This is a genomic window from Pseudomonas sp. LJDD11 (assembly GCF_024584215.1).
Lineage (GTDB): Bacteria > Pseudomonadota > Gammaproteobacteria > Pseudomonadales > Pseudomonadaceae > Aquipseudomonas.
This window is the reverse complement of record NZ_JANJFL010000009.1, coordinates 121,965-179,635: the sequence shown is the minus strand read 5'-3', so window position 1 is coordinate 179,635 and position 57,671 is coordinate 121,965. Positions and strand designations below refer to the sequence as shown.

53 protein-coding genes (2 of these 53 cut by a window edge) are annotated in these 57,671 nt (G+C 62.0%); 34 read left to right on the top strand and 19 right to left on the bottom strand.

Annotated features, from left to right (window positions below; all coding sequences use genetic code 11):
* The 21 genes in view from NRB16_RS13295 to NRB16_RS13195 are tightly spaced (at most 26 nt apart) and all read left to right on the top strand, a layout consistent with a single transcriptional unit that may run on beyond the window.
* Positions 1-85 carry the 3' portion of a beta-ketoacyl synthase chain length factor gene (locus NRB16_RS13295; RefSeq protein WP_253140284.1) on the top strand. It extends 635 nt beyond the left edge of the window, so only the last 85 of its 720 coding nucleotides appear in the window; the start codon falls outside the window, past its left edge; its stop codon occupies positions 83-85.
* Positions 61-867 (top strand): 1-acyl-sn-glycerol-3-phosphate acyltransferase, encoded by an 807-nt coding sequence (locus NRB16_RS13290; RefSeq protein ID WP_257106294.1) that lies wholly within the window; start codon positions 61-63, stop codon positions 865-867. Before NRB16_RS13295 ends, NRB16_RS13290 begins: the two co-directional genes overlap by 25 nt.
* Entirely contained in the window at positions 848-1,108 is a 261-nt protein-coding gene (locus NRB16_RS13285) for a phosphopantetheine-binding protein (protein WP_045486595.1), read from the top strand. Before NRB16_RS13290 ends, NRB16_RS13285 begins: the two co-directional genes overlap by 20 nt.
* Before the next feature lie 9 nt (positions 1,109-1,117).
* Positions 1,118-1,372 carry an acyl carrier protein gene (locus tag NRB16_RS13280; protein WP_045486593.1) on the top strand — a complete coding sequence of 85 codons (255 nt, stop codon included), beginning with the start codon at positions 1,118-1,120 and terminating at the stop codon, positions 1,370-1,372.
* Complete coding sequence (locus NRB16_RS13275; protein ID WP_045486590.1) at positions 1,369-1,914, top strand: membrane protein; 546 nt, start codon at positions 1,369-1,371, stop codon at positions 1,912-1,914. Before NRB16_RS13280 ends, NRB16_RS13275 begins: the two co-directional genes overlap by 4 nt.
* A gap of 10 nt (positions 1,915-1,924) precedes the next feature.
* On the top strand, positions 1,925-3,625 hold the full coding sequence (locus NRB16_RS13270; protein ID WP_257106293.1) for an AMP-binding protein: 1,701 nt from the start codon (positions 1,925-1,927) through the stop codon (positions 3,623-3,625).
* Positions 3,618-4,352, top strand: a complete 735-nt coding sequence (locus NRB16_RS13265) for a glycosyltransferase family 2 protein (protein ID WP_257106292.1) — start codon at positions 3,618-3,620, stop codon at positions 4,350-4,352. Before NRB16_RS13270 ends, NRB16_RS13265 begins: the two co-directional genes overlap by 8 nt.
* Positions 4,349-5,290, top strand: coding sequence for a glycosyl transferase (locus NRB16_RS13260; protein ID WP_253114264.1), 942 nt, complete (start codon positions 4,349-4,351; stop codon positions 5,288-5,290). The genes NRB16_RS13265 and NRB16_RS13260 overlap by 4 nt, the downstream gene beginning before the upstream one ends.
* Positions 5,271-6,818: a histidine ammonia-lyase gene (hutH, locus tag NRB16_RS13255; protein WP_045486581.1), complete on the top strand. Its 1,548-nt coding sequence runs from the start codon at positions 5,271-5,273 to the stop codon at positions 6,816-6,818. The genes NRB16_RS13260 and hutH overlap by 20 nt, the downstream gene beginning before the upstream one ends.
* A complete protein-coding gene (locus tag NRB16_RS13250) occupies positions 6,808-7,248 on the top strand; it encodes a thioesterase family protein (protein ID WP_045486578.1) in 441 nt (146 codons plus the stop codon). Before hutH ends, NRB16_RS13250 begins: the two co-directional genes overlap by 11 nt.
* On the top strand, positions 7,245-7,838 hold the full coding sequence (locus tag NRB16_RS13245; RefSeq protein WP_045486575.1) for an outer membrane lipoprotein carrier protein LolA: 594 nt from the start codon (positions 7,245-7,247) through the stop codon (positions 7,836-7,838). Before NRB16_RS13250 ends, NRB16_RS13245 begins: the two co-directional genes overlap by 4 nt.
* A complete protein-coding gene (locus NRB16_RS13240) occupies positions 7,822-10,161 on the top strand; it encodes an MMPL family transporter (RefSeq protein WP_257106309.1) in 2,340 nt (779 codons plus the stop codon). Before NRB16_RS13245 ends, NRB16_RS13240 begins: the two co-directional genes overlap by 17 nt.
* Entirely contained in the window at positions 10,155-11,327 is a 1,173-nt protein-coding gene (locus NRB16_RS13235) for a sodium:proton antiporter (RefSeq protein ID WP_257106291.1), read from the top strand. The genes NRB16_RS13240 and NRB16_RS13235 overlap by 7 nt, the downstream gene beginning before the upstream one ends.
* Positions 11,314-12,561: an NAD(P)/FAD-dependent oxidoreductase gene (locus tag NRB16_RS13230; RefSeq protein WP_045486569.1), complete on the top strand. Its 1,248-nt coding sequence runs from the start codon at positions 11,314-11,316 to the stop codon at positions 12,559-12,561. The genes NRB16_RS13235 and NRB16_RS13230 overlap by 14 nt, the downstream gene beginning before the upstream one ends.
* Positions 12,558-13,292 (top strand): class I SAM-dependent methyltransferase, encoded by a 735-nt coding sequence (locus NRB16_RS13225; protein WP_257106290.1) that lies wholly within the window; start codon positions 12,558-12,560, stop codon positions 13,290-13,292. The genes NRB16_RS13230 and NRB16_RS13225 overlap by 4 nt, the downstream gene beginning before the upstream one ends.
* Positions 13,289-13,783 carry a hypothetical protein gene (locus NRB16_RS13220; RefSeq protein ID WP_253140275.1) on the top strand — a complete coding sequence of 165 codons (495 nt, stop codon included), beginning with the start codon at positions 13,289-13,291 and terminating at the stop codon, positions 13,781-13,783. Before NRB16_RS13225 ends, NRB16_RS13220 begins: the two co-directional genes overlap by 4 nt.
* Positions 13,780-14,973 carry a beta-ketoacyl-[acyl-carrier-protein] synthase family protein gene (locus NRB16_RS13215; protein ID WP_253140274.1) on the top strand — a complete coding sequence of 398 codons (1,194 nt, stop codon included), beginning with the start codon at positions 13,780-13,782 and terminating at the stop codon, positions 14,971-14,973. Before NRB16_RS13220 ends, NRB16_RS13215 begins: the two co-directional genes overlap by 4 nt.
* Complete coding sequence (locus tag NRB16_RS13210) at positions 14,970-15,428, top strand: hotdog family protein (RefSeq protein ID WP_045486557.1); 459 nt, start codon at positions 14,970-14,972, stop codon at positions 15,426-15,428. The genes NRB16_RS13215 and NRB16_RS13210 overlap by 4 nt, the downstream gene beginning before the upstream one ends.
* Positions 15,421-16,149: a 3-oxoacyl-ACP reductase FabG gene (gene fabG / locus NRB16_RS13205; RefSeq protein WP_045486554.1), complete on the top strand. Its 729-nt coding sequence runs from the start codon at positions 15,421-15,423 to the stop codon at positions 16,147-16,149. The genes NRB16_RS13210 and fabG overlap by 8 nt, the downstream gene beginning before the upstream one ends.
* The gene (locus NRB16_RS13200) at positions 16,149-17,375 is read left to right on the top strand and encodes a beta-ketoacyl-ACP synthase (protein ID WP_045486551.1); all 1,227 of its coding nucleotides are present in this window, start codon (positions 16,149-16,151) and stop codon (positions 17,373-17,375) included. Before fabG ends, NRB16_RS13200 begins: the two co-directional genes overlap by 1 nt.
* A gap of 26 nt (positions 17,376-17,401) precedes the next feature.
* On the top strand, positions 17,402-17,848 hold the full coding sequence (locus tag NRB16_RS13195; RefSeq protein ID WP_045486548.1) for a hypothetical protein: 447 nt from the start codon (positions 17,402-17,404) through the stop codon (positions 17,846-17,848).
* Between the two features lie 62 nt (positions 17,849-17,910).
* Here NRB16_RS13195 and NRB16_RS13190 read toward each other — a convergent pair whose 3' ends face one another.
* On the bottom strand, positions 17,911-18,798 hold the full coding sequence (locus NRB16_RS13190) for a LysR family transcriptional regulator (RefSeq protein ID WP_045486545.1): 888 nt from the start codon (positions 18,796-18,798) through the stop codon (positions 17,911-17,913).
* Positions 18,799-18,871: 73 nt separating this feature from the next.
* On the opposite strand from NRB16_RS13190, the gene NRB16_RS13185 reads away from it, so the two are divergent.
* Positions 18,872-20,182 carry an MFS transporter gene (locus NRB16_RS13185; RefSeq protein WP_257106289.1) on the top strand — a complete coding sequence of 437 codons (1,311 nt, stop codon included), beginning with the start codon at positions 18,872-18,874 and terminating at the stop codon, positions 20,180-20,182.
* A gap of 206 nt (positions 20,183-20,388) precedes the next feature.
* On the opposite strand, the gene NRB16_RS13180 is transcribed toward NRB16_RS13185, so the two are convergent.
* The 13 genes from NRB16_RS13180 to NRB16_RS13120 form a co-directional block, all read right to left on the bottom strand.
* On the bottom strand, positions 20,389-20,640 hold the full coding sequence (locus NRB16_RS13180; RefSeq protein ID WP_257106308.1) for a transposase: 252 nt from the start codon (positions 20,638-20,640) through the stop codon (positions 20,389-20,391).
* Positions 20,531-21,199 (bottom strand): hypothetical protein, encoded by a 669-nt coding sequence (locus NRB16_RS13175; protein ID WP_257106310.1) that lies wholly within the window; start codon positions 21,197-21,199, stop codon positions 20,531-20,533. The genes NRB16_RS13180 and NRB16_RS13175 overlap by 110 nt, the downstream gene beginning before the upstream one ends.
* Before the next feature lie 56 nt (positions 21,200-21,255).
* Entirely contained in the window at positions 21,256-22,320 is a 1,065-nt protein-coding gene (gene hemE, locus NRB16_RS13170; RefSeq protein WP_253112245.1) for a uroporphyrinogen decarboxylase, read from the bottom strand.
* 194 nt (positions 22,321-22,514) lie between these two features.
* Positions 22,515-23,933 (bottom strand): FAD-dependent oxidoreductase, encoded by a 1,419-nt coding sequence (locus NRB16_RS13165; protein WP_253112244.1) that lies wholly within the window; start codon positions 23,931-23,933, stop codon positions 22,515-22,517.
* A 116-nt stretch (positions 23,934-24,049) separates the two neighbouring features.
* Positions 24,050-28,495 (bottom strand): glutamate synthase large subunit, encoded by a 4,446-nt coding sequence (gene gltB / locus NRB16_RS13160; protein WP_045486534.1) that lies wholly within the window; start codon positions 28,493-28,495, stop codon positions 24,050-24,052.
* 358 nt (positions 28,496-28,853) lie between these two features.
* Complete coding sequence (locus tag NRB16_RS13155) at positions 28,854-30,500, bottom strand: AAA family ATPase (RefSeq protein ID WP_257106288.1); 1,647 nt, start codon at positions 30,498-30,500, stop codon at positions 28,854-28,856.
* Positions 30,501-30,511: 11 nt separating this feature from the next.
* Positions 30,512-31,615 carry a 3-dehydroquinate synthase gene (gene aroB / locus NRB16_RS13150; protein ID WP_253112240.1) on the bottom strand — a complete coding sequence of 368 codons (1,104 nt, stop codon included), beginning with the start codon at positions 31,613-31,615 and terminating at the stop codon, positions 30,512-30,514.
* A 118-nt stretch (positions 31,616-31,733) separates the two neighbouring features.
* Positions 31,734-32,252 carry a shikimate kinase AroK gene (gene aroK / locus NRB16_RS13145; protein WP_045494141.1) on the bottom strand — a complete coding sequence of 173 codons (519 nt, stop codon included), beginning with the start codon at positions 32,250-32,252 and terminating at the stop codon, positions 31,734-31,736.
* Between the two features lie 4 nt (positions 32,253-32,256).
* Entirely contained in the window at positions 32,257-34,422 is a 2,166-nt protein-coding gene (pilQ, locus tag NRB16_RS13140; RefSeq protein ID WP_257106287.1) for a type IV pilus secretin PilQ, read from the bottom strand.
* A gap of 47 nt (positions 34,423-34,469) precedes the next feature.
* Positions 34,470-34,997, bottom strand: a complete 528-nt coding sequence (locus NRB16_RS13135; protein ID WP_045486523.1) for a pilus assembly protein PilP — start codon at positions 34,995-34,997, stop codon at positions 34,470-34,472.
* Complete coding sequence (pilO, locus tag NRB16_RS13130) at positions 34,994-35,617, bottom strand: type 4a pilus biogenesis protein PilO (RefSeq protein WP_045486520.1); 624 nt, start codon at positions 35,615-35,617, stop codon at positions 34,994-34,996. Before pilO ends, NRB16_RS13135 begins: the two co-directional genes overlap by 4 nt.
* The gene (locus tag NRB16_RS13125) at positions 35,614-36,174 is read right to left on the bottom strand and encodes a PilN domain-containing protein (RefSeq protein ID WP_045486517.1); all 561 of its coding nucleotides are present in this window, start codon (positions 36,172-36,174) and stop codon (positions 35,614-35,616) included. The genes pilO and NRB16_RS13125 overlap by 4 nt, the downstream gene beginning before the upstream one ends.
* Complete coding sequence (locus NRB16_RS13120; RefSeq protein WP_045486514.1) at positions 36,174-37,238, bottom strand: pilus assembly protein PilM; 1,065 nt, start codon at positions 37,236-37,238, stop codon at positions 36,174-36,176. The genes NRB16_RS13125 and NRB16_RS13120 overlap by 1 nt, the downstream gene beginning before the upstream one ends.
* Before the next feature lie 209 nt (positions 37,239-37,447).
* On the opposite strand from NRB16_RS13120, the gene NRB16_RS13115 reads away from it, so the two are divergent.
* Complete coding sequence (locus NRB16_RS13115; protein WP_373568466.1) at positions 37,448-39,886, top strand: penicillin-binding protein 1A; 2,439 nt, start codon at positions 37,448-37,450, stop codon at positions 39,884-39,886.
* 106 nt (positions 39,887-39,992) lie between these two features.
* On the opposite strand, the gene NRB16_RS13110 is transcribed toward NRB16_RS13115, so the two are convergent.
* Together NRB16_RS13110 and rpmE are read right to left on the bottom strand one after the other, a co-directional pair.
* Positions 39,993-41,261 carry a malic enzyme-like NAD(P)-binding protein gene (locus NRB16_RS13110; protein WP_045486508.1) on the bottom strand — a complete coding sequence of 423 codons (1,269 nt, stop codon included), beginning with the start codon at positions 41,259-41,261 and terminating at the stop codon, positions 39,993-39,995.
* A gap of 418 nt (positions 41,262-41,679) precedes the next feature.
* Positions 41,680-41,901: a 50S ribosomal protein L31 gene (gene rpmE / locus NRB16_RS13105; RefSeq protein ID WP_045486504.1), complete on the bottom strand. Its 222-nt coding sequence runs from the start codon at positions 41,899-41,901 to the stop codon at positions 41,680-41,682.
* Positions 41,902-42,071: 170 nt separating this feature from the next.
* Between rpmE and NRB16_RS13100 the strand changes: the two genes are divergently transcribed.
* From NRB16_RS13100 to NRB16_RS13055, 10 genes are all read left to right on the top strand, one after another.
* Positions 42,072-44,291, top strand: a complete 2,220-nt coding sequence (locus NRB16_RS13100) for a primosomal protein N' (RefSeq protein WP_257106286.1) — start codon at positions 42,072-42,074, stop codon at positions 44,289-44,291.
* A 120-nt stretch (positions 44,292-44,411) separates the two neighbouring features.
* Positions 44,412-46,148, top strand: coding sequence for an arginine--tRNA ligase (argS, locus tag NRB16_RS13095; protein WP_045486497.1), 1,737 nt, complete (start codon positions 44,412-44,414; stop codon positions 46,146-46,148).
* Between the two features lies 1 nt (position 46,149).
* Positions 46,150-46,857: an SPOR domain-containing protein gene (locus tag NRB16_RS13090; RefSeq protein ID WP_045486494.1), complete on the top strand. Its 708-nt coding sequence runs from the start codon at positions 46,150-46,152 to the stop codon at positions 46,855-46,857.
* Between the two features lie 121 nt (positions 46,858-46,978).
* Positions 46,979-47,515, top strand: coding sequence for an ATP-dependent protease subunit HslV (gene hslV / locus NRB16_RS13085; protein WP_045486491.1), 537 nt, complete (start codon positions 46,979-46,981; stop codon positions 47,513-47,515).
* A gap of 32 nt (positions 47,516-47,547) precedes the next feature.
* Complete coding sequence (hslU, locus tag NRB16_RS13080) at positions 47,548-48,885, top strand: HslU--HslV peptidase ATPase subunit (RefSeq protein ID WP_045486488.1); 1,338 nt, start codon at positions 47,548-47,550, stop codon at positions 48,883-48,885.
* 123 nt (positions 48,886-49,008) lie between these two features.
* Complete coding sequence (locus NRB16_RS13075) at positions 49,009-49,386, top strand: gamma-butyrobetaine hydroxylase-like domain-containing protein (protein WP_253112225.1); 378 nt, start codon at positions 49,009-49,011, stop codon at positions 49,384-49,386.
* 568 nt (positions 49,387-49,954) lie between these two features.
* Positions 49,955-51,634 carry a class II poly(R)-hydroxyalkanoic acid synthase gene (phaC, locus tag NRB16_RS13070; RefSeq protein ID WP_045486482.1) on the top strand — a complete coding sequence of 560 codons (1,680 nt, stop codon included), beginning with the start codon at positions 49,955-49,957 and terminating at the stop codon, positions 51,632-51,634.
* 154 nt (positions 51,635-51,788) lie between these two features.
* Positions 51,789-52,643 carry a poly(3-hydroxyalkanoate) depolymerase gene (phaZ, locus tag NRB16_RS13065; protein WP_045486479.1) on the top strand — a complete coding sequence of 285 codons (855 nt, stop codon included), beginning with the start codon at positions 51,789-51,791 and terminating at the stop codon, positions 52,641-52,643.
* A 220-nt stretch (positions 52,644-52,863) separates the two neighbouring features.
* Positions 52,864-54,546: a class II poly(R)-hydroxyalkanoic acid synthase gene (gene phaC / locus NRB16_RS13060; RefSeq protein ID WP_253140267.1), complete on the top strand. Its 1,683-nt coding sequence runs from the start codon at positions 52,864-52,866 to the stop codon at positions 54,544-54,546.
* A gap of 33 nt (positions 54,547-54,579) precedes the next feature.
* Positions 54,580-55,194, top strand: a complete 615-nt coding sequence (locus NRB16_RS13055; RefSeq protein ID WP_045486475.1) for a TetR/AcrR family transcriptional regulator — start codon at positions 54,580-54,582, stop codon at positions 55,192-55,194.
* Positions 55,195-55,369: 175 nt separating this feature from the next.
* On the opposite strand, the gene NRB16_RS13050 is transcribed toward NRB16_RS13055, so the two are convergent.
* The 3 genes from NRB16_RS13050 to NRB16_RS13040 all read right to left on the bottom strand — a co-directional run bounded on the left by NRB16_RS13050 (position 55,370) and on the right by NRB16_RS13040 (position 57,148).
* On the bottom strand, positions 55,370-56,215 hold the full coding sequence (locus NRB16_RS13050) for a phasin family protein (RefSeq protein ID WP_257106285.1): 846 nt from the start codon (positions 56,213-56,215) through the stop codon (positions 55,370-55,372).
* Positions 56,216-56,226: 11 nt separating this feature from the next.
* On the bottom strand, positions 56,227-56,706 hold the full coding sequence (locus NRB16_RS13045; protein ID WP_253112212.1) for a phasin family protein: 480 nt from the start codon (positions 56,704-56,706) through the stop codon (positions 56,227-56,229).
* A gap of 163 nt (positions 56,707-56,869) precedes the next feature.
* Entirely contained in the window at positions 56,870-57,148 is a 279-nt protein-coding gene (locus tag NRB16_RS13040; protein WP_045486468.1) for a polyhydroxyalkanoic acid system family protein, read from the bottom strand.
* A gap of 132 nt (positions 57,149-57,280) precedes the next feature.
* Here NRB16_RS13040 and ubiE point away from each other — a divergent pair, with 132 nt between their 5' ends.
* Positions 57,281-57,671, top strand: partial view of a bifunctional demethylmenaquinone methyltransferase/2-methoxy-6-polyprenyl-1,4-benzoquinol methylase UbiE gene (gene ubiE, locus NRB16_RS13035; RefSeq protein ID WP_045486465.1) — the 5' portion only. 380 nt of this gene lie beyond the right edge of the window; only the first 391 of its 771 coding nucleotides appear in the window; it begins with the start codon at positions 57,281-57,283; its stop codon lies off the right edge, out of view.

The window sequence follows — 57,671 nt, the reverse complement described above, 5'->3', positions numbered from 1 at the left end:
CCTGTTGCGCATGTTGCACACTAACCAACCCGCTTGTCGCCATCCATGGAAAAACCGCTTATGGAACTGGCAACACAATCATTGAACAAAGGCCGCGACTCCTACTGGTGGCGGCTGTCTGCCACGGCTATCAGCTTCGCCCTGTTCGGGATTGGCGGGTTGTGCCTGCGCGTGCTGATTTTCCCGTTGCTGGCCTGCCTGCCGGGCGACAAGGCCAGCCACCAGCGCCGCGCCAGACAGACCATTAGTCTGCTGTTCTGGCGCTTCATTCGCGTCATGGCGCGCATGGGCGTGCTGACCTACGACGTACAGGGTGCCGAAAACCTGGGGCGCCCCGGCCAGATGATTATCGCCAACCACCCCTCGTTGATCGACGTGGTATTCCTGATCGGCCTGGTGCGTGATGCCAACTGCGTGGTCAAGCGCGGCCTCTGGGACAACCCCTGTACCCGTGGGCCGGTGCGCCGTGCGGGCTACATCAGCAACGACGGCAGCATCGACATGCTTGATCTGGCGGTCAACAGCCTGCAATCAGGGCAATCGCTGGTCATCTTCCCTGAAGGCACCCGCACCACGCCGGGCCAACCGCCAGCGTTTCACCGGGGCGCCGCCGCCATTGCCTTGCGCGGCGCCCGGCTGATTACCCCGGTCACCATCAAGGTCAGCCCCACGACCCTGACCAAAGCCGAACCCTGGTACCGCATCCCGCAACGCCGCGTGCACTTCAGCCTGCGGGTGGGGACCGATATCGATCCGCAGCGTTTTACCGAGATGGGCCCGCCGCCGTTGGCGTCGCGCAAGCTCAACGACTACCTGCATGACTATTTCATCAAGGAGCTCGCCTCAGATGAGCGATCTGCACCGTGACATCAAACAACTGATCATCGACGCCCTGGGCCTTGAAGACATCAGCACCCACGACATTGGCAACGACCAGACCCTGTTCGGCGAAGGCCTGGGCCTGGACTCAGTCGATGCCCTGGAACTGGGTCTGGCCATCCAGAAGCGCTACGGCATCAAGATCGACGCCGAAGCCAAGGACACCCGCTCGCATTTCACCAGCGTCGACAGCCTCGCGGCCTTCGTCAGCGCCAGACAATCGGCCTGAGGACTGAGCATGCAAACCCGTGACGATATTTTCGAGACCCTGCGCAGCGCAATGGTCGAGCTGTTCGAAATCGAGCCCGAGCGCGTGACGCTGGAAGCCAACCTGTATCAGGACCTGGAAATCGACAGCATTGATGCCGTGGACCTGATCGACCACATCAAACGCAAGACCGGGAAAAAGATCGCCGCCGAGGAATTCAAGTCGGTACGCACGGTCAATGACGTGGTCGACGCGGTGTACCGGCTGGTCAACTCTGCCGCATGAAGCGGCTGATCGGCCTGCTGCTGGTGCTGATCGGTGTGCTCTATCCGTTTGTCGTGTACTTCGGCATAGAGCACTTCGCGCCCTGGCAGTTCGCGTTGCTGCTCGGTGGCCTGTGGCTGGCCAGGGTACTGACCGGCGAGCGACGCACCGCCAGCCTGGCGATGGCCGTGGTCGCGCTGAGCTTCTGTGCGTTGCTCGCGCTGCTCGACAGCCCGGTGCTGCTGCGCTGGTATCCGGTGCTGATCAGCGGCTTCATGCTTTGCCTGTTTGGCGCCAGCCTGATTCAGGGACCGCCGGTCGTTGAACGCCTGGCACGGTTGAGCGACCCGGATTTACCCGAGGTCGCCATTCGCTATACGCGGCAGGTGACGTGGGTATGGTGCGGTTTTTTTCTGTTCAACGGCCTGACCGCCACGGTCCTGACCCTTTGGGCACCGTTGCACTGGTGGGCGCTATGGACCGGACTGCTTTCTTACGGACTGATGGGCCTGCTGTTCGCAGGCGAATGGATTGTTCGTCGCCGAGTCAGAGGCGGCGCCTGAAATGAATGCCATGAACTGGTTAAATCTTGAACACCTGCTGCTCGATGAGTCGCCGGACCGCCTGCTGTGCCAGGACCCTGACCTGACCCTCGGCCAGCTACGCCGCCAAGCCCTGTGCGCCGCTGCCGGCCTGCAAGCCCGTGGCATCCGCCATCTGGCCATCCACCTGGAAGACGCAGGCGAACTGGCCATCGCCCTGTTGGCCGCCTGGCGCGCCGGGGTCAGTGTGCTGCTGCCCGCCGACCTGCAGGCCGAGACCCGCGAACGCTGGAACCCTCAAGTCGACCTGTGGCTCAGCGAACAGCCGGGCGATACCCGCCTGGGCCAGCTGTACGACGCCGAACCCTTGCCTGCCGCACGGCTCGACCTGGACCAGTGCAGCCTGAGCCTGTGCACTTCCGGCTCCAGCGGCGAGCCCAAGCGCATCGACAAACGGCTGCGCCAACTGGACAACGAAGTCCGGGGCCTGGAGCAACTGTGGGGCGCTGAACTGGGTAACGCCTGCATGATCGGCAGTGTCGCCGCGCAGCACATCTATGGTCTGCTGTTCCGGGTGCTTTGGCCGCTGTGCGCCGGGCGTCAATGGGTTCGGCGGCAGTTGCCGTTCCCGGAGGACCTGCAACGCGCCAGCCTGGACTATCCGGCCTTCGCCTGGGTCGCCAGCCCGGCGCTGCTCAAGCGCATGGGGGACAACCTCGACTGGCCAGCGCTGAGCAAGGTACGCCGGGTGTTCTCATCCGGTGGCGCGCTGCCCGCAGACGCCGCGCTCAGCCTGCAACAGCGTCTGGGCCAGTGGCCGTGCGAGATCTTCGGCAGCTCAGAAACCGGCGGTATTGCCTGGCGCCAGGGCGAAACGCTCTGGCAGGCGTTTGCCGGTGTGCAGTTGACCCAGGACGCTGAGGGCGCGCTGCAAGTCTGCTCGCCTTACCTCGCCCCGGGTCATGTCGAACAGACCGCCGATGCCGCTCGCTTTGAGGCCGATGGCCGCTTCGAACTGCTGGGCCGTCTGGACCGCATCGTCAAACTGGAAGAGAAACGCATCTCGCTGCCGTCGCTGGAACAGGCACTGGTCAATCATGCCTGGATCAGCGAAGCGCGGCTCGGCGTAGTCCGTGAGAACCGTGCCTATCTGGGCGCCCTGGTGGTGCTCAGCGAAAGTGGCTTGCATGCCTTGCGTAATCTGGGCCGCCGCGCCCTGACCGAGACCTTGCGCAACCACCTGACTAATCATTGTGAGGCGCTGGCCTTGCCGCGGCGCTGGCGGCTGCTGCGTCAGTTGCCGCTGAGCGACCAGGGCAAATTGCCTCAGGCACTGGTCGATACCCTGCTGGCCGCACCGCGTGGCAAGGCCCCCGAGGTGCTGGAGCACAAGGCCCAGGACGACGGCCTGCAGATCGAGTTGCAGGTGCCACCGGATCTGGCCTGCTTTACCGGCCATTTCCCACGTACGCCGGTCCTGCCTGGCGTGACCCAGGTCGACTGGGCACTGGAGTTCGGCCAGCGCCTGCTTGAGCTGCCGCCGCGCTTTGCCGGTATGGAAGTGCTCAAGTTCCAGCAACTGGTGCGCCCCGGCGACCGTTTGACCCTGACCCTGCGCTTCGACGCAGCCCGCAGCAAGCTGCATTTCGCCTACCACAACCAGCATCAGGCGCCCTGCTCCAGCGGCCGGATCGTGCTGCAAGACAGCGCCACGGAAACCGCTCATGCATAAGCCCTGTGCGGTGATACCAGTGTTCAACCACGAGCTGGCAGTGCCCAACGTGGTCAAGGCCCTGCGCGCTGCCGGCCTGCCATGCGTGCTGGTCGATGACGCCAGCAGTCAGGCCTGCGCTCAGGTCCTGCAAGCACTGGCCAAGGAAGACGGCGTGCACCTGATTCGTCTGCAGACCAATCAGGGCAAGGGCGGCGCCGTGATGGCCGGCTTTCAGGAGGCGGCGCAACGTGGCTACAGCCACGCCTTGCAGGTCGACGCCGATGGCCAGCATGACCTGAGCGACATCGGACGTTTTCTGGAACTGTCCCGGCAACACCCCAAGGCGCTGATCTGCGGTTATCCACAATATGACCAGAGCGTGCCCAAAGGCCGCTTGTATGCCCGCTACCTGACCCATGTGTGGGTGTGGATCAACACCCTGTCGCTGCAGATCCGCGATTCGATGTGCGGCTTTCGGGTCTACCCGCTGGGGCCGGTGCTGCGCCTGATCGATACGGTGCAACTGGGCCGGCGCATGGATTTCGACACCGAGATTCTGGTCCGTCTGGCATGGCGCCACCAGCCGATGCACTGGCTGCCGACCAAGGTGCATTATCCCGAGGATGGCTTGTCGCACTTTCGCCTTTTTCACGACAACGCACTGATTTCCAAGATGCACACCAAGCTGTTCTTCGGCATGTTAGTGCGGGCGCCGGTGTTGCTATGGCGCAAGGTGCGGCCATGAGCCAGCAACCGAAACGACACTGGGCCGACCGCGAAGAGCGCGGCAGCTTCGCGCTGATGAAGCTCACCGCCTGGGCGGTACGGATACTTGGCCGGCGCCTGCTCAGCCCGGTGCTGTACGGCATTGTGCTGTACTTCTTCATTTTTGGCCGCAGCGCCCGGCACGCCATCGCCGAGTTCCAGCAAAACCTTGCCGACTGGAGCGGCAAGCCTGAACTGCGCCCCAGCCAGTGGCGGGTGTTCCGCCAGTTCATGGCCTTTGCCGAAGCCTTGCTCGACAAGCTCGATGTGTGGAACGGCAAGCTGGGCATCGAACAGATCCGCATCGACGACCCCGCCCTGCTGCGCAATCAACTGCGTGGTCAGCGCGGCCAGATGCTGGTCGGTGCCCACCTGGGTAACCTTGAAGTGTGCCGCGCCCTGGCCGAACTGGGCGAAAAGGTCACCATGAACGTGCTGGTGCACACCAAGCACGCCGAACGCTTCAATCGCCTGTTGGGCGAAGCCGGGGCGACCAATCTGCGGCTGGTCCAGGTCAGTGAACTGGACCCGGCCATCATGCTGCAACTGAGCCAGCGCCTGGACGACGGCGAATGGCTGGCCATTGCGGGCGACCGCGTGCCGTTGCATGGCGGGCGCACCGTGCAGGCTGATTTTCTCGGCAAGCCGGCGGCCTTCCCGCAAGGCCCCTGGCTGCTGGCCGGGCTGCTCAAGTGCCCGGTGAACCTGTTTTTCTGCCTCAAGGACGCCCAGGGCTATCGCGTGGTCCTGGAGCCGTTCACCGAATCGGTCCAGTGGCGGCGCAGCGACCGTGCTCAAGTCATTGCCCACTGGGCTGCCCGCTACGCCGAACGGCTGGCCCACTACTGCCTGCAAGCCCCGCAGCAGTGGTTCAATTTCTATCCTTTCTGGAAGTCCGATGAATCATCCAGCTCATGACCCCGTGACCTTCGGCGCCCTGGCGCTGAGCATCGAACAGGTAGTGGCCGTCGCCAACCGTCAGGCGCCGACCGTGCTGCAAGCCGATGCCCAGTACCGGGCGCGCATCACTCGCGGGGCGCAGTTCCTCGACTCGTTGCTGGACAAGGAAGGCGTGATCTACGGCGTGACCACCGGTTATGGCGACTCTTGCGTGGTGGCTGTGCCCCTGCAGCACGTCGAAGCCCTGCCCCGGCATTTGTATACCTTCCACGGCTGCGGGCTGGGCAAGCTGCTGGACGAACGCGCCACCCGCGCCGTGCTCGCTGCGCGCTTGCAGTCGCTGTGCCACGGCATGTCCGGGGTGCGTATCGAGTTGCTGGAGCGCTTGCAGGCGTTTATCGAACATGACGTGCTGCCGCTGATCCCGGAAGAAGGCTCGGTGGGCGCCAGCGGCGACCTGACCCCGTTGTCTTATGTGGCCGCCACGCTGTCCGGCGAGCGCGAGGTGATGTTCCGCGGCCAGCGTCGCCCGGCGCTTGAGGTGCATCGCGAACTGGGCTGGGAGCCGCTGGTGCTGCGCCCCAAGGAAGCCCTGGCGTTGATGAATGGCACCGCGGTGATGACCGGCCTGGCCTGCCAGGCGTTTGCCCGGGCTGACTACCTGCTGCAACTGGCCACGCGCATCACCGCAATGAACGTCATCGCCCTGCAAGGCAACCCGGAACACTTCGACGAGCGCCTGTTTGCAGCCAAGCCGCACCCAGGCCAGACCCAGGTCGCGGCCTGGCTGCGTCAGGACCTGGCCATCGACGCCCCCACCGCGCCGCTGCACCGCCTGCAAGACCGTTACTCGCTGCGCTGCGCGCCGCATGTGCTTGGCGTGTTGGCCGACAGCCTGGGCTGGTTGCGCTCGTTCATCGAGACCGAACTCAACAGCGCCAACGACAACCCGATCATCGACGGCGACCACGAGCGGGTGCTGCACGGCGGGCACTTCTACGGTGGCCATATCGCCTTTGCCATGGACAGCCTGAAAAACCTGGTGGCCAACGTCGCCGACCTGCTCGACCGGCAACTGGCCCTGCTGGTCGACGTGCGTTACAACCACGGCCTGCCGAGCAACCTGTCCGGCGCCAGTGCCGAACGGGCGATGATCAACCACGGCTTCAAGGCCGTGCAGATCGGCGCCAGTGCCTGGACTGCCGAAGCGCTGAAAAACACCCTGCCGGCCAGCGTGTTCTCGCGCTCCACCGAGTGCCATAACCAGGACAAGGTGAGCATGGGCACCATTGCTGCACGTGATGCTATCCGGGTATTGGAACTCACCGAGCAGGTCGCAGCAGCGACCCTGCTGGCGGCCAATCAGGGCCTGTGGCTGCGCAGCCGCGAAGCCGACGCCAGGCCGCTGCCGGCAGCGCTGGCCAGCATGCATGCGCAGCTTGGCGAAGAATTCCCGCCGGTCATCGACGACCGGGGTCTGGAAGGCGAATTGCGCCTGTGCCTGCAACGCATCAGCGAGCGCCACTGGAGGCTGCATGCGCAGTAAAGGACTGATCGACGTCGACACTGAAGTGGTGGTGCCGTTTTTCGATGTCGACATGATGAACATCGTCTGGCACGGCCACTACGTCAAATACCTCGAAGTGGCGCGCTGTGCGTTGCTCGATCATATCGGCCACAACTACACCAGGATGCTCGAATCCGGCTACGGCTGGCCGGTCATTGATATGCAATTGCGCTACATGCGCGGCGCGGTGTTCGGCCAGAAACTGATCGTGCGCGCCAGCCTGGTGGAATGGGAAAACCGCCTGAAGATCAACTACCTGATCAGCGATGCCAGCACCGGTGAGCGCATGACCCGCGCCAGCACCGTACAGGTTGCGGTGGCCGTCGACAGCCGCGAGATGCAGTTGGCCTCGCCCAAGGCTTTCACCGACGCCGTACAAAAGGCGCTGGCAAACGAGGGCCGGGTATGAAACGTCTATTCGCCACACTGATGCTGATGTGCCTGGCTGCACAGACCTGGGCCTTCGACCTGCAACAACTGAGCGAGCAGTTGTCCCGGCCTGCGGCCATCGAGGGGCGGTTTATCCAGGAAAAACACCTGCGCGCCCTGCCCCAGCCGCTGACCAGCACCGGGCGTTTTGTCCTGGCCCGTGACTTCGGCCTGCTGTGGCTGCTCGAAACACCGCTCAAGCAGGATTACCGCATCACCGCCAACGGTATCGCCCGCCGCGAGGCGCAGGGCTGGCAGATGCTGCCGAACAAGAGTGCCGGCGCCGAGCACAACCGTCTGTTCCTGGCGGTGCTGCAAGGTGACAGCAGCGGATTGCAGCGTGATTTCGAACTGCAACTCAGCGGTGATGCACAGGACTGGAAACTGACCCTGCTGCCACGCTCACTGTTGCTGCAACAGATCTTTCGCCAGATCAATATCGACGGCGGCGAACTGGTCAGGCAGATCGAACTGCTCGAAGCCCAGGGCGACCGCACGGTGCTGAAAATGATCGACAGCCATAGCGTTCCGGCGCTGAGCGATACCCAGCGTGCTGATTTCAAATCCTGAGCGGCGCCTGCCGCGCCTGTTCCTGCTGATCCTGCTCGGCGTGCTGGCACTGGCCGGCTGGCAGTGGCGTGATGGCGCGCCGCTGTCGGCCAACCTCATGGAACTGGTGCCGGGCGGACGTCCTGATCCGCTGGAGCTGCGCGCCGAGCAGCGCATGCAGGAGCCGATGAATCGCGAAATGCTGGTGCTGGTCGGCCACCCCGAGCGCCAGCAAGCCATTGAACTGACCAAGCAACTGGCCGCGCAGTGGCAGGCCAGCGGGCTGTTCGAAAAGGTCCAATGGAACCTGCAGGCTGACCTGCCGGCCATCCGCGAACAATTGCTCGCCGGCCGGCTAGCCATGCTCCCGGCGGCGGACCGCACACTGCTGATCGAACAACCCGAGGCGTTCATCCAGCAACGCCTGCAAAGCCTGTTTGACCCCTTTGCCGGTTTCAGCCTGGTACCGAGTCAGGACGACTGGCTGGGCCTGACCGGACGCATCCAGAGCAACCTGCCGCGCACCGGCAGCGTCGAACCGGACCTGGCCAGCGGTGCGCTGCTGGCCCAGGCCGACGGCAAGCAATGGGTGTTGCTGCGGGTACGCACCCCAGGCGATGCGTTTGACATGCAGTTGCCGGGGCAGGTCGCCGGCCTGTTGAGCCTGGCCCGTGAACAGGCCGCCCAGGCCGGCGGGCAGTTACTGGCGGCCAGCGGGCTGCTGTATGCCGCGGCGGGTCAGCAACAAGCCAAACAGGAAATCAGCTGGGTCGGCGGTGGCGCCACGGCAGGCATCCTGCTGTTGCTGCTATTGGCTTTTCGCCGCTGGCGCGTGCTGCTGGCGTTCGTCCCGGTGCTGGTCGGCATGCTGTTCGGCAGCGTCGCCTGCGTACTGCTGTTCGGCAAGATGCACGTCATGACCCTGGTACTGGGTTCGAGCCTGATCGGCGTCGCCGTCGATTATCCGCTGCACTACCTGTCCAAGAGCTGGAGCCTCAAGCCCTGGCGTGCCTGGCCGGCCTTGCGCCTGACCCTGCCGGGGCTGACCCTGAGCCTGATCACCAGTTGTATCGGCTATCTGGCGCTGGCCTGGACACCCTTTCCTGCCTTGACTCAGATCGCTGCGTTTTCCGCCGCTGGCCTGATCGGCGCTTACCTGGCGGCGGTGTGCCTGCTGCCGGCGCTGCTGGCCAAAACTGAGCTGCGCCCGGCGCAGTGGCCGCTGACGCTGGCGCAACGCCTGCTGGATATACGCAGCGCCTTGCTGCGCCGGGTCAACACACCGCTGTTGCTGGTTGCGCTGTTGGCGTTCTGCGCCGCGGGCCTGTGGCAACTGACCACCCGCAACGACATTCGCCAATGGGTTTCCGCCCCCCAGGCGCTGACCGACGAAGCGCAAAGCATTGCGCGGATTACCGGTTATCAGCCGACCAGCCAGTTCTTCCTGATTCGCGGCCGCGACGAGCAGCAATTGCTGGAGCGCCAGAACGCCCTGACCCAACGCCTCGACGCGTTGATCGGCAGCGGCAAACTGCGCGGTTACATGGCGATCAACCAATTGCTGGCCTCACCGGAAGACCAAAAGGCGCTGCATGCCGCCTTGCCGCAACTGGCGCAGCACTGGCAAGCGCTGCTGGCGCTCGGGGTGTCCAGCGAAACCCTGCAGGCCGAACTGGCTGAACTCCAGGCACTGCCCGTCCAGCCCATCGACCAGGCTCTGGCCGGGCCGCTGAGCGAAGCCTGGCGGCCACTCTGGCTGGGCCGTAACAACGAGGGCGTGGCGGCTATCGTCAGCCTGCAAGGGCTGGGCAACCCGGCCCTGTTGCAGGCTCAGGCCGAAGGGCTGCCAGGCGTGCATCTGGTTGACCGCCTGGGGGCACTCAATGCGGTGTTCGCCCAGACCCAGATCAGCGCCGCCGAACTCAAACTGCTGTCGTGCATCCTGATCATTGCCCTGTTGATCGCCCCCTTCGGTTTCGGCGGCGCAGTACGCATCGTGACCCTGCCACTGCTGGCCGCCTTGTGCAGCCTGGCAAGCCTCGGCTGGCTGGGTCAGCCGCTGACCCTGTTTAGCCTGTTCGGCCTGCTGCTGGTCACCGCGATCAGCGTCGATTACGCGATTCTCATGCGTGAGCAGGTCGGTGGGGCGGCGGTCAGTCTGCTCGGCACCTTGCTGGCGGCCATCACCACCTGGTTGTCGTTCGGCCTGCTGGCGCTGTCGCAGACCCCGGCGATCAGCAACTTCGGGCTGTCGGTGAGCCTTGGGCTGGTCTTCAGTTTTCTGCTCGCGCCGTGGGCAAGCCCCCGCCATGCCCCGGATCATCAGGAGCTGCAATCATGCTGATTCTGCTGTTCTGGCTCATGGCCCTGCTGGCGTTTGCCGGCGCGACCTGGCTGGGCAAGCGGCTGGGACTGATACCGATCGTCAGTCAGCTGTTGCTGGCAACCTTCGGCCTGCCGCTGTTGATGTTGTTGTGGGTCGAGCCGCACTGGCAACTGAGCGGCGCCCAACTGATCGAACCGGTATGGCTCAAGACCCTCTATGGCCTGGCCTTCGCCCTGGTGCTGGGGCATATCCTCAGTGATGTGGTCGACGTCGCGCTGGACCGGCAAAGCCTCAAGGTGGCGCTGCCGAGCTTTGTAGTGCCGTTCATCTGTGGGGTAGCCTGCGCAGTGTGGCTGCTGCCCGAGCAGCGCTGGATCAGCGATCTTGCGGTGGGGCTGGTGTTCGCCATTACCGCCATTCCGGTGTTGTACCTGTACCTGAACCACATCAACTACCCGCCAGCTGCCACCCGCCGGCTGGTGCAGGCCGCGATTCTCATCGACCTGGCCTGCTGGAGCCTGTTCGCCCTGGCCCAAGGCAGCCTGCACCTGAGCAGCCTGTTGCTGCCGCTGCTGATGGCTTGCACACCCCTGCTGCTGCGCCTGCTGGGCATTCGCCAGCCGCTGGTCTACAGCCTGGGCTTTTTCGCTCTGCTGGTACTGGCCGAGCACTACAAACTCAACGCGCTGGTTTTCGGCATCGGTTACCTGATGTGCATGAGCCGCCTCAAGCAAGCCTGGGTCCTGCCGATCAAACCCGCTGTGCTGGCCCTGCTGCAAAATTACCTGGCCGTGCCGTTGCTGCTGACCTTCGGTCTGGTACAGATCAATGTGCATAGCGCCATGGGCGAACTGGACGGCCTGCTACTGACGGCGCTGATTGGGGTGCCGATTGTCGCCAAGCTGCTCGGCAACTGGCTGGGGCTGCGCTGGGCACCGCCTTCGTACCCCGGCGCCAGCCGCTGGCGCGAATGCGTGCTGCTGAATATTCGTGGCCTGAGCGAGATCGTGTTTCTCAACATGCTGCTGCAACAGCAACTGATCAGTCAGGCGTTGTACCTGGCGCTGATGCTGATGAGCCTGCTGGCCACGCTGATGCCCGCCTTGGCGGGCCTGGGCCGCAAGAACCTTTCATTCGCCACTGCCACCGACAAACCGGTAAGGAATCGCTGTGCCAATCACTGATATGCAAAGCCGCACGGTCGTGGTCATCGGTGCAGGCCCGGCCGGCGCGATTGCCGCCGCCCTGCTCAAACGCAAGGGCCACGACGTACTGATCATCGAGCGCCAGGCATTTCCGCGGTTCTCCATCGGCGAGAGCCTGCTGTCGCACTGCCTGGATTTCGTCGAAGAAGCCGGCATGCTCGACGCCGTGCAGGCCGCAGGTTTTCAGTTCAAGAACGGCGCCGCGTTTGCCTGTGGCGATCAGTACTCGGCGTTCGATTTTGGCGAGGGTTTCAGCCAGGGCAAACCGAGCACCTTCCAGGTGCAACGCGCCGACTTCGACCAGTTGCTGGCCGACCAGGCCGCCCTGCAGGGTGTGGAAATCCGCTATCTGCAAGAAATCGTCAGCGCCGACTTCAACGCCGCCCAACCGGTGCTGCAAGTGCGCCGCGAGGATGGCAGCCAGTACGCGCTGCAGGCCGGTTTCGTCCTCGATGCCAGCGGTTACGGGCGGGTGCTGCCGCGCCTGCTGGACCTGGAGGCGCCGTCGGACTTCCCCCTGCGCCGTGCGGTGTTCACCCATGTCGAGGACCATATCCAGAGCCCGCCCTTCGACCGCAACAAGATTCTGGTCAGCGTCCACCCCGAGCACCGCGACGTGTGGTTCTGGACCATCCCGTTCAGCAACGGCCGCTGCTCCCAGGGCGTGGTGGCCAGCGCCGAGCGCTTCAAAGACAAACCCGAAGACCTCGATGCCTGCCTGCGCGCCTTCATCGATGAAACCCCGAGCCTGCGCAATACCCTCAAAGACGCTGTATGGGATACCCCGGCGCGGACCATCGGCGGCTATGCAGCCAACGTCAAGACCCTGCACGGGCCGGGGTTTGCCTTGCTCGGCAATGCCGCCGAGTTCCTCGACCCGGTGTTTTCTTCGGGCGTAACCATTGCCATGCGTTCCGCGAGCATGGCCGCCAACCTGCTCGATCAGCAGTTGCGTGGCGAGCAGGTCGACTGGGAAAACGACTTCGCCATACCGCTCAAGCGTGGGGTGGATACCTTCCGCGCCTACGTCGAAGGCTGGTACGACGGCAGCTTCCAGGACGTGATTTTCTTCAAAGACTCGCAACCGGAAATCCGCGCGATGATCAGCTCGATTCTCGCCGGCTACGCCTGGGACCTGCGCAATCCGTTTGTCAGCGAACCCAAACGGCGGCTGCGCATGCTTACCGAGATTTGCGCAGGTGAGGCGTCATGAACAGCCGGTTCCTGAGCGACAGTTACGTCGAAGAAACCCGTTTCGGCTTCTGGTTTCTGCGCAGCCACACCTGGCAGCACCATGTGTTGCGCGTAGCAATCAATGACCTGCGCGGGCTGTTCGACACGCCGCTGCCCACGGATGCTGTGTTGCTCGACGCCGGTTGCGGCCAGGGCAAGTCATTCCGTTATTTGCAGCAAACCTTCCAGCCGGCGCGGATCATCGGTCTGGACGCTGACCCGCACAGCCTGGAACTGAGCCGCCAGGAAGCAGCCCGCCTGGGTCTGGAGGTCGAGTTGATCGGCAGCGACTGCGCGGTGTTGCAGTTGCCCGATGCCAGTGTCGATTTGCTGTTCTGCCACCAGACCTTTCACCATCTGGTCGAGCAAGAGCAAGCACTGGCCGAGTTCTACCGGGTGCTCAAGCCCGGCGGCTATCTGCTGTTTGCCGAGTCCACCGAGGCGTATATCGACACCTGGGTAATCCGCTGGCTGTTCCGCCACCCGATGCATGTGCAGAAAAGCGCCGCCCAGTACCTCGACATGCTGCGTAAGCAGGGCTTCGAGTTCAGCGCGGGCAATGTCTCCTACCCGTACTTGTGGTGGAGTCGCGCCAAGGACTTTGGCCTGCTGGAGCGTTTGAAGCTGTGTAAACCCAAGCCGTTTGGCCAGCGTGAAGAGACCCTGGTCAATGCCGTGGTGCGCAAGCCTCTGCCGGATACGACGCAATGATCCGTATTTTGATCCTGACCCTGTTGCTGCTCGGCGGCTGCGCCAGTCAGGCGCCGTTGCCGGTCGGGACCCCGGACCTGCAACTGCCCCGGCAACTGCATGTGCAGCGCGTCCAGGCCGGGCAAAGCCAGGACTGGTTGCTGATCATCCAGCAAGAGAGCGGCGGCCTGCGCTGGTCGATGATGGACCCGCTGGGTATTCCCCAGGCCCGCCAGCGCCTGATCGACGGCCAATGGCAGGCTGACGGCCTGTTGCCGCCCAATCCCGAAGCCCGCGAATTGTTCGCCGCTTTACTGTTCGCCATGACCCCGGAGCATGAGCTGCCGGCACGCTACCCAAGTGCCCGGCAGCAAGGCACACTGCGCCGCCTGGATTCGCGCTGGCAGGTCGAATTCCGCTCGCCTGAGGTGTTCAGCCTGACGCTGGCGCCTGCGCGCGACCAGCCCGTGCACTTCAATATCAGCCCACTCAGTAACGGGACCACACCATGACCGCCTACCTCAACGAGCTGGGCCTGGTCTGCGCACTGGGCAACAACCGCCAGGACGTGGCACGCAAGCTGTTTGCCGGCGACAGCGCCGGGATGGTCTGCGAGTCGGGCTGGATCCCCGGCCACAGCCTGCCGGTGGGCAGCGTCGACCTCGACCTGCCGGTGATTCCCGAGCAGCTCAGCGCCCACAGCCGCAACAATCAGTTGCTGCTGGCGGCCGCCCAACAGATCGAAGACCCGATACGCGCCGCCATCGCCCGCTACGGGGCAGGCCGGGTTGGGGTGATCCTCGGCACCAGCACCTCAGGCATCGACGAGGCCAGCCGCAGCATGGGCAGTTGGCTGCGCGACAAGAGCTTTCCTGAACACTACGACTACCGCCAGCAGGAACTCGGCGCACCGGCCAGCTTCCTCGCGCAGTGGCTTGGCCTCAGCGGTCCGGCCTATGTGATTTCAACGGCCTGCACGTCCAGTGCCCGAGCCTTGCTCAGCGCTCGCCGCGCGCTGGACATGGGGCTGTGCGACGCAGTGTTGTGCGGCGGTGTCGACAGCCTGTGCAAGCTGACCCTCAACGGCTTCCACGCCCTTGAAGCGGTGTCTGCGCAGCGCTGCAATCCGTTCTCGCGCAACCGCGATGGCATCAACATAGGCGAAGCTGCGGTGCTGTTTCTAATGACCCGCCAGGCCAGCCAGAGCCACAGCATTGCCTTGCTCGGTGCCGGCGCCAGCAGCGATGCACACCATATCTCGGCCCCCGAGCCAAGCGGTCGCGGCGCCCGCGAGTCAATGCAACGCGCGCTGGACAAGGCCGGCCTGCAGGCCGGGCAAATCAGCTACCTGAACCTGCATGGCACCGCCACCCAGCACAACGACGCAATGGAGAGTCTGGCGGTACACGCGCTGTTTCCCGATGGCGTACCCTGCTCGTCGACCAAACCCTTGAGCGGCCACACGCTCGGTGCGGCCGGCGCCCTGGAAGCGGCGTTCTGCTGGCTGAGCCTGGCCCAGGACAATACCGATTCCGCGCTACCGCCGCATGTCTGGGACGGCCAGGCCGACCCGCAACTGCCAGTGCTGCACTGGACCACCGCCAACTCGCGCCTGAGTCGTGCAACACCGCGCTACCTGATGAGCAACTCGTTTGCCTTCGGGGGCAATAACATCAGCCTGATTATCGGAGACGCGCCATGATCGACTGGCCGATCGCCGAACTGGTGCCGCACGCTGCTGACATGATTCTTATCGATCAGGTGCTGGCCTTCGACGACGAAACCATCCAGACCCGCCTGACGGTTCGCCCCGATGGCCCCTTCAATCGCCCTGACGGCAGCCTGCCGGCATGGATCGGCATCGAACTGATGGCCCAGAGCGTGGCGGCGTTTGCCGGCTGCCAGGCGCGCTTGCGCGGCGAGCCGGTGCAACTGGGTTTTCTGCTCGGCACCCGCAAGTACGAATGCAACGTCGAACACTTCCCCCATGGTAGCGAACTGACCATCCACGCCCGGCGTTCATTGCAGGACGACAGTGGCATGGGTGTGTTCGAATGCACCTTGAGCGGCCCGGACATCGAAGTGTTTGCCCGCCTCAATGTCTATTGCCCACCCAACGCTGCCGACTATCTGGCCGAAGGAGCCGTTAATGACTGACACGATTCTGGTCACCGGTTCAAGCCGCGGCATCGGCCGGGCCATCGCCCTGCGCCTGGCAAGGTCTGGTTACGACCTGGTGCTGCATTGCCGTAGCGGCCGGGCCGAGGCCGACGCGGTCCAGGCCGAAATTCACGCTCTGGGCCGTCAGGCGCGGGTGCTGCAGTTCGATGTGTCCGACCGAGCCGCCTGCAAGACCCTGCTTGAGCAGGACGTGGAAACCCATGGCGCTTATTACGGCGTGGTACTCAACGCCGGGCTGACCCGCGACGGCGCCTTCCCGGCCTTGGGCGATGACGACTGGGACCAGGTGCTGCGCACCAACCTGGACGGCTTCTACAACGTGCTGCACCCGCTGAGCATGCCGATGATCCGCCGCCGCGCCGCCGGCCGGATTGTCTGCATCACCTCGGTGTCCGGGCTGATCGGCAACCGTGGCCAGGTCAACTACAGTGCCTCCAAAGCCGGACTGATCGGCGCCGCCAAGGCGCTGGCCATCGAACTGGCCAAGCGCAAGATCACCGTCAACTGCGTGGCCCCGGGCCTGATCGACACGGCAATGCTGGATGACAACGTGCCCGTCGAAGAACTGCTGAAAATGATCCCCGCACAGCGTATGGGCACCCCGGAAGAAGTCGCCGGCGCGGTGAATTTCCTGATGTCTGCCGAAGCGGCTTACATCACCCGCCAGGTTCTGGCCGTCAACGGAGGCCTGTGCTGATGAAACGCGTGGTCGTCACCGGCATGTCTGGCATCACTTCTCTGGGCAGCGACTGGGACAGCATCGAGGCCAACTTCAGCGCCAACCGCAGCGGCATCCGGCGGATGGACGAGTGGGATCGTTTTAGCGAGCTCAATACCCGGCTGGCCGGGCCTGTGGATAACTTCGAAGTGCCCGCACACTGGACGCGCAAGCAGTTGCGCAGCATGGGTCGGGTCTCGCGGCTGGTGGTCGCCGCGTCCGAGCAAGCCCTGAGCGATGCCGGGTTGCTCAACGACCCGATCATTCGTGACGGGCGCATGGGCACCGCCTGCGGCTCGTCCACCGGCAGTACCGAAGAGATCAAAGCGTTCGGCAACATGCTGCTCAACTCGGTAGCCGATGGCCTGAACGCCAACTCCTATGTACGCATGATGCCGCACACCACAGCGGCGAACATCAGCATCTTCTTCGGCCTTACCGGGCGCCTGATTCCGACCTCCAGCGCCTGCACCAGTGGCAGCCAGGGCATCGGCTACGCCTATGAAGCGATCAAGTTCGGCCGCTTGCCGATGATGCTGGCCGGCGGCGGCGAAGAGCTCTGCCCGACCGAGGCGATGGTGTTTGACGCCCTGTATGCCACCAGCCTGAAGAACGATGCACCGCACACCAGCCCACGGCCCTACGACAGTGGCCGCGACGGCCTGGTCATCGGTGAAGGCGCTGGCATGCTGGTGCTTGAAGAACTGGAACATGCCCTGGCGCGCGGAGCCCGGATTCATGCCGAGATCGTCGGCTTCGGCAGTAATGCCGACGGTGCCCACAGCACCCGCCCCGAACAAGTGACCATGCGCCGGGCCATGGAACTGGCGCTGGAAGATGCCGGCCTGCCAACGGCGGCCATCGGTTACGTCAATGGCCACGGCACCGCCACCGAACAGGGCGATATCGCCGAAACCCTGGCCACCAGCGAACTGTTCGGCGCCAGAATGCCCATCAGTTCACAGAAAAGCTTTCTCGGCCACACATTGGGCGCCTGTGGGGCACTTGAGTCGTGGTTCAGCATCGAAATGCTCAAGCGTGACCGCTACATCCATACCCTGAACCTGGATGCAGTCGATCCGCAGTGTGGCGAACTCGATTACCTCAAAGGTGAACCCCGGGTGATGAGCCACGAGTATGTGATGAATAACAATTTCGCCTTCGGCGGGGTCAACACCTCGTTGATTTTCCGTCGCTGGGCTTGAAACTCGTTCTATCAAGGAGATGAGCCATGCAAATGAAGTCCTGGATCGCGGGTGCAGCGATTGCCCTCAGCGCCCTGCCCGGTATCAGTCAGGCACGTGACACGATGCTGTTGCTGCCGTTCGACAAGGTGATCCAGCAAATGACCCAGCAAGGCAAGCTCGACGGCAGCGTCAAGTTCTACCTGGCGGGCGTGCCGCCACGCGGCAAGGTCACCGTGGTAAGCCCGAATGCGGTCACCAACAAGAAGACCAATGCCTTCAACAAGAGCGACACCGAAGCCTGCGAATGGGTCCTGCAATCGGCGATCCTGCAATTGAACGAAGCGGCCAAGGGTGCCGGCGCCAACGCGGTGACCAACATCACCAGCTATTACAAAAAGATCGAACGCAAAGACCCGGTGAACTACGAGTGCCATGCCGGCGCAGTGATCGCCGGTGTCGCCCTGAAGGGCGACCTGGCCAAGGTCAACTGAGCGGGCGGCAAGCTGTAAGCTTCAAGCTGCACGCGAGAGCACCATGCGCTCTTGCTTGCAGCTTATGGCTTGAAGCTTGCCAGCTCACAAAAAGCTTTGGCCATCGGTGATTGCTCGTCCTTGCGTTGCACCAGCCAGACCGCACTGCTGGCGCCATCGTCGAGCAGAGTGCGGTACGCCACCCCGTCAATGCGCAAGCGCTGGTACGACGCCGGTAACACCGTCACCCCCAACCCCGCCGCCACCAGGCCGATGATCGTCATCACTTCGCCCGCCTCTTGAGTAATCAACGGGCTGAAGCCCGCTGCCCTGGCCAGCCCAATGATCTGCGCATACAAGCCGCTGCCGTAGCTACGCGGAAAGAACACGAACGGCTCTTCGGCCAACGCTGCCATGAACAACCCTTGCTCACTGCCAGCCACCAATGGGTGGTCGGAACGCATGATCGCAACCAGCGGCTCACGCAGCAGCTCCACGGCGATCAACGAGTCAGGTAACGGCAAGGGCCGCATGATACCGACCTGCATGCTGCCATCTTGCAGATGATCGACCACGTCCTGGCTGGTCATTTCCTGCAAGGCCAGGTGCACCGCCGGGTAACTCTGGCGAAACGCAAAAATGGCTTTGGGAATGCTTGAGGTAAAGGGCGCCGAGGCTGTGAAGCCGACCTTCAGTTCACCCAGTTCGCCCAACTGCGCACGCCGGGCCACATCAGCGGCTTTATCGACCTGCGCCAATACCAGGCGGGCCTGTTCAAGAAACAAACGCCCGGCTTCGCTCAACTCCACACGCCGGTTGGTGCGCTCAAACAGCCGTGCGCCCAGTTCCTGCTCCAGCGCCTGGATCTGCTGGCTCAGCGGTGGTTGAGAAATGCCCAGCGCCTGGGCCGCCCGGCCAAAGTGCAGCTCTTCGGCCACCGCAATGAAGTAACGCAGATGCCGCAGTTCCATAGGCCACCAAATGAGTCGTACAACCTATCAATCATGTCTAACAATATATTGGATTGAATCATTAGCCCGCTATATGCTTTTTCAATGCCTGCCTGCTCTTGCAAGACCGAGGTCCACCGTGAAGCCTGCCAGCCCTGCGCTCAATAACGATACTCCGCCATCGCCCGCCCAGACCGTGAGTCAGGCCGACACCTACATCGAAAAGAACACGCCGCTGTTCACCCGCACCGCACTGGCGCTGTTCGCGGCAGGCTTTGCCACCTTCGCCCTGTTGTATTGCGTGCAGCCGATGATGCCGCTGTTGTCACGCGAATTCGCCATCAGTGCCGCGCAGAGCAGCCTGGTGCTGTCAGTCTCTACCGCGATGCTCGCCATTGGCCTGCTGGTCACCGGGCCGATTTCCGACCGTATCGGCCGCAAGCCGGTCATGGTTCTGGCGCTGTTCTGCGCGTCTATCGCCACCCTGGCCAGTGCGCTGATGCCCGACTGGGAAACCGTGCTGGTAACCCGGGCGCTGGTCGGCTTGTCGCTGAGCGGGCTGGCGGCGGTGGCCATGACCTATCTGAGTGAAGAGATCCACCCGACCCATCTGGGCCTGGCCATGGGTTTGTACATCGGCGGCAGCGCGGTGGGCGGCATGTGCGGACGGCTGATCAGCGGGGTACTGATCGACTACGTGAACTGGCACGTTGCACTGCTGGTGATCGGCGGCCTGGCGTTGATTGCCGCCGCAGTGTTCTGGCGCATCCTGCCCGACTCGCGCAACTTCCGCCCCCGTTCATTACACCCGCGCAGCCTGCTGGACGGCTTCGCCGTGCAGTTGCGCGATCAGGGCCTGCCATTATTGTTCCTGACCGGCTTTTTGCTGATGGGCGCGTTCGTCACCCTGTTCAACTACATTGCCTACCGCTTTCTCGAAGCGCCCTACAACCTGAGCCAGGCCGTGGTCGGGCTATTCTCGGTGGTCTACCTGTCGGGTATCTACAGTTCAGCAAAAATCGGCTCGCTGGCCGACCGTCTGGGCCGTCGCAAGGTGCTCTGGGCGGTCATCGTGCTGATGCTCGCCGGCCTGGGCCTGACCCTGCTCAACCCGCTGGCACTGGTCATCATCGGCGTGCTGATCTTCACCTTCGGCTTCTTCGGCGCCCACTCGGTGGCCAGCAGTTGGGTCGGCCGCCGCGCCACCACCGCGCGCGGCCAGGCCTCGTCGCTGTACCTGTTCTGCTACTACGCAGGCTCCAGCGTAGCCGGCACCGGCGGCGGCGTGTTCTGGCACTACGCCGGCTGGAATGGCATCGGGTTGTTCATTGGTTTGTTATTGCTGCTGGCGCTGGGGGTGGCGTTGCGGCTGGCCAAGTTACAGCCGTTGGCAGGGGGTAATTGATTGTGTTCAGACTCTTGGCAGCACTACACAATCAAGTGGGAGGCTGCTTTGCAGGCGAATGCAGTGCACAGCACTGCCAAAAGTATTCAAGGCAAGCACAGACCGTCGAAAGAGAAAGTATTTTTTCACCATCACCCCGAAAATGAAAAAGCAGTTTCCCCTCTTGACATCCTCCCCGGTCTGAAGGCAGGAGATTCCTACGGCGCTCAGGCGCGGCATCGAGCCGCCCCCGAGTCGCTTCGGTGGGTTCCTGCTGCTGGCGCCATGACCTCTGCGCTCACTTCACAGGCTAACCGGGCGTGTCCCGCCCTTAGTACATTGATCGCGCCGACCACATCGGCGTTGCCTTCAAAACCACATCCCACACACCTGAACAGCGCCTGCGTCTGGCGGTTGGCCGCCGACACATGGCCGCAACACGGGCACGTGCGGCTGGTATTTTGCGGCGGCACGGCAATCAGCCAGCCGCCGCGCCACGCCAGCTTGTAGTCCAGTTGGCGACGGAACTCGAACCAGCCCTGATCGAGGATGGACCTGTTCAGGCCAGACTTGGCCCGAACGTTTCTTCCCGGCGTCTCTGCCGACTGCCGCACCCTGTGCCGTGGGCTGCTCATCGATCTGGCGTTCGGTCTGGATACTCACGAACCACTTGCCACACGACTGGCTCACGGTGATGTTCTTCACCGTGCCAGGCACCTCGCGGCTGTTGCGGTAGCGCAGCCAGCCCAGCTTGGGCAGAAACAGGCGGCTGTTGATCTGGTCGAGCTTGATCTGTTTCGGGTCGGGATAGCGCAAGCTGTTTTTCGGTCCCTTCTTCTTGAACCGGGGAAAGTCGGCTCGCTTGGCGAAGAAATTGGTGTAGGCCCGTTCCAGATCCTTGAGGCTCTGTTGCAACGGGTGAACAGGCGCATCGGCCAGCCATGCGATTGGCGGGCTATTGCGCCACTCGGTAAGCAACTTGCACAGGCCCGCATAGCCGAGCTTGTTCTCGCCTTGCTCGTGGCGCTCCTTCTGCAACGCCAGCGCCTTGTACGCCCGACAAAAGCCGGGCGTTTTGTAGGAAACGTCGCTAATCAGCCGTGATACTGCGCCGACAGCTCGTGCACCGCTTCGATAAACGCACCAGCGTTGGCCGGGTCGACTTCCGGGGTGATGCCGTGGCCGAGGTTGAAGACGTGGCCGCTGCCGTGGCCATAGCTGGCCAGGATACGCGCCACTTCCTGACGGATGGCTTCGGGGCGGGCGTAGAGCACGCTCGGATCCATGTTGCCTTGCAGCGCGACCTTGTCGCCGACCCGGGCGCGGGCCTGGCCGAGGTCGCAGGTCCAGTCCAGACCCAGCGCTTCAGCGCCGACGTCAGCGATGCTTTCCAGCCACAGGCCACCCCCCTTGGTGAACAGGATCACCGGCACCTGACGACCTTCATGCTCACGGATCAGGCCAGAGACAATCTTGCGCATATAAGCCAGCGAGAATTCCTGGTAGGCCGCTGCCGAGAGGCTGCCGCCCCAGCTGTCGAAGATCTGCACCGCCTGGGCGCCAGCGCGAATCTGGCCATTGAGGTAGGCGGTGACCGACTGCGCCAGCTTGTCGAGCAGCAGGTGCATGGCTTGCGGGTTGTCGTAGAGCATGGCCTTGGATTTGCGGAAGTCCTTGGACGACCCGCCTTCGACCATATAAGTGGCCAGCGTCCATGGGCTGCCGGAGAAGCCGATCAGCGGCACGCGGCCGTTGAGCTCCCGACGGATGGTACTGACCGCATCCATCACGTAACCGAGGTCTTTGTGCGGATCAGGGATCGGCAGGGCTTCGATATCGGCCAGGGTGCTGACGGTTTTCTTGAAACGCGGGCCTTCGCCGGTCTCGAAGTACAGACCTTGGCCCATGGCGTCAGGAATGGTGAGGATGTCGGAAAACAGGATCGCGGCGTCGAGCGGGTAGCGCTCCAGCGGCTGCAGGGTCACTTCACAGGCGAATGCCGGGTTCATGCACAGGCTCATGAAGTCGCCGGCCTTGGCACGGCTGGCACGATACTCCGGCAGGTAGCGACCGGCCTGGCGCATCATCCATACCGGAGTGATATCCACAGGCTGCTTGAGCAGGGCACGAAGGAAACGGTCGTTCTTCAAGGCAGTCATGTCGGTTTCCGCAAAAAATAGGCGGGCATTTTCTCAGACCGGCAAGAACAGTTACAAGCAACACGCTTGTCGACATAAGCACAAAGGGCCCGAAGGCCCTTTCATGTTGACTTGCGTCACGCGTAGGAGCTGCTTTAGCAGCGAAATTGCGGCGCCTGCTTCGCGGCTGAAGCCGCTCCTACGATGCCTCGATATCAAACACCGAGGTAGTCGAGGATACCTTCGGCAGCGTTGCGGCCTTCGAAGATCGCGGTCACGACCAGGTCGGAACCACGCACCATGTCACCACCGGCGAAGATCTTCGGGTTGCTGGTCTGGTGCTTGAACTGGCCTTGCTCCGGAGCCACGACGCGGCCCTGGCTGTCGGTCTGGATATCGAACTGCTCGAACCAGGGGGCCGGGCTTGGGCGGAAACCGAAGGCGATGACCACCGCATCAGCCGGGATGATCTCTTCGGAACCGGGGATCGGCTCAGGACTGCGACGGCCACGGGCATCCGGCTCACCAAGACGGGTCTCGACAACTTTGACGCCTTCGACCTTGTCTTCGCCGACAATCGCGATCGGCTGACGGTTGTAGAGGAACTTCACGCCTTCTTCCTTGGCGTTCTTCACTTCCTTGCGCGAGCCGGGCATGTTTTCTTCGTCGCGGCGGTAAGCACAGGTAACAGCCTTGGCGCCCTGGCGGATCGAAGTACGGTTGCAGTCCATCGCGGTGTCACCACCACCGAGTACCACGACCTTCTTGCCCTTCATGTCGATGAAGTCTTCCGGCGCCTTCTCGAAGCCCAGGTTGCGGTTGACGTTGGCAATCAGGAAGTCCAGTGCGTCGTAGACGCCTGGCAGGTCCTCACCGGCAAAGCCGCCCTTCATGTAGGTGTAGGTGCCCATGCCCATGAACACGGCGTCGTATTCTGCGAGCAATTGCTCCATGGTCACGTCTTTACCGACTTCGACGTTCAGACGAAACTCGATGCCCATCCCGGTGAACACTTCACGGCGATGGCTGAGCACGCTCTTTTCGAGCTTGAACTCGGGAATGCCGAAAGTCAGCAGGCCGCCGATTTCCGGGTTCTTGTCGAACACCACCGGCGTCACACCGCTGCGTACCAGGACGTCGGCACAGCCAAGGCCCGCAGGGCCTGCACCGATGATTGCCACACGTTTGCCGGTCGGCACGACGCGCGACATGTCCGGGCGCCAGCCCATGGCGAAGGCGGTGTCGGTGATGTACTTCTCGACCGAGCCGATGGTGACCGCGCCAAACCCGTCATTGAGGGTACAGGCCCCTTCACACAGGCGGTCTTGCGGGCAAACGCGGCCGCAGACTTCCGGCAGGGTGTTGGTCTGGTGCGACAGCTCGGCGGCCGCCAGGATGTTGCCTTCAGCGACCAGTTTCAGCCAGTTGGGAATGAAGTTGTGCACCGGGCACTTCCATTCGCAATACGGGTTGCCGCAACCCAGGCAACGGTGGGCCTGGTCGACGGACTGCTGGGGCTTGAAGGGTTCGTAGATTTCAACGAACTCTTTCTTGCGCTGGCGCAGCAGCTTCTTTTTCGGATCTTTACGTCCGACATCAAGGAACTGGAAGTCGTTACTCAGACGTTCAGCCATGGTTGTTGCCTCATCACGGGCAGCTTCAAGCTTCGAGCTTCAAGCTGCAGGAATCACGTTCTAATCGACGCAGGGGCTGCAAGCCTGTCACGTCAGGCTTGCAGCGCTCGGCTGCCTTATTGTGGGTTGGCACGGGTGCTGGAGAGCAGCGACTTGAGGCTCGCAGCCTTCGGCTTGACCAGCCAGAAGCGGCGCAGGAAATCGTCCAGGTTCTCTGCCACGTTACGGCCCCACTCGCTGTCGGTCTCGGCCACGTACTCATCGAGCACGCTCTGCAGATGGGTACGGTAGGCTTCCATCGCTTCGCCGCTGATCCGCTGGATCTCGACCAGTTCGTGGTTGACCCGGTCAACGAAGGTGTTGTCCAGGTCCAGCACGTAGGCGAAACCACCGGTCATACCGGAACCGAAGTTGTAGCCGGTCTTGCCCAGCACGCAGACGAAGCCGCCGGTCATGTATTCGCAGCAGTGATCGCCGGTGCCTTCGACGATGGTGTGGGCACCGGAGTTACGCACGGCGAAACGCTCACCGGCCGTACCTGCGGCGAACAGCTTGCCGCCGGTTGCGCCGTACAGGCAGGTGTTACCGACAATGGCACTTTCCTGGGTCTTGAACGGGCTGCCTTTGGGCGGAACGATGACCAGCTTGCCGGCCGTCATGCCTTTACCCACGTAGTCGTTGGCGTCGCCTTCGAGGTACATGTTCAGGCCACCGGCGTTCCATACACCGAAGCTCTGCCCGGCAGTGCCCTTGAGGCGGAAGGTGATCGGCGCCTTGTTCATGCCCTGGTTGCCGTGCAGTTTGGCGATTTCGCCGGAGATGCGCGCACCGATGGAACGGTCGCAGTTGCACACGTCCAGCTCGAACTCGCCACCGCTCATCGACTCGATGGCCGATTTGGCCATTTCGACCATCTTCTCGGCCAGCAGGCCTTTGTCGAACGGCGGGTTACGGTCGACCAGGCTGAACTGCGGCTTGTCGGCCGGGATGTAATCGCTGCCCAGCAACGGGGTCATGTCCAGATGCTGTTGACGCTCGGTGTCGCCCGGCAGGATTTCCAGCAGGTCGGTACGGCCGATCAGCTCTTCCAGCGAGCGCACGCCCAGCTTGGCCAGCCACTCACGGGTTTCTTCGGCAATGTAGGTGAAGAAGTTGATCACCATGTCGACGGTGCCGATGTAGTGATCCTTGCGCAGCTTGTCGTTCTGGGTCGCCACGCCGGTCGCGCAGTTGTTCAGATGGCAGATACGCAGGTATTTGCAGCCCAGGGCGATCATCGGCGCAGTACCGAAACCGAAGCTCTCGGCCCCCAGGATCGCCGCCTTGATCACGTCCAGGCCGGTTTTCAGGCCGCCGTCAGTCTGTACCTTGACCTTGCCGCGCAAGTCGTTGCCGCGCAGGGTCTGGTGAGTCTCGGCCAGGCCCAGCTCCCACGGCGAGCCGGCGTACTTGATGGAGGTCAGTGGCGAAGCGCCGGTGCCGCCGTCGTAACCGGAGATGGTAATCAGGTCGGCATAAGCTTTGGCGACACCGGCCGCGATGGTGCCCACGCCGGCTTCTGCCACCAGCTTGACCGAAACCAGTGCCTGCGGGTTGACCTGCTTAAGGTCAAAAATCAGCTGCGACAGGTCTTCGATCGAGTAGATGTCGTGGTGCGGCGGTGGTGAAATCAGAGTCACGCCAGGCACCGCATAGCGCAGTTTGGCGATCAGGCCGTTGACCTTGCCACCGGGCAACTGGCCGCCCTCACCGGGCTTGGCACCCTGTGCGACCTTGATCTGCAGCACTTCGGCGTTGACCAGGTACTCAGGAGTGACGCCGAAACGGCCGGTGGCGATCTGCTTGATCTTGGAGCTGCGGATGGTGCCGTAGCGCGACGGATCTTCACCGCCCTCACCGGAGTTGGAGCGCGCGCCCAGGCGGTTCATCGCCTCGGCCAGGGCTTCGTGAGCTTCCGGCGACAGTGCGCCCAGCGAGATACCGGCCGAGTCGAAGCGCTTGAGGATCGCCGGCAGCGGCTCGATTTCGTCGAGGCTCAGCGGCTGCTCAAGGGTCTTGACCTTGAACAGGTCACGCAGCATCGACACCGGGCGGTTGTCCACCAGCGCGGTGTATTCCTTGAATTTCTCGTAGTTGCCCTGCTGCACGGCCGCTTGCAGGGTGTTGACCACGTCCGGGTTGTAGGCGTGGTATTCCCCACCGTAGACAAACTTCAGCAGACCACCCTGCTGGATCGGTTTGCGCGCACTCCAGGCCTCAGCGGCCAGCAGCTTCTGGTCGGACTCCAGGTCAACGAAACGTGCACCCTTCAGGCGGCTTGGCACGCCACGGAAGCTGAGGTTGCAGACCTCTTCGGACAGACCGATGGCTTCGAACAGCTGGGCGCCACGGTAGGAGGCCACGGTCGAGATACCCATCTTCGACAGGATTTTGAGCAAGCCTTTGGTAATGCCTTTACGGTAGTTCTTGAACACTTCGTAGAGGTCGCCCAGCACTTCACCGGTGCGGATCAGGTCGCCCAGCACTTCGTAAGCCAGGAACGGATAGACCGCCGAAGCACCGAAACCGAGCAACACCGCGAAGTGGTGCGGGTCACGGGCGGTCGCGGTCTCGACCAGGATGTTACTGTCGCAGCGCAGGCCCTGCTCGGTCAGGCGGTGGTGTACCGCACCGGTGGCCAGCGAAGCATGCACCGGCAGCTTGCCCGGCGCGATATGCCGGTCACTGAGAACGATCAGGGTATGCCCTGAACGTACGGCTTCTTCAGCCTGATCGGCAATATTGCGGACGGCAGCTTCCAGACCAACGCTTTGGTCGTAGTTCAGGTCGATGATGCAGCGCTCGAAGCCTGGACGCTCCAGGGTCATCAGGCTGCGCCATTTGGCCGGGGAAATCACCGGCGAGCTGAGGATCACCCGCGAGGCGTGCTCAGGCGACTCCTGGAAGATGTTGCGCTCGGCACCCAGGCAGATTTCCAGGGACATGACGATGGCTTCGCGCAGCGGGTCGATCGGCGGGTTGGTAACCTGCGCGAACTGCTGGCGGAAGTAATCGTAAGGCGAGCGGACCCGACGCGACAGCACGGCCATCGGTGTGTCATCACCCATCGACCCCACGGCTTCCTGGCCCTGCTCACCCAGCGGGCGCAACACCTGGTCACGCTCTTCAAAGGTGACCTGGTACATCTTCATGTACTGCTTGAGCTGGTCCTGGTTGTAGAAGGCCGAACCGTGGTCGTTGTCTTCCATGGTCGCCTGGATGCGCAAGGCGTTCTTGCGCAGCCACTGCTTGTACGGATGACGCGACTTGAGGCGGTTGTCGATGGCGTCAGTGTCGAGGATCTGGCCGGTCTCGGTGTCCACGGCAAAGATCTGGCCCGGCCCCACACGGCCTTTGGCGATCACGTCTTCAGGGGTGTAGTCCCAGACGCCGATTTCCGACGCCAGGGTGATGTAGCCGTTCTTGGTCATGACCCAGCGCGCCGGGCGCAGGCCGTTGCGGTCGAGCAGGCAGACCGCGTGGCGACCTTCGGTCATCACCACGCCGGCCGGGCCGTCCCACGGCTCCATGTGCATGGAGTTGTATTCGTAGAACGCGCGCAGGTCCGAGTCCATGGTCTCGACGTTCTGCCAGGCTGGCGGAATGATCATTCGCACGCCACGGAACAGGTCGATACCACCAGTGACCATCAGCTCCAGCATGTTGTCCATGCTTGAGGAGTCGGAACCGACACGGTTGACCAGCGGACCGAGCTCTTCAAGCTCCATCAGGTCGTTGGTGAACTTGGTGCGGCGAGCCTGGGCCCAGTTACGGTTACCGGTGATGGTGTTGATTTCACCATTGTGTGCCAGGAAGCGGAACGGCTGGGCCAGCGGCCACTTCGGCATGGTGTTGGTCGAGAAGCGCTGGTGGAATACGCAGATCGCGGTCTGCAGGCGCTCGTCGCCCAGGTCCGGATAGAAGGCTGCCAGGTCGGCAGGCATCATCAGGCCCTTATAGATGATGGTCTTGTGCGAAAAGCTGCAGATGTAGTGCTCTGCATCCTCGGCGTTGGCCACCGACGAACGGCGGCGGGCGCTGAACAGCTTGACCGCGAACTCCTGATCGCTCAGGCCTTCACCGCCGATGAACACCTGCTCGATGCGTGGCAGGCGCTCCAGGGCCAGACGCCCGAGCACGCTGGTGTCGATCGGCACCTGGCGCCAGCCAACCAGATTGAGACCTGCGGCCAGGATCTCGCGGTTCATGTGCTCGCGGGCAGCCTCGGCCTTTTCGTCATTCTGGTTGAAGAACACCATGCCCACCGCATACTGGCGAGGCAGCTCGACACCGAACTGCTCTTTGGCCACGGCACGCAGGAACAGGTCGGGCTTCTGGATCAACAGACCGCAACCGTCACCGGTCTTGCCGTCAGCGTTGATACCGCCACGGTGGGTCATGCAGGTCAGGGCCGCCATAGCCGTCTGCAAGAGGTGATGGCTGGCTTCACCCTGCATGTGGGCGATCAGGCCAAATCCACAGTTAGCCTTGTGTACATCCGGATGGTACAGACCTGTTTTCATAGACACTTTCTCACCAGGCTGCCTGGGTTAGAGGCAAATTCTTCGGCTCAATCAACCGCTTCATCACGCCGAACGTACGCCGGCTTTGGAGAAGCAAAACGGAGGGCATTGTACACAGCAGGGCATGAGCCCACAAATTTAATGACTATTTACTGAAAAAGCGTGTCGCATTTATGAAGGTTTTAAAGTGACGCCCTGTGTTAGTCAAATCTATTTTTGACGACCAAAGGGGGTTGGCAGGGGAGTTTGTAGCGCGGACACCGCCAGAATCACACCCTTGGCAGAAGGGTGCGTCCTGGGGATAAACAGCGGGATATCGAGGTAAGCGGCCCTTGGCGGGCCGCTTCAATCCGCACGCTTAGCGAGAAGCGCCGAGTTCTTGCTGGATGCTGGCCACAGTACGAGGCCAAGGTTTACCAGCCTGGACCTTGGCTGGCAAGTTTTTGATCGCAGCCAGGGCAGCATTGCGATCAGCAAAGTTACCGTAGGTGATCACATACAGGGGTTTGCCCTGCAGGGTTTTCTTGAAGTAGCGGTACTCCCCGCCCTGCTCGGCGATGTAAGCCTGGGCAGTGGACTCGGAACTGGTCCCCAGGATCTGCACCACATAGCGACCAGGAGCCTGGCCGCTGTACCAGCTACCGCCTGTCGCCGGTTTGGCGGCTGCGGCTGCCACGGGCTTCTCGGCCGGCTTGGCCGCTGGTGCTGGTGCTGGCGCCGGGGCAGGTGCCGGCTTGGCGGTCGCCACCTGGGTCTGTGGAGCAGGAGCCGGAGCCGGCTTTGCAGCAGGCGCCGGTGCCGGCGCAGGTGCCGCTGGCGCAGGAATCGACGAGCGCGGCACTTCAGCGGCCTGGTGGCCGGCTGGCGGGGCGCTGGTGGTCACGGTAGGCGGGCTGGCAGGCGAGGTGCTAGGCACCGCGTCTTCGTCACTCGGACCGGAACCGGTCGCCTCGGCCAGTGGACCGCGCATGACCGGTTGCGAATTGCCGGCCAGCGGCAATGGCATCGGTTGCGAGTTGCCTGCAAACTCGATGGCCGGACCACCATTATTGGACTGCTGAGCAGACTGGGTACCTTGCCCCAACGGCAATTGGGCCTGGGCATTGGTCGGCGGATTGGCCGTATTGCTCTTGTCGCCGCCCGGGATCAGCACTGCGGCGGCCACGGCGGCCACGACCACAGCCCCCAGGGCCAGTATGTGTTTCTTCGGCATGTTGAACCCTACGCTAGGGCGCTTGACCGCGGAGCGACTCGCGATCATCGCCTCGATCATTGAATCGCGGGCCACCTGGTTGATGATCCCGGGCCAGCCATCGGACTGCTCGTGGATATCGGCGATCTGATCGGCGCTCAGCAAGGCAATACCCTGTCCCGCACCGTCCAGGCGTTGTGCCAGATACTCACGAGTTTCTTCTTCGTTGTAGGGCTGCAGCTCGATAACGTGAAAGCGCTCGCCTTCAGTGTCACCGTGCATGCCGGCACATATCTGGTCGAGACGATCGATCAGCGATGCCTCACCGAACAGAAATACATGCGGACGCCCTTCCGGCGCGCCCTCAGCCAGCCCCAGCAGGGCTTCGAGTGCCGAATCACCGAGTTGTTCCGCATCGTCGAGCAGAATGTAGACTTCCTGTCCCGTCAGGGCCAGTTGCACGACCTGGGCAAGGATCGGCTTCATCTCGGCGCTGGAAATTCCCAGCGATTCGGCGACCTGCTGCAATACCCCGGCAGCATCACCGGCCGCACGTGCCGATATCACTACACTCTGCACGGACTGCTTGTTGGTGCTGGCGACCAGTGCCTGGCGCAGCAGGGTCTTGCCGCTGCCCTGGGGGCCGGTAACAGCCAGCAGCAACTGGCTGTAACGCGCCAGGTGATGCAACTGGCCCAGCACCGGCTTACGCTGGGCAGGGAAAAACTTGAAGCCAGGCACCCGCGCCGCAAAGGGGTCGTGACTCAACTGATAGTGGCCGAGAAAGGCCTCGTCGGCGTGCAAACTAGTCATCGGTCTTTCCATTAACCTCTAAGCTGATCCACCAGGGCGCGGTAATCCGTCACCAGAGTGGCCTTGAGTACGTCTTGCGGGTAGTCGTCAGTGACCACCGCCTCACCCAGCTGTCGCAGCAATACCAGGCGCATGCGGCCATCGATCACTTTCTTGTCGACCGCCATGTGCGCCATGAATTGCGCCTCAGTCATTTCCTGCGGCGGCACAACCGGCAATCCGGCGCGCAACAGCAGAGCAATACCACGATCGCGCTCCTGAGTGGTGATCCAGCCCAGCCGCGCGGACATTTCCAGAGCCATGACGGTGCCAGCCGAAACCGCCTCGCCATGCAGCCACACACCATACCCCATCTCGGTTTCGATGGCGTGGCCAAAGGTGTGACCCAGGTTCAGGGTCGCGCGAATTCCCGACTCACGCTCATCGGCACCTACCACCCGCGCCTTGGCCGCACATGAACGCTCGATGGCCGCTGTCAGCGCCACCTGGTCCAGGCCGCGCAACGCATCGATATTGTCTTCCAGCCAGCTCAGGAACGGTTCGTCGCAGATCAGGCCATACTTGATGACTTCGGCCAGGCCCGCTGACAGTTCGCGCTCGGGCAGGGTGTTCAGCGAGCGGGTATCGATCAGCACCACCGATGGCTGGTAGAACGCACCGATCATGTTCTTGCCCAACGGGTGATTGATGCCGGTCTTGCCACCGACCGAAGAGTCGACCTGGGACAACAGGGTGGTGGGGATCTGAATGAAGTTCACCCCACGCTGATAGCAGGCTGCGGCAAAACCCGCCATGTCACCGATCACACCACCGCCCAGGGCGATGACGGTGGTACGGCGATCATGCCGGGCGCCAAGCAGGCCGTCGAAGATCAGTTGCAGGGTTTCCCAGTTCTTGAAGGCCTCACCGTCAGGCAGCACCACCGGCAGAACCGTATAGCCGGCCAGAGTCTTGGTCAGACGCTCCAGATACAGCGGCGCAACCGTGGTGTTGGTCACGATAGCCACCTGACGACCAACGATATGCGGTGTCAGAAGCTCAGGCTGGTCCAGCAGACCTTCGCCAATATGAATCGGGTAGCTACGCTCACCAAGATCGACCGTCAGAGTCTGCATGTTTCCCCACATTGATTAGCGATTGGGCGCTTTTCGCGCACCAGAGCAAAAGGCGGCGCCTGCCGCCTGCTGCTTTCGTTTTAATGGTCGCCGAGAATAGCGCATTTTCGGCCGCGCTTTAACGGGGAGCGAGCTCGGCCAGACGGCCCAGGATCTCCAGCACCACCATTCGCGGCGGCCGCTCGTCGGTTTCGATCACCACATCGGCAATCTCCCGGTACAGCGGATCACGCAGGGCCAGCAGATCAGCCAGCACCTGAGCCGGATTGGCAGTGCGCAACAGCGGACGATTGCGGTCACGGGCCGTACGACTGACCTGCTGTTCGACCGAAGCATGCAGATAGACCACGCGGCCGCCGGCATGCAGTGCCTTGCGGTTTGCTTCGCGCATCACCGCCCCGCCGCCGGTTGCCAGTACCAGCCCATCGGCAGCACAGAGTTCACCAATCACCGCCTGCTCACGCTCACGAAAGCCGGCCTCGCCCTCCCGATCAAAGATCCACGGGATGTTGGCACCGGTACGCAGCTCGATTTCCTTGTCCGAATCCTTGAACGGAAGTCGCAGTTCTTTGGCCAGCAAACGACCGATGGTGCTTTTGCCTGCCCCCATCGGCCCTACAAGTATTAGATTTCGCACAGAATCAACGACCCACAGCAATCGCCTGGTTGTTCATGATGCGTGGTGTCAGAAATACCAGAAGCTCGGATTTTGAATCAGACACCACGTCACGCCGGAAAAGGCGGCCAACATACGGCACATCGCCAAGGAATGGCACTTTTTCTACAACTTTACTTTGAGTGTTGGAAAACACGCCGCCAATAACAATAGTCTCGCCATCGGAAATCAGCACCTTGGCGTTGACCTCGTTTTTCCTGATCGGCGGCACACCCAGCACGGCATTGAGGTAATCCGGCTCGTCCTTGGTGACCTTGACCTCCATGATGATGCGGTTGTCCGGGGTGATCTGCGGGGTGACCTCCAGTGACAGCGAAGCCTCCTTGAAGCTCACCGTGGTCGCGCCACTGGAGCTGGACTCCTGGTAAGGAATCTCGGTGCCTTTGAGGATCTTGGCGGTTTCCTTGTCAGAGGTGACAACCTTGGGCTGGGAGACGATCTCGCCGTTACCGCTCTTTTCCATGGCACTGAGTTCGAGGTCGATCAAGGTGTTGCTGGTCATGAAGCCGATGCCGAAGCCCGCCGTGGCATCCGGCGCGCCGAGATCGACGAACGGGATGTTGCGGTTCGAAGCAGCCGTACTCGTACCCGATGAACCCACATCGGTAGTGGCGTTACTGCCTCCCGAGGTGCTGGCGGAGGTGAGGTTGTCATCCAGACCGTAGCCGATCCACTTGCCACTGCCACTGGTCCGGCTGCCGCCCCAGCGAACGCCCAGCGCCTTGTCGTAATCGACGTTGGCCTCGACGATGCGCGCTTCGATCATCACCTGACGCACTGGAATGTCCAGTTGGGCAACGATGCGCCGCAGCTCATCAAGACGCTCCTGGGTCTGATAGGCAATGATGTTGTTGGTGCGCTCATCGACGGTGATCGAGCCACGTTCCTCGACCTGAGCCTCGGCACTGGTCACTGACTGAAACAGCTTGGCAATATCCGCAGCCTTGGCGTAGTTGACCTGCAACAGCTCACGACGCAGCGGTGCCAGCTCGGCGATCTGCTTTTGCGACTCCAGTTCCTGGCGCTCACGGGCGGCGATCTCGTCGGCCGGCGCCACCAGCAACACATTACCGATCTTGCGCTTGTCCAGGCCCTTGGTCTTGAGCACCAGATCCAGCGCCTGGTCCCAGGGCACATTCTGCAGACGCAGGGTAATGCCGCCCTGTACGGTGTCGCTGGCGACCAGGTTGAGGTTGGTGAAGTCGGCAATCAATTGCAGCACCGACCGCACATCAATGTCCTGGAAGTTGAGTGACAGCTTCTCGCCGGTATACACAGGTTTGTCCGCCGCACGGCGCTCCAGATCCTGATTGGTCAGAGGGCGGACGCTGATGGTCAGGCGGTTTTCGGTCTGATAGGCGGAATAGTCATAGGCCCCGGACGGCTCGATGCTGATACTGGTCTTGTCACCCGAGGTGGTTGCCGTGACGAACTGCACAGGGGTGGCGAAATCCTTGACATCCAGCCGTACACGCAAAGGGTCAGGGAGCTGGGTCTTGGCGAAGTCGACAAAGATTTTACCGTTGCGCTCCTGAATATCCGGAGCGATGCCAGCGCTGCTCAGGTCGATGAGAACATTGCCCTCACCCAGCTCACCACGCTGAAAATCCAGATTGCGTACGGCCCTGGCCCCTGGCGCGATGGCCACCCCCGAGGCGACTGCGGCAGGCCTGGCGGCGCCACTCGCAGCGGGCGTAGCGCCGCGTGCTGCAGGTTGCGCCGTGCCCGGCTGGGAGGCTTGCGCCGCGGTGGCGCCCTGACCGATGACAACGAACAGGTTATTGCCCTCAACCCGGGTGCTGTAGGGCGACAGGGTGGTCAGGTTGATGATGATTCGGGTACGGTCGTTGGCCTGCACCACGACAACGCTACGGGCATTACCGGTCCCCAGGTCGCGGCTGCGGTTGGTCAGCTGGGTGTTGACCCCGGGCAGGTCGAGTGCAATGCGCGCCGGCTGCTCGGTGGTGTAACCGCGAGGCGCAGCCACCGGAGCGTCGAACGCCAGTTTCAGTTCGATACGGTCTCCGGGCAGCGTGGCGACATCGAGCGTCTTGAGCGTGGCAGCCTGGACTATCGGAGCGACCATCGCAATCCATAGCGACACGCCGATAATCGAGAGAATCCTGGTCATGTTCAATTTCCGTTGTGCGGTGTTATGCATGCTTGGCCTTGCCCACTTCATGAGCGCTCTTTGAGAGGGATACTGCGCGGCCTTTCCAGCCAGCCCCCTTCCCCGTCAGGAACGATTTCAACGACTTCGACCTGCGCGTCACTGACCGACACAATACGGCCATTGCTACGCCCCAGATAGTCACCCACTTTGACCCGATGCACACCGCCGGCCCCGCTCAACAGCGCGAATGTACCCGATTCATTACCTATCGTTCCGACCATTTCAAAGGTCTCGATATTGAAGCCTTCAAGAAACTGCTTGACCCGCGTCTCGTCCGGTTTGACCAGGCGCGAGCCGCGCTGGCGGTTCAGCGCATCAATTTTGACTGGCGGCTGAAAGGGGCTGCGCAAGCTTGAAGCGTTATAGGTAAAGGCTTCATAGGGCCTGAATTTGGGCAGTGCCTCGATGGTGCCGGTCGGCCGCGCCCTGGCATCCTCGACGAACACGGTCAGGTCAGAGTGATCATCGCTACCGCCACAACCTGCCAGCCCCAACACCGCCAGGCTGACGCACCACAGACGCGCCGCCTTCATTTTTTCAGCCCTTCATCGTTGTAACGATACGTCTTGGCGAGGATATTCATACGCAATTTGCTGTTGCTCTTGGGGTCGACCGGCTTGATCTCGAAGTCATGCAGGGTGACGATCCGCGGCAGACTCGCCACGCCGCTGACAAAGGTGGCCAGGTCGTGATACCCGCCCACCACCGTAATCTGGATCGGTAGTTCGATATAAAACTGTTGGGCCGCCTCAGGCAACAGCTTGATCTCTTCGAACTCCAGGCCGCTCCCCAACCCGGTGCGGGTGATGTCTTCAAGCAGCCCCGGCACCTCGGTATCACTGGGCAACTGCCGCAGCAGTGCACCAAAGGTATTTTCCATCTCGACCATCTGCTTCTTGTAAGGCTCCAGGTTTGCCGCCTGGAAGGCCTTGGCAGTGTATTGCTCCCTGAGTACGCCTTCGTTGGTGCGCGCGCCTTCGAGGCGGTTTTCCAGATCCTGAATATAAAAGAAATAGCCCAGCGCCAGCACCAGCATCATTAGCAGCCCACAGGCTGCCACTTTCACGGCCGCCGGCCACGACCCCAGATTGCTCATGTCCAGGTCGTTGAGGTCGATCTTGCGCAGGCCGTCCATCCATTCGGAGAAATTCACGGCGTGGCTCCTTCTGCCTCGGCGGGCTGGGTCTGGCGCACCGTCAACTGGAAGACATTGGTCTGGTCCGTAGCGTTGGCCTTGACCTCGATAAGTACGGGGCTTTCGAACCAGTCAGAAGCATCAAGATTACGCATCAGATCGGAAACGCGGTTGTTCGATTGCGCAACGCCGTTGATGGCAATCAGGTTGCCGGTCATTTTGACGTCGGAAAAATACACATCGTCAGGCAAGGTCCGCACCAACTGATCGAAGACGCGACCAATCACCGGCCGGTTGCCTTGCAGGTCCTGAATGATCTTCATCCGTTCGAGCAACTGCTTGCGGCGCGCTTTCAATTCGCTGATTTCCTTGATGCGCACGTCGAGCTGGGCCAGCTCACCCTGCAGGAAGGTGTTGCGTGCGTCCTGCTGATCAATGGCGTGGCTCAGGCCTTGGTCGATGAACAACACGATTGCCACCGCGACCACCAACGCCCCCACCAGCGCGGTGACAAAACGCTTCTTGCGCTCCTCGCGCTGTTGCTCGCGCCAAGGAAGAAGGTTGATCCGTGCCATCAGTCAAAACTCCTCATGGCCAGACCACAGGCAAGCATCAACGCTGGAGCATCGCTGGCCAGGGCCCCGGCATTGACCTTGGAACTCAGCGCCATATCGGCAAACGGGTTGGCGACCATGGTCGGCACGCCGAGGCGCTTCTGAATCAGGTGCTCAAGACCGGCAATCGAAGCCGAACCGCCGGCCAGCATGATGTAGTCCACCGAGTTGTGCTGGCCGGCCGCAAAGAAGAACTGCAAAGAGCGCGAAACCTGCTGCACCATGGCGTCCTTGAAGGGCTCCAGCACCTCGCTGCCGTAGTCATCCGGCAGCCCGCCCTGCTTCTTGGCCAGCCCTGCCTCGCCCATCGACAGACCATAACGGCGCTGGATTTCCTCGGTCAGTTGCTTGCCACCGAACAACTGCTCACGGGTGTAGATGATGCGTCCCTGGTGGAGCACACTCAGCGTGGTCATGGTCGCGCCGATATCGACGACCGCAACGGTGAGCATTTCATGGCCTTTGCCCAGTTGGGCCGACAACAGGCTGAACGAGCGCTCCAGCGCATAAGCCTCGACGTCGACGACCCGGGCGGTCAGGCCGGCCAGCGCCAGGGCGGCTTCGCGGACCTCGACGTTCTCCTTGCGACACGCGGCCAGCAAGACCTCGACGCGCTCGGGGTTGCGCACCGAATACCCCTGCACCTCGAAATCGATGGCGACCTCTTCCAGCGGGTAGGGGATGTACTGGTCGGCTTCGAGCTTGAGCTGGTTCTCCATGTCATCATCCGACAACCCGGCATCCATCTCGACCACCTTGGTGATCACGGCAGAACCCGCCACCGCCACCGCCGCATTCTTGACGTTGGTACGGGCCTTGACCACGACGCGCCCCAACGCGCTTCCGACGCCTTCGAGCTCGGCAATGTTCTTTTCAACCACAGCATTGGCCGGCAATGGTTCGACCGCATAGGACTCGACTTTGTAACGGCTGCCGGAACGACTCAGTTCGAGGAGTTTTACCGCAGTGGAGCTAATATCGATCCCTAGAAGGGTGTGGGCCTTCTTGCTGAAGAGTTCGAACACGACCTGATTCCTATGCGTTTTCCGTCACTTACGGAACGTTTTGGGCACGACAGCGCCATAGACAGGCATGACATTAGCGCAAATCACGCCCGGAGACGAAAAATGCTTATAATGCCGGGCGCTTTTTGTTCACCAAACGCTTGCGACTGTATTGATTTGTTGATGCCCGCGCCCCTCTCATCTTCTTTTCTGGAAATCCAAAAGCCTTGATACGCCTGCTGAAGTTTTTCTGGTGGTCCCTCGTTGCAGTGTTCTGCTCACTGTTGCTGGGCCTGAGCGGAGCCTTTCTCTACCTGAGCCCGAACCTGCCCTCGGTTGAAGCCCTGCGCAGCATCCAGTTGCAGATCCCGTTACGGGTCTACAGCAGCGATGGCAAGCTGATCTCCGAATTCGGCGAAATGCGCCGCGCCCCAGTGCGTTTCGCGGACATTCCACCGAACTTCATCAATGCCCTGCTGGCGGCCGAAGATGACAACTTCGCCAACCACTACGGCGTGGACCCTTCCAGCCTGGCACGTGCAGCCAGTGAGCTGGTCAAGAGCGGCCATATCCAGTCGGGCGGCAGCACCATCACCATGCAGGTCGCGAAGAACTTCTTCCTGACCAGTGAGCGCAGTTTTTCGCGCAAAACCACTGAAATCCTGCTTGCCCTGCAAATCGAACGCCAGCTGACCAAGGACGAGATCCTTGAGCTGTACGTGAACAAGATCTACCTGGGCAACCGCGCCTACGGTATTGAAGCGGCTGCACAGGTCTATTACGGCAAATCGATCCGCGACGTCAGCCTGGCGCAAATGGCAACCATCGCAGGTCTGCCCAAGGCACCTTCACGCTTCAATCCACTGGCCAACCCGGCCCGCGCCAAAGAGCGCCGCGACTGGATTCTGGGGCGCATGTACCACCTCGGCAAAATCTCGCAAAGCGCCTATCAGGCCGCACTGAGCGAGCCGATGAACGCCAGCTATCACGTTCCGACGCCGGAAGTGTACGCCCCTTATATTGCAGAAATGGCCCGCGCCGAAATGGTCGGCCGTTATGGCAGCGAGGCCTATACCGAAGGCTTCCGCGTTACCACTACGGTGCCCAGCGATCTGCAGGAACACGCCAACAATGCTGTGCGCCAGGGCCTGATCGAGTATGACCAGCGTCACGGCTATCGTGGCCCGGAAAGCCGCTTCCCTGGCCTGACTCGCGCGGCATGGGTCCAGGAACTGGAGAAACAGCGTCCGGTCAACGGGCTTGAGCCCGCCATCGTCACCCAGGTCGACAAGACCGGCCTGCGCGTGTTGACCCGCAACGGCGAGAAAGAAGAACACGTCGATTGGGCCAGCATGAAATGGGCCCGCCCCTACCTGAACACCAACAGCATGGGCGCCAACCCTCGCCAGGCGGCTGACGTGGCCCAGGTGGGCGACCTGATCCGGGTCCTGCGCCAGCAAGACGGCACGCTCAAGTTCACCCAGATCCCGGCTGCACAGAGCGCCCTGGTATCGCTGGACCCGCGCAACGGTGCGATCCGTGCCTTGGTAGGCGGCTTCTCGTTCGAGCAAAGCAACTACAACCGCGCCATGCAGGCCAAACGGCAGCCGGGTTCGAGCTTCAAACCGTTCATCTATAGCGCAGCGCTGGACAATGGCTATACCGCTTCCAGCCTGGTCAACGACGCGCCGATCGTGTTCGTCGATGAAGCTGTCGACAAGGTCTGGCGCCCGAAGAACGACAACGGCACCTTCCTTGGCCCGATCCGCCTGCGTGAAGCACTGTACAAGTCGCGCAACCTGGTCTCGATCCGCCTGCTGCAACAACTGGGCGTGCAGCCGACCATCGACTACATCACCCGTTTCGGTTTCGCCAAGCAGGACCTGCCGCCCAACCTCTCGCTGTCGCTGGGCACCGCAACCCTGACGCCGATGGAGATCGCTACAGGCTGGGGCGTGTTCGCCAACGGCGGCTACAAGGTCAGCCCGTACCTGATCCAGACCATCGAAAACCGCGACGGCCAGGTTCTGTTCGCCGCCAACCCGGCGACCGTACCGGCCACCGAGGTCAAGACCGCACCGGACACCTCGACCTTCGCCGTACACGACACGCCGCCGATCGAAACCCTGACCCCTGCATCGGCCACTGACAATCCGGCCCCGGTGGTCGCCGAGCGGGTGGTCGACAGCCGGACCACCTACATCCTCAACAGCATCCTGCAGGACGTCATCAAACGCGGCACCGCACGTCGGGCACTGTCGATGAACCGCCCGGACATCGCCGGCAAAACCGGCACCACCAACGAGTCAAAGGACGCCTGGTTCTCCGGCTACAACGCCGACTACGTGACCACCGTCTGGACCGGCTTCGACCAGCCGGAAAGCCTGGGCCGGCATGAGTTTGGCGGGACCGTCTCGCTGCCGATCTGGATGGACTACATGAGTGCTGCCCTCAAAGACAAACCGCCGCACCAGCAAGCCGAGCCCGATGGCATCCTCAGCCTGCGGGTCGACCCGATCAGCGGCCGCGCCGCCACACCAAGCACGCCCAATGCGTTCTTCGAGCTGTTCAAGAGTGAAGACACGCCCCCGAGCGTCAACGAACTGGGCGGCAGCGTACCGGGCAGCCCGCTGCCGGCGGATGAGGCGGCACCCATAGACCTCTTCTGATCGACCTCGTAGGACCGGCTTTAGCCGGGAAGCCTTCGCGGCTAAAGCCGCTCCTACGCCCATAAAAAAACCGGCCATCAGGCCGGGTTTTTTATGGGGGTTGCTGTCAGCCGTTGAACACGTCGTCAACGCTGGTCAGCGGGTAGTGCTTCGGATACGGCAGGGTCGCTACACCGCTTTCGATGGCCGCTTTTGCCACCGCGTCGGAAATCACACTCAGCAGGCGCACATCCAGCGGCTTGGGAATGATGTACTCACGACCGTATTCCAGCTTCACGCCGCCGTAGGCATCGCTGACTTCCTGAGGCACCGGCAGTTTGGCCAGTTCGCTCAGTGCCTTGGCTGCGGCGATTTTCATTTCTTCGTTGATGCGCTTGGCGCGTACGTCCAGGGCACCACGGAAAATGAACGGGAAGCCCAGGACGTTGTTGACCTGGTTCGGGTAGTCCGAGCGGCCGGTGGCCATGATCACGTCGCTACGGGTTTCGTGAGCCAGCTCCGGCTTGATTTCCGGGTCCGGGTTTGAGCAGGCGAACACGATCGGGTCACGGGCCATGCGTTTGAGGTCTTCAGCGCTCAGCAGGTTCGGACCAGACAGGCCAACAAACACGTCAGCACCGTCAAGAGCGTCACTCAGAGTGCGCTTTTCGGTTGCGTGGGCAAAGGCTGCCTTGTACTGGTTCAAGTCGGTACGGCCGGAATGAACGACGCCGGAGCGGTCGATCATGAAGATGTTTTCAATCTTGGCGCCCATGCTCACCAGCAACTTCATGCAGGAGATGGCCGCAGCACCGGCACCCAGGCAGACGATCTTGGCGGTGTCGAGGCTCTTGCCGACGATTTCCAGCGCGTTGATCATGCCGGCTGCCGTCACGATGGCAGTACCGTGCTGGTCGTCGTGGAATACCGGGATGTCGCACTGTTCGATCAGGGCCTTTTCGATCTCGAAGCACTCAGGTGCCTTGATGTCTTCCAGGTTGATGCCGCCGAATGTGATGGAGATGCGCTTTACGGTATCGATGAAGGCTTGCGGGCTTTCAGAATCGACTTCGATATCGAACACGTCGATGCCAGCGAAACGCTTGAACAGAACCCCTTTGCCTTCCATGACCGGCTTGGAAGCCAGCGGCCCCAGATCGCCCAGGCCCAGAATGGCGGTGCCGTCGGAAATGACTGCTACCAGGTTACCCTTGCCGGTGTACTTGTAAGCCAGTTCAGGATCACGGGCAATTTCACGTACAGGTTCGGCAACGCCAGGGCTGTAAGCCAGCGACAGGTCACGGGCAGTTGCAGTTGGCTTGGTCAGTTCCACGCTCAGTTTTCCCGGACGGGGATTGGCGTGATATTCAAGCGCAGCGGTTTTCAGATCGGACATGTTATAGGATTTCCGCTTTATTACGGTGGGACAGACGAACCGTCGAGGATACGCAAGATGCATAATCCTCACAAGACTGGTCAGTCACTGCTGTCAAGAGGGCGAATGTCGGGATTGCATTTCTGGAATAGATAATGTCGCACTAATGCAAAATCTGACCGAATCCTGCTATCAATTCGGTGTTTCAAGCCTCTGCGGGGGCTGGATTGTCACCCGCCAACACGCTTGCCATGACTCTAGACCACTCTGGCACAGCCGTTTGCCAGAGTTGCATTTGCCCTGTCCGAACCGGACTGCGTCGAAGTGACGCAGCGCCTGAATACCCGATCGAGCAAACGACAGACATGAAAAAGGCGCCCGCAAGGGGCGCCTTTTCGAGTTGCCAGGACCGGCCCGAAGGGCCGTCCGGGAACCGCGATTACTGTGCTTTGGCAGCGCCGAAAGCACCGAAGCGGGACTTGAAGCGGTCAACACGACCACCAATGTCCAGAGTCTTCTGCTTGCCGGTGTAGAACGGGTGGCACTCGTTGCACACGTCCAGGCTCAGAGGCTTGGCCAGGGTGGAACGGGTCTTGATGACGTTACCGCAGCTGCAGGTGGCGTCGATCGCTTCGTAAACTGGATGGATATCGGCTTTCATGGGGACTTCCTCGAATGGCGGGCCGCCACCCGACACTATTGTCGGATACCGCACGCAAAATAGGCGGCAAATATTACCAGACAATTGCCATTACGCAAACGAACCTTAAAGCCGACTGTCGTCTGTTACCATCGCCCATCCGCCCCCGATTGCCATACGGAACTGCTCGCGTGCCCGACGTCATCCTGCGCCTTGCCCTGCCTTCGCCGCTGCGCCGCCTGTTCGACTACCGCGCCCCGGCCGGTACGCCGCGCAACGCACTGCAACCGGGCATGCGCCTGCGCGTACCGTTCGGGCGCCGGGAAATGATCGGTGTATTGGTAGAAATCAGCGATCACAGCGAAGTGCCCGCCGACAAGCTCAAACCGGCCATTGCCCTGCTCGACAGCCATTCACCATTGCCGCCGGCGCTGTTCAAGCTGTGCCTGTGGACCGCGCAGTATTATCAGCACAGCCTGGGCGACACCCTGAGCTGGGCGCTGCCGGTGCTGCTGCGCCAGGGCGAACCGGCCGAGAGCCGTCAGGAACGGTTCTGGCAGGTGACGGCCGGTGCCGACCCACAGGATCCACGCATCAGCAACGCCCCGGCACAACGTAAAGCCCTGGCCACCCTGGCGCAGCACCCGCATGGCGTGGCTCATCAGTTACTCGACAAGCTGATGCTGAACAAGAACAGCCTCAACCTGCTGCTGGCCAAAGGGCTGGTCGAGGTCCAGGTACGCAGCCAGGCGCCTGCGCCGCGTCACGAACACTGGCTGGCCCAGCCCGAACTGCCCCTCAACGACGAACAGCGTGCCGCCTGCGAAGCGATTCAGGCTGGCTTTGGCAGTTTTCATGCCTGCCTGCTGGCAGGCGTCACCGGCAGCGGCAAGACCGAGGTGTATCTACAACTGATCCACCAGACCCTGATGGCTGGCAAGCAGGCGCTGGTACTGATCCCGGAGATCAACCTCGGCCCCCAGACCCTGGCGCGCTTCGAGCAACGCTTCAATGCCCGCATCGCATTGCTGCATTCGGCGGTCAATGACCGTGAGCGCCTCGACCACTGGCTGGCGGCCCGCGATGGTGACGCCGACATCATTATCGGCACCCGCTCGGCGCTGTTCACGCCGATGAAAAATCCGGGGCTGATCATCATCGATGAAGAACACGACGGTTCCTATAAACAGCAGGAAGGCTTGCGCTACCACGCCCGCGACCTGGCCATCGTCCGCGCCCGCCAGGAAAACATCCCCATCGTGCTCGGCTCGGCCACACCGTCACTGGAAAGCCTGCACAACGCCTACACCGGTCGCTATGGCCTGCTGCGCCTCAACCAGCGCGCCGGAGGGGCCAAACAGCCCCGCTTCCTGCGCCTGGACGTCAAGAGCCGGCCACTGGACAGCGGTATTTCCGGGCCGATGCAACAGGCCATCGGCCAGACCTTGAGCGCAGGTCAGCAAGTGCTGGTGTTCCTCAACCGCCGCGGCTTTGCCCCGACCCTGCTGTGCCATGACTGCGGCTGGCTGTCAGGTTGCCCGCGCTGCGATGCGCGCATGACCGTCCACCAGCGCTCTGGCGAACTGCGCTGCCATCACTGTGGGTACACCGAACGGGTACCGCGCCAGTGCCCGTCGTGCGGCAAGGTCGATCTGCGCCCCATCGGCGCCGGCACCGAACGCGCCGAGGAACGCCTGGCGATTCTGTTCCCCGATTACCCGGTGTTACGGGTCGACCGCGACAGCACCTCGCGCAAAGACGCGATGAACCAGCTGTTTGCCACCATCCAGCGCGGTCAGCCGTGCATCCTGGTCGGCACCCAGATGCTTGCCAAGGGACATCACTTTCCACGGGTCACGCTGGTGGCGATCCTGGATGCCGATGGCGGGCTGTTCTCCGGCGATTTCCGCGCCAGCGAGCGCATGGCGCAATTGATCGTCCAGGTGGCCGGGCGCGCAGGGCGTGCCGAAGAGCCAGGCAAGGTGATTATCCAGACCCATCTGGCCGACCATCCGCTACTCGTCCAATTGACCGAACAAGGCTACTTCGCCTTTGCCGAACAGGCCCTGAGCGAGCGCCGCAGCGCTGGTCTGCCGCCCTTCTCGCACCTGGCACTGCTGCGCGCCGAAGCCCACAAACCCGGACAGGCCGAGCTGTTTCTGGATCAAGCCTGCGCCGAGGCCGAGCAACTGCTGGAGCAAATCGATCCCGGCGGCATCGAACTTCTTGGCCCGGTTCCGGCTCCGATGGAACGCCGCGCCGGACGCTATCGGGCACAACTGTTGGTCCAGGCCAATGCCCGCGCACCGTTGCATCGACTGCTCAGTAGCTGGCTGCTGATCCTCGAACAGATGCCCAGTGGCCGCCAGGTGCGCTGGTCGTTGGACGTTGACCCGGTCGACCTGTATTGAAACGAAACCGACACGGGCATGCGTCAAGGTTGGCAAGCCCGCCCCGGCCACGGATAATGTGCAGTTTTTCCACCCGCGCATCCAGGCGCTACCGCGCTTGCGGTTGTTGAAGAGAACCTCATGAAAGACACCATTCGCCAGCTGATCCAACAAGCCCTGACCCGACTCGAAACCGAGGGCGTCTTGCCACAAGGGCTGACGCCGGCGATCCAGGTTGAAAACGCCCGGGACAAGACCCACGGCGACTTTGCCAGCAACATTGCCATGATGCTCGCCAAGCCGGCCGGCATGAAACCGCGTGAGCTGGCCGAAAAACTGATTGCCGCCCTGCCTGCCGACGAGCAGATCAGCAAGGTCGAGATCGCCGGCCCCGGCTTTTTGAACTTCTTCCAGAACACTCAGGCGCTGGCCAGCCGCCTCGACGCCGCACTCTCCGACGAACGGTTGTCGGTGCGCAAGGCGGGTGCAGCGCAACGTGTGGTGGTCGACATGTCCGCCCCTAACCTCGCCAAAGAGATGCACGTCGGCCACCTGCGCTCGACCATCATCGGCGATGCAGTAGCCAATGTACTGGGCTACCTGGGCGACACCGTGATTCGCCAGAACCACGTCGGCGACTGGGGCACCCAGTTCGGCATGTTGCTGGCCTACCTGCAGGAAAAGCCCACCACCAGCGACGAACTGTCGGACCTGGAAAACTTTTACCGCGCCGCCAAGCAGCGCTTCGACGAGTCTGAAGAGTTCGCCGACCGCGCCCGCTCGCTGGTGGTCAAGCTGCAGGCCGGCGACGCCGACTGCCTGGCGCTGTGGCAACGTTTCAACGACATCTCGCTGTCGCACTGCCAGAAGACCTACGACCGCCTGAACGTCAACCTCACCCCGGCCGACGTCAAAGGTGAAAGCGCCTACAACGACGACCTGGCCAATGTGGTCAGCGACCTGAAAAGCGCCGGCCTGCTGGTCGAAAGTGAAGGCGCGCAGTGTGTGTTCCTCGAAGAATTCCGCACCGCTGACGACACGCCACTGCCGGTGATCGTGCAGAAAGCCGGTGGCGGTTACCTGTACGCCACCACCGACCTGGCAGCCATGCGCTACCGCAGCAAGGTCTTGCAGGCCGACCGCGTGCTGTATTTCGTCGACCAGCGCCAGGCCCTGCACTTCCAGCAAGTCTTTGAAGTGGCGCGCCGCGCCGGCTTCACCCATCCGGGCATGCAACTGGAACACATGGGCTTCGGCACCATGAATGGCGCCGACGGCCGGCCGTTCAAAACCCGCGATGGTGGCACGGTAAAACTGATCGACCTGCTCGACGAAGCCGAAGTGCGCGCCTATGCCCTGGTCAAGGAAAAGAACCCGGAACTGGACGAGGCCGAACTGCGCAGCATCGCCAAGGCCGTGGGCATCAGCTCGGTGAAGTACGCCGACCTGTCCAAGCACCGCACCAGCGACTACAGCTTCAACTTCGATCTGATGATCAGCTTCGAGGGCAACACTGCACCGTACCTGCTGTACGCCTACACCCGTATCGCCGGGGTGTTCCGCAAGCTCGGCGCGCCGTTCGATGCCAGCCAGGGGCAGATCGTCCTGGAGGCCGAACAGGAGCAGGAACTGGCCGCGCGCCTGGCGCAGTTCGGCGAAGTACTGAACAACGTCGCAGAAAAAGGCACCCCGCATGTGCTTTGCGCCTATGTTTATGACCTCGCGGGCCTGTTCTCAAGCTTCTATGAAAACTGCCCGATCCTGGGTGCACAAACCCCGGAACAACAACAAAGCCGCCTGCGCCTGGCCGCCCTGACCGGACGCACTCTCAAGCAAGGCCTGGAACTGCTGGGCCTGGAAACTCTGGAGCGCATGTAAGTTGGCCGTTGCGAAGAAGAAAGCAGCTCCCAAGCGGGGAGCCAGCCGTTACGAGGCCCCCGCGAAGAAGCCGATCCCAGGATGGGTATGGTTGGCTGTCGGCCTGACGGTCGGCGCCTTCATTGTCTTTCTGATGAAGCTTGAGCCCGGTGGCAGTGAGGTCAAACGCGAAAAAGCCGAGGCCAAGGCGGCAGCCAAGATCGCCGAGGCCAACAAGACCCCGCCGAGCCCGGCAGCGGTCAAGCCCAAGTACGACTTCTATACTCTGCTGCCCGAGTCGGAAGTCATCGTGCCCAAAGAGGCGGTGCCGGAGAAAACCCCGCCCGCGCCTGCGGTCACGCCAGTCGCGCCGGTCACCCCGGAGCAGGCCGCGAAGATCGACACCGCCCGCGCCCAGGCGGCCCTGAGCGGCCTGACGCCGCCACCCGCGCCACCGGTGGCGACCACCGAAACCAAACCGGCACCGGTCACCCGCTTCTTCCTGCAGGCTGGCTCGTTCCGCAAGCAGGCCGATGCCGAGAAAGTCCGTGCGCAGATCATCCTGCTGGGCCAGACCGCGACCGTAGAGTCCGGTACGGTCAAGGAAGAAACCTGGTACCGCGTACTGGTCGGCCCGTTCAGCAACCGCGACCAGTTGACCACCGCCCAGAAGCAACTGGCTGGCGGCGGCTTCAGCAACCTGCTGTTACAACAGCGCCAGAGCCGCTGAACCGGCAGCTAATAACTGCAAATGCCGGTCCTACGCGCATTGACAGGTTGAAATAGGCTTCGCCATCCCCATATCAGTTTCCATCAGGGCATTTTCGCCCCGCTGCGTGGAGACTCTCCCCTTGACCACCATCGTTTCAGTCCGCCGCCACGGCAAAGTCGTCATGGCCGGTGACGGCCAGGTTTCCTTGGGCAACACCGTGATGAAAGGCAACGCCAAGAAGGTGCGCCGCCTGTACCACGGCCAGGTCATCGCCGGTTTCGCCGGTGCCACCGCCGACGCCTTTACCCTGTTCGAGCGTTTTGAAGCCCAGCTCGAAAAGCATCAGGGCCACCTGATCCGTGCTGCCGTAGAACTGGCCAAGGACTGGCGTACCGATCGCTCGCTCAGCCGCCTGGAAGCGATGCTGGCCGTCGCCAACAAAGATGCCTCGCTGATCATCACCGGCAACGGTGACGTGGTCGAACCCGAAGATGGCCTGATCGCCATGGGTTCCGGTGGCGCCTTCGCCCAGGCCGCTGCCCGTGCGCTGCTGCAGAAAACCGAGCTGCCGGCCCGCGAGATCGCTGAAACCGCATTGCACATCGCTGGCGATATTTGCGTATTCACCAACCACAACATCACCATTGAGGAGCAGGACCTCGCCGAGCAAGCCTGACGGCCTGCCTGCGCTTGAGGACCATTACCACCATGTCCATGACTCCCCGCGAAATTGTCCACGAACTGAACCGCCACATCATTGGCCAGGATGACGCCAAGCGCGCCGTCGCCATTGCCCTGCGCAACCGTTGGCGGCGCATGCAATTGCCTGAAGAACTGCGTGTCGAAGTCACCCCCAAGAACATTCTGATGATCGGCCCGACCGGCGTCGGCAAGACCGAAATCGCCCGTCGCCTGGCCAAGCTGGCCAATGCACCGTTCATCAAGGTCGAAGCTACCAAGTTCACGGAAGTCGGCTACGTCGGCCGTGACGTCGAGTCGATCATCCGCGACCTGGCCGATGCCGCGATGAAGCTGCTGCGCGAGCAGGAGATCATCAAGGTTCGGCATCGTGCTGAAGACGCTGCCGAAGACCGCATCCTTGATGCCTTGCTGCCACCGGCACGTAGCGGTTTCAACGAAGAGCCGGTCTCGACCAGCGATTCCAATACCCGCCAGTTGTTCCGCAAGCGCCTGCGTGAAGGCCAGCTGGACGACAAGGAAATCGAGATCGAGGTCAGCGAGTCGGTGGGTGTGGACATCTCTGCCCCGCCAGGCATGGAAGAGATGACCAATCAATTGCAGAGCCTGTTTGCCAACATGGGCAAGGGCCGCCGCAAGACCCGCAAGCTCAAGGTCAAAGAAGCGCTGAAGATGGTCCGCGAAGAAGAAGCCGGCCGTCTGGTCAACGACGACGAACTCAAGGCCAAGGCCCTTGAAGCCGTCGAGCAACACGGCATCGTGTTCATCGACGAGATCGACAAGGTTGCCAAACGCGGCAATGTCGGCGGCGCCGACGTGTCTCGTGAAGGCGTGCAGCGCGACCTGCTGCCATTGATCGAAGGCTGCACGGTTAACACCAAGCTGGGCATGGTCAAAACCGACCATATCCTGTTCATCGCCTCCGGCGCGTTCCACCTGAGCAAGCCAAGCGACCTGGTGCCCGAGCTGCAAGGCCGTCTGCCGATTCGTGTCGAACTCAAGGCGCTGTCGCCTCAAGACTTCGAACGTATCCTCAGCGAACCGCACGCCTCGCTGACCGAACAGTATCGCGAACTGCTCAAGACCGAAGGCCTGAACATCGAATTCAAGCCAGACGGCATCAAGCGCCTGGCGGAAATCGCCTGGCAGGTCAACGAGAAGACCGAGAACATCGGTGCGCGCCGCCTGCACACCCTGCTCGAACGCCTGCTCGAAGAACTGTCGTTCAGCGCCGGCGACCTGGCCAGCAGCCCGGATGCCGAGCCGATCGAGATCAACGCCGACTACGTCAACAGCCACCTGGGCGAACTGGCCAACGACGAAGACCTGTCGCGCTACATCCTGTAAAAGCCTGTAGGAGCAGCTTTAGCTGCGAAGCATTCAACCGCGAAAGCTTCAACCGCGAATTTTTCGCGGCTGAAGCCGCTCCTACGCTTGTGGCTTGCCGCCGGCCACGCTTAAGCTGACGCCATGAACAAAATCCCCACTGCCATTCAATTGCACAAGGCGTCGAAAACCCTGACGCTCAAATACGCGTCCGGCGAGCAGTACGATCTGCCTGCCGAGTTTCTGCGTGTGCACTCCCCTTCTGCCGAGGTTCAGGGGCACGGCAAGCCGATCCTGCAGTTCGGCAAACTCGGCGTGGGCCTGACCAAGGTCGAGCCGGCCGGCCAGTACGCCCTCAAGCTGACCTTCGACGATGGCCACGACAGCGGCCTGTTCACCTGGGATTATCTCTTCGAGCTGGGCCAGCGCCAGAACGCGCTGTGGGATGACTACCTGCAAGAGCTGAAAAAAGCCGGCAAAAGCCGCGACCCGCACGAACAAGTCGTGCGTCTGATGCTCTGATCGCTTCGCTGACCGCGCAATTTCACAATCAGCGTCTATGCTCCCTGCACCGTTTGCCGTTTTAGTAAGCGGTTTCTAATCTGTTTTGCTTGAATGTGCCGCGCAGCGGCCTATACATGGTGCTGCTTGCGACTATGTGCAATCTCGCGTAACCAATGATTACGGCACATTCACTGCATCGTTTCGACGCAGCGGGAAATGGGTGCTTCTAAAAACGCGGGCAGTTTTTAGAGGCGCCCAATGGGGAGCCAGGACGTAGTGACACGCAGCGCCGCAGTTCAGACGCCCTGCCTGTCATTCGGCATGCCCATCGGGAATCGGCATACCAGGGCGCCTCTAAAAACGTAGGCGAGGCAGTCAGCGCAAGGTAAAAACAGGCAAAGCGCACGACTTTACGGGTTGTAAATGAGCATGCTTAGCCTGTTTTTAACGCAGCGATGACAACGCAGGTCGTTTTTAGCGGTGCCCGAACAGCCATCATCGGTCACACGAGCAGTAGTACCGACTCTTCCAGAGCCACTGCTCAAAGGAAAACCGGTACTCGCCTCAGGACAACGGAGCGTCGTAGATGAGTAGCAAGAACAACGATGACCTGCCGCGCCAGGCTTCTGAACACACACTGGGCCTGAACCCGGTTGTGGGCTTGCGCCGCAAGGACTTACTGACCACCGCGCGCATGGTCATGCGCCTGGCGCTCAGGCAACCGATCCACAGCCTCAAACATGTCGCACATCTGGGGCTGGAGCTTAAAAACGTCGTCATTGGCCGCTCGGGCCTGCAACCGGCCGCTGACGATCGTCGGTTTCAGGACCCGGCCTGGAGTCAGAACCCGCTGTATCGCCGCTATTTGCAGGTGTATCTGGCCTGGCGCAAAGAGCTGCATGATTGGCTCGACGGCAGCAGCCTGACCCCGCAGGACATCAGCCGCGGGCATTTCGTCATCAACCTGATGACCGAAGCCATGGCGCCGACCAATACGGCGGCCAACCCGGCAGCGGTCAAGCGTTTCTTCGAAACCGGCGGCAAGAGCCTGCTTGATGGCCTGTCGCATCTGGCCAAGGACATGGTGCATAACGGCGGCATGCCCAGCCAGGTCAACATGGACGCCTTTGAGGTCGGCAAGAACCTGGGCACCAGCGAAGGCGCAGTGGTATTTCGCAATGACGTGCTGGAACTGATCCAGTACAAGCCGGCCACCGAGCAGACCCATGAACGCCCGCTGCTGGTAATCCCGCCACAGATCAACAAGTTCTACGTCTTCGACCTGAGCCCGGAAAAAAGCCTGGCGCGCTTCTGCCTGGGCAGCAAGGTGCAGACCTTCATCATCAGCTGGCGCAACCCGACCAAGGCCCAGCGCGAGTGGGGGCTTTCGACCTATATCGAAGCGCTCAAAGAAGCCATCGACGTGGTCTCGGCAATCACCGGCAGCCCGGACGTCAACGTGCTTGGCGCCTGCTCGGGCGGCATCACCTGCACCGCGCTGCTGGGCCACTATGCAGCGCTGAACGAGCGCAAGATCAACGCCATGACCTTGATGGTCAGCGTGCTCGACACCACCCTGGAGAACGAAGTGGCGCTGTTCGTCGACGAGCAGACCCTGGAAGCGGCCAAGCGCCACTCGTATCAGTCCGGGGTACTGGAAGGCCGCGACATGGCCAAGGTCTTCGCCTGGATGCGCCCCAATGACCTGATCTGGAACTACTGGGTCAACAACTACCTGCTGGGCAACGAGCCACCGGCCTTCGACATCCTGTTCTGGAACAACGACACCACGCGGCTGCCTGCGGCGTTCCATGGCGACCTGATCGAGATGTTCAAGAACAACCCGTTCACCCGCCCCAATGCACTGGAAGTGTGCGGCACGGCAATCGACCTCAAGCAGGTGACCAACGACATCTTCTGCCTGGCAGGCACCAACGACCACATCACCCCATGGCAGGCGTGCTACCGCTCGGCGCGGCTGTTTGGCGGCAAGACCGAGTTCGTGCTGTCGAGCAGCGGCCATATCCAGAGCATTCTCAACCCGCCGGGCAACCCCAAGGCCCGCTACATGACCAACGAAGAACTGCCGCTCGACCCGATCGCCTGGCAGGAAAACGGCACCAAGCACACCGATTCGTGGTGGCTGCACTGGCAGAGCTGGTTGACCGAGCGCTCCGGCGAGCTGAAAAAGTCACCCGCCAGCCTGGGCAACAAGGCTTATCCGGCCGCAGAAGCCTCACCGGGCACTTATGTTCACGAGCGCTAGACTTGGTAAAGGCAAGACTACCGGAACCAGGGATCCTGGCCGGTAGCTGCCATTGCGCAATAAATGATCAGTCGCACGCCAGAGGCCACGCCTCGGTCGGTCTGGGAAAGGCGCAGGACATCTTTCCAGATGTATTAACCAACAGGGCTCCGGCATGCCGCAACCGTTTGTATTTCGCTCCATCGACCTGGACGGCCACACCATCCGGACGGCCGTCAGATCCGGCAAGAGCCATATGGCTCCGCTGCTGATCTTCAATGGCATCGGGGCCAACCTGGAACTGGTGTTTCCGTTTGTCGAAGCGCTGGACCCGGACATGGAGGTGATTGCCTTCGATGTGCCGGGGGTCGGCGGCTCTTCGACGCCCAACCGCCCGTACCGCTTTCCAGGCTTGGCGAAGCTGGCGGCGCGCATGCTCGACTACCTTGATTACGGCCAGGTCAACGTCATCGGCGTGTCCTGGGGCGGCGCGCTGGCCCAGCAGTTTGCCCACGACTACCCCGAACGCTGCAAAAAGCTGGTGCTGGCAGCCACAGCAGCCGGCATGGCGATGGTGCCAGGCAAGCCGCGGGTGCTGATGCTGATGGCCAGCCCACGCCGCTACATCCAGCCATCCCACGTGATCCGCATTGCCCCGGAAATCTACGGCGGCGCGTTTCGCCGTGACCCGCATCTGGCGGCCAATCATGCAGCCAAGGTCCGTTCGTCAGGCAAGTTGGGTTACTACTGGCAACTGTTCGCCGGCATGGGCTGGACCAGCATCCATTGGCTGCACAAGATCCGTCAGCCGACCCTGGTGCTCGCTGGCGATGATGACCCGCTGATCCCACTGATAAATATGCGCCTGTTGGCCTGGCGGATACCCAATGCCCAGCTACACATAATTGATGACGGTCATTTGTTCCTGATCACCCGGGCCGAAGCCGTAGCGCCCATCATCATGAGTTTTCTGCAGCAGGAACGTCAGCGTGCGGTCATGCACCCGCATCCCACACCCAATGCGCATTGAACCTGGCCTGCAGACGCCCTGCACGATCAAGGGCGGCCCTGAAAACGCAAGCAAGGCCGTCAGCGCAGCAGGCGCCGGCCAGCAGTTGGTTTTAGAACTGCCCTCATTGCTGATCCGTTGTACCCGCGCGACCTGACAGGACCGTCGAACCGCGCAGAACGGCGCAGCCCTGCCTGCGCCCTGACATTCATTGATGGCTTGACGAAGGAGTGTTGCCCTCATGCGAGAAAAACCAGCGAAGAGCGCCGAGACCACCCCGGCGACCTTCATCAACGCACAAAGCGCGATCATGGGCATGCGCGGTCGGGACCTGATGTCCACCCTGCGCAGTGTCGCCGCCCAAGGCTGGCGCCACCCATTTCGCACCGCCCGGCATGCCCTGGCGCTGGGCAATCAGCTCGGCCGGGTCTTGCTGGGTGAAACGCCGCACCAGCTCAACCCGCGTGACAGCCGCTTCGCTGATCCGACCTGGAGCCTCAACCCGCTGTACCGGCGCGGCTTGCAGGCTTACCTGAGCTGGCAGCATCAGGTCAGACACTGGATCGACGAAAGCGACCTGACCGGCGACGACCGCGCCAGGGCGCATTTCATGTTCAGCCTGATCAACGACGCGCTGTCGCCGTCCAATACGCTGCTCAACCCGTTGGCGATCAAAGAGCTGTTCAACTCCGGTGGCAACAGCCTGGTCAAGGGCCTGAGCCATATGGCCAACGACCTGCTGCACAACAACGGCCTGCCCAGCCAGACCACCAAGGACGCCTTCGAAATCGGCCGCACCCTGGCCACCACGGCAGGCTCGGTGGTCTATCGTAATGAGCTGCTGGAGCTGATCCAGTACAAGCCGATGAGCGAAAAGCAATACACCCGGCCGCTGCTCATCGTGCCGCCGCAAATCAACAAGTTCTATGTCTTCGACCTGAGCCCGACCAACAGCTTTGTGCAGTACGCCCTCAAGAACGGCCTGCAAACCTTCGTCATCAGTTGGCGCAATCCTGATGTGCGCCATCGTGAATGGGGGCTGTCCAGCTATGTCGAGGCCGCCGAACAGGCGATGAATGTCTGCCGCGCCATCACCGGTGCCCGTGAGGTCAATCTGGTCGGTGCCTGCGCCGGTGGTCTGACCATCGCCGCGCTACAGGGTCATTTGCAGGCCAAGCGCCAGATGCGGCGGGTCGCCAGCGCCACTTATATGGTCAGCCTGCTCGACAGCCAGATCGAAAGCCCGGCCACCCTGTTTATCGACGAAGAAACCCTCGAAGCGGCCAAGCGGCGCTCTTATCAGCGCGGCGTGCTTGAGGGCAGCGAGATCAACCGGGTGTTCGCCTGGATGCGCCCCAATGACCTGATCTGGCATTACTGGATCAATAACTACCTGTTGGGCAAGGCTCCGCCACCGTTCGACATCCTCTACTGGAACAACGACACCACCCGACTGCCCGCCGCCCTGCACGGCGACCTGCTGGATTTTTTCAAACACAATCCGCTCAATCATCCCGGCGGGCTGGAGGTCTGCGGCACGCCCATCGACCTGCAGAAGGTCACGGTAGACAGCTTCAGCGTGGCAGGCATCAACGATCACATCACGCCTTGGGACTCGGTCTATCGCTCGACCCTGCTGCTCGGCGGCGAGCGGCGCTTCGTACTGTCCAGCAGCGGTCATGTGCAGAGCATTCTCAACCCGCCGGGCAATCCGAAATCCAGCTTCGTCGAAAGTGGCGAACTCACCAGCGACCCGCGTGCCTGGTATTACGACGCCAGACAGCAGGATGGCAGTTGGTGGCCGACCTGGCTGGCCTGGATCCAGGAACGCGCAGGCACCCAGCGTGAAACCCGTATGACGCTGGGCAACGAGAACTACCCGCCGATGGAAGCTGCACCGGGAACCTACGTCCGTGTGCGCTGAACACTACCTCGCCCAAACCTTCAAGAAGACCGGATGAAAACCCGCGACCGAATCCTCGAATGTGCTCTGGAGCTGTTCAACCAACAAGGCGAACCCAATGTCTCGACGCTGGAAATCGCCAATGAGCTGGGGATCAGCCCTGGCAATCTGTATTACCACTTTCATGGCAAGGAGCCGCTGGTGCTTGGCCTGTTCGAGCGATTCCAGGGCGAACTTGCCCCGCTGCTCGATCCGCCCGCCGAGGCAAGGCTGGGCGCCGAAGACTACTGGCTGTTTCTGCACCTGATCGTTGAGCGTCTGGCGCATTACCGTTTTCTGTTCCAGGACCTGTCCAACCTGGCAGGCCGGCTGCCCAAGCTGGGGCGTGGTATCCGCCATCTGCTCAACGCACTCAAACGCACCCTGGCATCGTTGCTGGCCCGTCTAAAGTCAGAGGGGCAGTTGGTCAGCGAAACCCAGGCACTGGGTAACCTGGTGGAGCAGATCACCCTGACCCTGCTGTTTTCACTGGATTACCAACGCATTCTCGGACGCGACGGCGAAGTCCGGGTCGTGGTCTACCAGATCATGATGCTGGTCGCGCCGCACCTGGTACCGGTATCACGACAAAGCGTCGAACAACTGGCACTGCATTATCTGGAGCGCTGAGCCAGGCATGCCCGATCTGTCACGGCAAATCGGGCCATGGCCGTAATGCCGCACCGTCAAGGCAGGACAAGCAAGGCAGATAGGTTTCACTGCCTTGCCGCTACCCTGTGGGAGCGAGCAAGCTCGCTCCCACAAATCTCGCCAGCCTTAACTGATCAGCACAAGGCCGTGATCGTCAGGAAGACGGATTGGCCGGTGCCGGGGCGCTGGACGCCGCAGCCCCCGAAGCCTGAGGCGCTGCTGCGCCACCGGAGCCGCTCTCTGGTTGCGCGGCAGGTTTGTCAGCGGCCTTGGCTGCCGGCTTGCGTGCGGCCGGTTTTTTCGCTGCCGCAGGCTTCTTGGCTGCCGCAGGCTTGGCAGCTGACGGTTTCTTGTCAGCCGGCTTATCCGCTGACTCGGCAACCGACCTGGCTTTGCTGGCGGTGCTCGAAGCGGCTTTGCTGGCCGCCTCGACCGGCTTGGCCGCGGCCTTTTTCACCGCGGGTTTAGCGGCAGTGGCCTTGCTGGCGACCTTGTCTGCCGCCTTGGCTACAGTGCTGGCCGCCGCCTTGACCAATGGCTTGGCCGTGCTACGCGGGGCAGGCTTGGCGGCAGAGATCGCCTTGACCTTGTCACCGGTCAGTTGCTCAATCTGGCGGGTCAGCTGATCGACCTTGTCGTGCAAGGTCTGCACCTCCAACCGGCTCGGTACGCCCAGGCGTGAAATGGCACTGTTGAGGCGCTTGTCGAATGCACCCTCCAGTTCACTCCACTTGCCCAGCGCCAGGTCCTTCACATCCCCGACACGGGATTTTCCGGCCCTGACCCCGCTTTTAACCTCTTCAAGCTTCTTGTCGGCGTCGACCTTGCTCTCTTGCTCGGCCTTCTCGCCATCTTTGACCAATGTTTCGAAAAGCTTACTGCCGTCATTGCTGACCTTGGAGTAAGCCCCCAAACCAGCCAGCCAGATCTGGCGTGAGTACTTCTCGATCTCGCCGATCCAGGAGCTGCTTTGTTTCTCGGTTTTTTTCTTGCCAGCCATCCCGCTCTCCTTCAGTGATCCGACTCGATACGCTCCAGCTGTTTAGGCTCATGGCGCTCAAGCTTTTTGGGCCCGACACGTTCCAGCAATGCCGTCAGTTCATCGAGCTTAGCAGACAGTGTCTCGACGTCATGCCGGGAGGGGATGCCGATACGATTCAGGCCTCTGGCGACGCGACGATCGAACGCACTTTCGATCTTGTCCAGTTGCGCCTCGACGCGGCCTTTGACGCCAGAAACCTCGCCTTTGAGCGAATCGATCTCGCTGTTGGCGGCGTCGATTTTCTCGTCGACCACCTTCTTGGCGTCCTTTTCGGCACGCTCACCGGTGCGGATCAGCTCCTTGACGTACTCGGAGCCTTCCTGGTTGGCCTTGGTATAGGCCCCCAGGCCCGCCAGCCAGATCTTGCGGGCGTAGCGCCGCACTTCGGCAAGCGTGCTGTCCTGCTCGGTTTCGATTTCGACTTTCTTTTTCAGAGTGGCCTTGACCATGGTTCACCTCACGCTCGAATGGTTGAAGAGAACATCCTTCGCAAATATGAGGTTCAAGGTAGGCAGAAAAATTAGAAAGCACACCCTAGAAGCCGCCACAAGCAGGTAGGAGCAGCTTTAGCTGCGAAGCCTTCGCTGCTAAAGCTGCTCCTACGGGCTGTTCTCAAGCGGCGAGTTCGCGGTCGAGGATGCGCTCGATCTCGCTCTGGATCGCGCCGCTCATCGGCGACAGGAAAAAGCTCAGCTCGATGACAATGCGCACCAGTTCTTCACCGACGTCGAGGCGGCCTTTGGCACCCTTGCCATGCAGGGCCACGCTGTCGCCATCCCATTTGTGCTCCAGGCCGTACTTGCTGCTGATTTTTTGCACCAGGTGCTCGGCCTTGGTGCGGGCCTGTTCCAGGCCCAGGGCGTGGGAGCGTTCGACAAGAATCTTCGACATACCAATGTTCCTTGTTTGCGGGGCCAGTTGTCGCGCCACTATAGCAGCGCAGCATGTCGGCCATGCGCCCCGTCAAGACAAAGTCAGTCGTGATGATTAGAATGGAGCGCATTCTATTCCGGTGACAGCGATATGACCGATCAGCGCAAAGACAGCGATGCCGAACCCACCACCCATTTCGGCTACCAGAACGTGCCGCAAAGCCAGAAGGCTGAAAAAGTCGCTGAGGTTTTCCACTCGGTGGCCGCCAAGTACGACCTGATGAACGACCTGCTGTCCGGCGGCATGCACAGGCTGTGGAAGCGCTTCACCATCGAGCTGTCCGGTGTGCGTCCGGGCAACCGGGTGCTGGATATCGCCGGCGGTACCGGCGATCTGGCGCGCAAGTTCTCGCAGCTGGTCGGCCCCACCGGTCAGGTGGTGCTGGCCGACATCAATGCCTCGATGCTCAAGGTAGGCCGTGATCGCCTGCTGGACAAAGGCGTGTCGGGCAATATCGAGTTCGTCCAGGCTGACGCCGAGA

Bases quoted from the DNA above. Each gene is read 5' to 3' on its own strand.
- NRB16_RS13270 (WP_257106293.1), top strand. From the start codon at position 1,925: ATGAACTGGTTAAATCTTGAACACCTGCTGCTCGATGAGTCGCCGGAC.
- NRB16_RS13190 (WP_045486545.1), bottom strand. From the start codon at position 18,798: ATGGAACTGCGGCATCTGCGTTACTTCATTGCGGTGGCCGAAGAGCTG.
- NRB16_RS13045 (WP_253112212.1), bottom strand. From the start codon at position 56,706: ATGGTCAAGGCCACTCTGAAAAAGAAAGTCGAAATCGAAACCGAGCAG.
- NRB16_RS13075 (WP_253112225.1), top strand. From the start codon at position 49,009: ATGAACAAAATCCCCACTGCCATTCAATTGCACAAGGCGTCGAAAACC.
- NRB16_RS13220 (WP_253140275.1), top strand. From the start codon at position 13,289: ATGATCCGTATTTTGATCCTGACCCTGTTGCTGCTCGGCGGCTGCGCC.
- NRB16_RS13055 (WP_045486475.1), top strand. From the start codon at position 54,580: ATGAAAACCCGCGACCGAATCCTCGAATGTGCTCTGGAGCTGTTCAAC.
- NRB16_RS13250 (WP_045486578.1), top strand. From the start codon at position 6,808: ATGCGCAGTAAAGGACTGATCGACGTCGACACTGAAGTGGTGGTGCCG.
- NRB16_RS13260 (WP_253114264.1), top strand. From the start codon at position 4,349: ATGAGCCAGCAACCGAAACGACACTGGGCCGACCGCGAAGAGCGCGGC.
- NRB16_RS13155 (WP_257106288.1), bottom strand. From the start codon at position 30,500: ATGACTAGTTTGCACGCCGACGAGGCCTTTCTCGGCCACTATCAGTTG.
- NRB16_RS13265 (WP_257106292.1), top strand. From the start codon at position 3,618: ATGCATAAGCCCTGTGCGGTGATACCAGTGTTCAACCACGAGCTGGCA.
- phaC (WP_045486482.1), top strand. From the start codon at position 49,955: ATGAGTAGCAAGAACAACGATGACCTGCCGCGCCAGGCTTCTGAACAC.
- NRB16_RS13280 (WP_045486593.1), top strand. From the start codon at position 1,118: ATGCAAACCCGTGACGATATTTTCGAGACCCTGCGCAGCGCAATGGTC.
- NRB16_RS13050 (WP_257106285.1), bottom strand. From the start codon at position 56,215: ATGGCTGGCAAGAAAAAAACCGAGAAACAAAGCAGCTCCTGGATCGGC.
- aroB (WP_253112240.1), bottom strand. From the start codon at position 31,615: ATGCAGACTCTGACGGTCGATCTTGGTGAGCGTAGCTACCCGATTCAT.
- NRB16_RS13125 (WP_045486517.1), bottom strand. From the start codon at position 36,174: ATGGCACGGATCAACCTTCTTCCTTGGCGCGAGCAACAGCGCGAGGAG.
- NRB16_RS13225 (WP_257106290.1), top strand. From the start codon at position 12,558: ATGAACAGCCGGTTCCTGAGCGACAGTTACGTCGAAGAAACCCGTTTC.
- gltB (WP_045486534.1), bottom strand. From the start codon at position 28,495: ATGAAAACAGGTCTGTACCATCCGGATGTACACAAGGCTAACTGTGGA.
- fabG (WP_045486554.1), top strand. From the start codon at position 15,421: ATGACTGACACGATTCTGGTCACCGGTTCAAGCCGCGGCATCGGCCGG.
- NRB16_RS13195 (WP_045486548.1), top strand. From the start codon at position 17,402: ATGCAAATGAAGTCCTGGATCGCGGGTGCAGCGATTGCCCTCAGCGCC.
- rpmE (WP_045486504.1), bottom strand. From the start codon at position 41,901: ATGAAAGCCGATATCCATCCAGTTTACGAAGCGATCGACGCCACCTGC.
- hutH (WP_045486581.1), top strand. From the start codon at position 5,271: ATGAATCATCCAGCTCATGACCCCGTGACCTTCGGCGCCCTGGCGCTG.
- NRB16_RS13285 (WP_045486595.1), top strand. From the start codon at position 848: ATGAGCGATCTGCACCGTGACATCAAACAACTGATCATCGACGCCCTG.
- phaC (WP_253140267.1), top strand. From the start codon at position 52,864: ATGCGAGAAAAACCAGCGAAGAGCGCCGAGACCACCCCGGCGACCTTC.
- NRB16_RS13185 (WP_257106289.1), top strand. From the start codon at position 18,872: ATGCTTTTTCAATGCCTGCCTGCTCTTGCAAGACCGAGGTCCACCGTG.
- NRB16_RS13245 (WP_045486575.1), top strand. From the start codon at position 7,245: ATGAAACGTCTATTCGCCACACTGATGCTGATGTGCCTGGCTGCACAG.
- NRB16_RS13210 (WP_045486557.1), top strand. From the start codon at position 14,970: ATGATCGACTGGCCGATCGCCGAACTGGTGCCGCACGCTGCTGACATG.
- hemE (WP_253112245.1), bottom strand. From the start codon at position 22,320: ATGACTGCCTTGAAGAACGACCGTTTCCTTCGTGCCCTGCTCAAGCAG.
- argS (WP_045486497.1), top strand. From the start codon at position 44,412: ATGAAAGACACCATTCGCCAGCTGATCCAACAAGCCCTGACCCGACTC.
- phaZ (WP_045486479.1), top strand. From the start codon at position 51,789: ATGCCGCAACCGTTTGTATTTCGCTCCATCGACCTGGACGGCCACACC.
- NRB16_RS13215 (WP_253140274.1), top strand. From the start codon at position 13,780: ATGACCGCCTACCTCAACGAGCTGGGCCTGGTCTGCGCACTGGGCAAC.
- pilQ (WP_257106287.1), bottom strand. From the start codon at position 34,422: ATGACCAGGATTCTCTCGATTATCGGCGTGTCGCTATGGATTGCGATG.
- NRB16_RS13275 (WP_045486590.1), top strand. From the start codon at position 1,369: ATGAAGCGGCTGATCGGCCTGCTGCTGGTGCTGATCGGTGTGCTCTAT.
- NRB16_RS13165 (WP_253112244.1), bottom strand. From the start codon at position 23,933: ATGGCTGAACGTCTGAGTAACGACTTCCAGTTCCTTGATGTCGGACGT.
- NRB16_RS13110 (WP_045486508.1), bottom strand. From the start codon at position 41,261: ATGTCCGATCTGAAAACCGCTGCGCTTGAATATCACGCCAATCCCCGT.
- NRB16_RS13135 (WP_045486523.1), bottom strand. From the start codon at position 34,997: ATGAAGGCGGCGCGTCTGTGGTGCGTCAGCCTGGCGGTGTTGGGGCTG.
- NRB16_RS13040 (WP_045486468.1), bottom strand. From the start codon at position 57,148: ATGTCGAAGATTCTTGTCGAACGCTCCCACGCCCTGGGCCTGGAACAG.
- NRB16_RS13235 (WP_257106291.1), top strand. From the start codon at position 10,155: ATGCTGATTCTGCTGTTCTGGCTCATGGCCCTGCTGGCGTTTGCCGGC.
- NRB16_RS13290 (WP_257106294.1), top strand. From the start codon at position 61: ATGGAACTGGCAACACAATCATTGAACAAAGGCCGCGACTCCTACTGG.
- hslU (WP_045486488.1), top strand. From the start codon at position 47,548: ATGTCCATGACTCCCCGCGAAATTGTCCACGAACTGAACCGCCACATC.
- NRB16_RS13200 (WP_045486551.1), top strand. From the start codon at position 16,149: ATGAAACGCGTGGTCGTCACCGGCATGTCTGGCATCACTTCTCTGGGC.